Origin of the sequence: Bacillus sp. FSL M7-0791 (assembly GCF_038627085.1) — a bacterium.
GTDB lineage: Bacteria > Bacillota > Bacilli > Bacillales > Bacillaceae > Bacillus > Bacillus safensis.
In genome coordinates, this window is record NZ_CP152022.1 from 1439443 (window position 1) to 1497113 (window position 57671).

The 57671-nt window shown below is 43.3% G+C and carries 61 protein-coding genes, 1 riboswitch and 1 other annotated feature (2 of these 63 only partly in view); of the genes, 59 read left to right on the forward strand and 2 right to left on the reverse strand.

What is annotated here, in order from left to right; translation table 11 throughout:
* The 38 genes from sigE to MHI08_RS07485 form a co-directional block, all read left to right on the forward strand.
* Nucleotides 1-208 carry the 3' end of an RNA polymerase sporulation sigma factor SigE gene (gene sigE / locus MHI08_RS07300; RefSeq protein WP_007499746.1) on the forward strand. 512 nt of this gene lie to the left of the window's left edge, so only the last 208 of its 720 coding nucleotides appear in the window; its start codon lies off the left edge, out of view; it ends in the stop codon at nucleotides 206-208.
* A gap of 144 nt (nucleotides 209-352) precedes the next feature.
* Entirely contained in the window at nucleotides 353-1132 is a 780-nt protein-coding gene (gene sigG / locus MHI08_RS07305; protein ID WP_024424250.1) for an RNA polymerase sporulation sigma factor SigG, read from the forward strand.
* 150 nt (nucleotides 1133-1282) lie between these two features.
* Entirely contained in the window at nucleotides 1283-2221 is a 939-nt protein-coding gene (locus tag MHI08_RS07310; protein ID WP_024426934.1) for a sugar-binding transcriptional regulator, read from the forward strand.
* A gap of 244 nt (nucleotides 2222-2465) precedes the next feature.
* Nucleotides 2466-3710: an SAF domain-containing protein gene (locus MHI08_RS07315; protein ID WP_163115169.1), complete on the forward strand. Its 1245-nt coding sequence runs from the start codon at nucleotides 2466-2468 to the stop codon at nucleotides 3708-3710.
* Between the two features lie 12 nt (nucleotides 3711-3722).
* Nucleotides 3723-4154, forward strand: coding sequence for a transcriptional regulator GutM (locus tag MHI08_RS07320; protein ID WP_024424247.1), 432 nt, complete (start codon nucleotides 3723-3725; stop codon nucleotides 4152-4154).
* Between the two features lie 18 nt (nucleotides 4155-4172).
* Nucleotides 4173-4703: a PTS glucitol/sorbitol transporter subunit IIC gene (locus tag MHI08_RS07325; RefSeq protein ID WP_024424246.1), complete on the forward strand. Its 531-nt coding sequence runs from the start codon at nucleotides 4173-4175 to the stop codon at nucleotides 4701-4703.
* A gap of 13 nt (nucleotides 4704-4716) precedes the next feature.
* Nucleotides 4717-5727: a PTS glucitol/sorbitol transporter subunit IIB gene (locus MHI08_RS07330; RefSeq protein ID WP_024426936.1), complete on the forward strand. Its 1011-nt coding sequence runs from the start codon at nucleotides 4717-4719 to the stop codon at nucleotides 5725-5727.
* A 26-nt stretch (nucleotides 5728-5753) separates the two neighbouring features.
* Nucleotides 5754-6110 carry a PTS glucitol/sorbitol transporter subunit IIA gene (locus MHI08_RS07335; RefSeq protein WP_007499733.1) on the forward strand — a complete coding sequence of 119 codons (357 nt, stop codon included), beginning with the start codon at nucleotides 5754-5756 and terminating at the stop codon, nucleotides 6108-6110.
* Nucleotides 6111-6239: 129 nt separating this feature from the next.
* Entirely contained in the window at nucleotides 6240-7016 is a 777-nt protein-coding gene (locus MHI08_RS07340; protein WP_204305245.1) for an ABC transporter ATP-binding protein, read from the forward strand.
* 79 nt (nucleotides 7017-7095) lie between these two features.
* The gene (locus tag MHI08_RS07345) at nucleotides 7096-7332 is read left to right on the forward strand and encodes a YlmC/YmxH family sporulation protein (protein ID WP_008344958.1); all 237 of its coding nucleotides are present in this window, start codon (nucleotides 7096-7098) and stop codon (nucleotides 7330-7332) included.
* Between the two features lie 235 nt (nucleotides 7333-7567).
* On the forward strand, nucleotides 7568-8407 hold the full coding sequence (gene pgeF / locus MHI08_RS07350; RefSeq protein ID WP_204305244.1) for a peptidoglycan editing factor PgeF: 840 nt from the start codon (nucleotides 7568-7570) through the stop codon (nucleotides 8405-8407).
* 6 nt (nucleotides 8408-8413) lie between these two features.
* Complete coding sequence (locus MHI08_RS07355) at nucleotides 8414-9103, forward strand: YggS family pyridoxal phosphate-dependent enzyme (RefSeq protein ID WP_034623709.1); 690 nt, start codon at nucleotides 8414-8416, stop codon at nucleotides 9101-9103.
* 1 nt (nucleotide 9104) lies between these two features.
* On the forward strand, nucleotides 9105-9563 hold the full coding sequence (sepF, locus tag MHI08_RS07360) for a cell division protein SepF (RefSeq protein ID WP_024424241.1): 459 nt from the start codon (nucleotides 9105-9107) through the stop codon (nucleotides 9561-9563).
* 6 nt (nucleotides 9564-9569) lie between these two features.
* Nucleotides 9570-9851: a YggT family protein gene (locus tag MHI08_RS07365; RefSeq protein ID WP_024424240.1), complete on the forward strand. Its 282-nt coding sequence runs from the start codon at nucleotides 9570-9572 to the stop codon at nucleotides 9849-9851.
* A gap of 53 nt (nucleotides 9852-9904) precedes the next feature.
* The gene (locus tag MHI08_RS07370; protein ID WP_024424239.1) at nucleotides 9905-10681 is read left to right on the forward strand and encodes an RNA-binding protein; all 777 of its coding nucleotides are present in this window, start codon (nucleotides 9905-9907) and stop codon (nucleotides 10679-10681) included.
* 26 nt (nucleotides 10682-10707) lie between these two features.
* Nucleotides 10708-11202 carry a DivIVA domain-containing protein gene (locus MHI08_RS07375; protein WP_008344947.1) on the forward strand — a complete coding sequence of 165 codons (495 nt, stop codon included), beginning with the start codon at nucleotides 10708-10710 and terminating at the stop codon, nucleotides 11200-11202.
* 61 nt (nucleotides 11203-11263) lie between these two features.
* Nucleotides 11264-11498, forward strand: a binding site (T-box leader).
* Nucleotides 11499-11557: 59 nt separating this feature from the next.
* The gene (ileS, locus tag MHI08_RS07380; RefSeq protein ID WP_034623680.1) at nucleotides 11558-14323 is read left to right on the forward strand and encodes an isoleucine--tRNA ligase; all 2766 of its coding nucleotides are present in this window, start codon (nucleotides 11558-11560) and stop codon (nucleotides 14321-14323) included.
* 160 nt (nucleotides 14324-14483) lie between these two features.
* Nucleotides 14484-14858, forward strand: a complete 375-nt coding sequence (locus MHI08_RS07385) for a hypothetical protein (protein ID WP_024424237.1) — start codon at nucleotides 14484-14486, stop codon at nucleotides 14856-14858.
* 94 nt (nucleotides 14859-14952) lie between these two features.
* Nucleotides 14953-15420: a signal peptidase II gene (gene lspA / locus MHI08_RS07390; RefSeq protein WP_024424236.1), complete on the forward strand. Its 468-nt coding sequence runs from the start codon at nucleotides 14953-14955 to the stop codon at nucleotides 15418-15420.
* On the forward strand, nucleotides 15417-16331 hold the full coding sequence (locus tag MHI08_RS07395; RefSeq protein ID WP_024426940.1) for an RluA family pseudouridine synthase: 915 nt from the start codon (nucleotides 15417-15419) through the stop codon (nucleotides 16329-16331). The genes lspA and MHI08_RS07395 overlap by 4 nt, the downstream gene beginning before the upstream one ends.
* Nucleotides 16332-16501: 170 nt before the next feature.
* Nucleotides 16502-17044 (forward strand): bifunctional pyr operon transcriptional regulator/uracil phosphoribosyltransferase PyrR, encoded by a 543-nt coding sequence (gene pyrR / locus MHI08_RS07400; RefSeq protein ID WP_024424234.1) that lies wholly within the window; start codon nucleotides 16502-16504, stop codon nucleotides 17042-17044.
* A 155-nt stretch (nucleotides 17045-17199) separates the two neighbouring features.
* Nucleotides 17200-18528, forward strand: coding sequence for a solute carrier family 23 protein (locus MHI08_RS07405; RefSeq protein WP_025092549.1), 1329 nt, complete (start codon nucleotides 17200-17202; stop codon nucleotides 18526-18528).
* 130 nt (nucleotides 18529-18658) lie between these two features.
* Nucleotides 18659-19582 (forward strand): aspartate carbamoyltransferase catalytic subunit, encoded by a 924-nt coding sequence (locus MHI08_RS07410; RefSeq protein ID WP_342500122.1) that lies wholly within the window; start codon nucleotides 18659-18661, stop codon nucleotides 19580-19582.
* Nucleotides 19566-20852 (forward strand): dihydroorotase, encoded by a 1287-nt coding sequence (locus MHI08_RS07415; protein WP_342500123.1) that lies wholly within the window; start codon nucleotides 19566-19568, stop codon nucleotides 20850-20852. The genes MHI08_RS07410 and MHI08_RS07415 overlap by 17 nt, the downstream gene beginning before the upstream one ends.
* Entirely contained in the window at nucleotides 20849-21943 is a 1095-nt protein-coding gene (locus MHI08_RS07420; RefSeq protein WP_024424230.1) for a carbamoyl phosphate synthase small subunit, read from the forward strand. Before MHI08_RS07415 ends, MHI08_RS07420 begins: the two co-directional genes overlap by 4 nt.
* A complete protein-coding gene (carB, locus tag MHI08_RS07425) occupies nucleotides 21928-25143 on the forward strand; it encodes a carbamoyl-phosphate synthase (glutamine-hydrolyzing) large subunit (protein ID WP_034623677.1) in 3216 nt (1071 codons plus the stop codon). Before MHI08_RS07420 ends, carB begins: the two co-directional genes overlap by 16 nt.
* The gene (locus MHI08_RS07430) at nucleotides 25140-25916 is read left to right on the forward strand and encodes a dihydroorotate dehydrogenase electron transfer subunit (protein ID WP_176967438.1); all 777 of its coding nucleotides are present in this window, start codon (nucleotides 25140-25142) and stop codon (nucleotides 25914-25916) included. The genes carB and MHI08_RS07430 overlap by 4 nt, the downstream gene beginning before the upstream one ends.
* On the forward strand, nucleotides 25910-26842 hold the full coding sequence (locus MHI08_RS07435) for a dihydroorotate dehydrogenase (RefSeq protein WP_024426944.1): 933 nt from the start codon (nucleotides 25910-25912) through the stop codon (nucleotides 26840-26842). The genes MHI08_RS07430 and MHI08_RS07435 overlap by 7 nt, the downstream gene beginning before the upstream one ends.
* Nucleotides 26814-27518, forward strand: coding sequence for an orotidine-5'-phosphate decarboxylase (gene pyrF / locus MHI08_RS07440; protein ID WP_034623676.1), 705 nt, complete (start codon nucleotides 26814-26816; stop codon nucleotides 27516-27518). The genes MHI08_RS07435 and pyrF overlap by 29 nt, the downstream gene beginning before the upstream one ends.
* Before the next feature lie 7 nt (nucleotides 27519-27525).
* Nucleotides 27526-28164, forward strand: a complete 639-nt coding sequence (gene pyrE / locus MHI08_RS07445) for an orotate phosphoribosyltransferase (RefSeq protein ID WP_034623674.1) — start codon at nucleotides 27526-27528, stop codon at nucleotides 28162-28164.
* A gap of 167 nt (nucleotides 28165-28331) precedes the next feature.
* Nucleotides 28332-28434, forward strand: a riboswitch (SAM riboswitch).
* 74 nt (nucleotides 28435-28508) lie between these two features.
* The gene (locus tag MHI08_RS07450) at nucleotides 28509-28655 is read left to right on the forward strand and encodes a YezD family protein (protein WP_073205135.1); all 147 of its coding nucleotides are present in this window, start codon (nucleotides 28509-28511) and stop codon (nucleotides 28653-28655) included.
* Nucleotides 28656-28700: 45 nt separating this feature from the next.
* Nucleotides 28701-29402, forward strand: a complete 702-nt coding sequence (locus MHI08_RS07455; RefSeq protein WP_342500124.1) for a phosphoadenylyl-sulfate reductase — start codon at nucleotides 28701-28703, stop codon at nucleotides 29400-29402.
* 13 nt (nucleotides 29403-29415) lie between these two features.
* Entirely contained in the window at nucleotides 29416-30480 is a 1065-nt protein-coding gene (locus MHI08_RS07460; protein ID WP_025092551.1) for an inorganic phosphate transporter, read from the forward strand.
* Between the two features lie 57 nt (nucleotides 30481-30537).
* Nucleotides 30538-31674, forward strand: coding sequence for a sulfate adenylyltransferase (gene sat / locus MHI08_RS07465; RefSeq protein ID WP_034623673.1), 1137 nt, complete (start codon nucleotides 30538-30540; stop codon nucleotides 31672-31674).
* Nucleotides 31675-31688: 14 nt separating this feature from the next.
* Nucleotides 31689-32282: an adenylyl-sulfate kinase gene (gene cysC / locus MHI08_RS07470; RefSeq protein ID WP_024424221.1), complete on the forward strand. Its 594-nt coding sequence runs from the start codon at nucleotides 31689-31691 to the stop codon at nucleotides 32280-32282.
* A gap of 29 nt (nucleotides 32283-32311) precedes the next feature.
* Nucleotides 32312-33067, forward strand: a complete 756-nt coding sequence (gene cobA / locus MHI08_RS07475; RefSeq protein WP_041108928.1) for a uroporphyrinogen-III C-methyltransferase — start codon at nucleotides 32312-32314, stop codon at nucleotides 33065-33067.
* A 74-nt stretch (nucleotides 33068-33141) separates the two neighbouring features.
* The gene (locus MHI08_RS07480) at nucleotides 33142-33927 is read left to right on the forward strand and encodes a sirohydrochlorin chelatase (protein ID WP_163115161.1); all 786 of its coding nucleotides are present in this window, start codon (nucleotides 33142-33144) and stop codon (nucleotides 33925-33927) included.
* Complete coding sequence (locus MHI08_RS07485) at nucleotides 33908-34411, forward strand: bifunctional precorrin-2 dehydrogenase/sirohydrochlorin ferrochelatase (protein ID WP_120207075.1); 504 nt, start codon at nucleotides 33908-33910, stop codon at nucleotides 34409-34411. Before MHI08_RS07480 ends, MHI08_RS07485 begins: the two co-directional genes overlap by 20 nt.
* A gap of 34 nt (nucleotides 34412-34445) precedes the next feature.
* Here the strand turns inward: MHI08_RS07485 and MHI08_RS07490 are convergent, their stop codons facing one another.
* Complete coding sequence (locus tag MHI08_RS07490) at nucleotides 34446-36155, reverse strand: NFACT RNA binding domain-containing protein (RefSeq protein WP_024426952.1); 1710 nt, start codon at nucleotides 36153-36155, stop codon at nucleotides 34446-34448.
* Between the two features lie 164 nt (nucleotides 36156-36319).
* Here MHI08_RS07490 and MHI08_RS07495 point away from each other — a divergent pair, with 164 nt between their 5' ends.
* The 17 genes from MHI08_RS07495 (at nucleotide 36320) to spoVM (ending at nucleotide 53887) form a co-directional block, all read left to right on the forward strand.
* Nucleotides 36320-38995: a calcium-translocating P-type ATPase, SERCA-type gene (locus MHI08_RS07495; protein ID WP_087978867.1), complete on the forward strand. Its 2676-nt coding sequence runs from the start codon at nucleotides 36320-36322 to the stop codon at nucleotides 38993-38995.
* Between the two features lie 83 nt (nucleotides 38996-39078).
* Nucleotides 39079-39954 carry a YicC/YloC family endoribonuclease gene (locus MHI08_RS07500; RefSeq protein ID WP_268423185.1) on the forward strand — a complete coding sequence of 292 codons (876 nt, stop codon included), beginning with the start codon at nucleotides 39079-39081 and terminating at the stop codon, nucleotides 39952-39954.
* Between the two features lie 76 nt (nucleotides 39955-40030).
* Complete coding sequence (gene remA / locus MHI08_RS07505) at nucleotides 40031-40300, forward strand: extracellular matrix/biofilm regulator RemA (RefSeq protein ID WP_008344898.1); 270 nt, start codon at nucleotides 40031-40033, stop codon at nucleotides 40298-40300.
* Between the two features lie 9 nt (nucleotides 40301-40309).
* Entirely contained in the window at nucleotides 40310-40924 is a 615-nt protein-coding gene (gene gmk / locus MHI08_RS07510; protein ID WP_024424214.1) for a guanylate kinase, read from the forward strand.
* 3 nt (nucleotides 40925-40927) lie between these two features.
* A complete protein-coding gene (rpoZ, locus tag MHI08_RS07515) occupies nucleotides 40928-41131 on the forward strand; it encodes a DNA-directed RNA polymerase subunit omega (protein WP_003211647.1) in 204 nt (67 codons plus the stop codon).
* Nucleotides 41132-41248: 117 nt separating this feature from the next.
* Nucleotides 41249-42466 (forward strand): bifunctional phosphopantothenoylcysteine decarboxylase/phosphopantothenate--cysteine ligase CoaBC, encoded by a 1218-nt coding sequence (coaBC, locus tag MHI08_RS07520; protein ID WP_277721999.1) that lies wholly within the window; start codon nucleotides 41249-41251, stop codon nucleotides 42464-42466.
* On the forward strand, nucleotides 42463-44871 hold the full coding sequence (gene priA, locus MHI08_RS07525; protein WP_342500125.1) for a primosomal protein N': 2409 nt from the start codon (nucleotides 42463-42465) through the stop codon (nucleotides 44869-44871). Before coaBC ends, priA begins: the two co-directional genes overlap by 4 nt.
* A gap of 15 nt (nucleotides 44872-44886) precedes the next feature.
* A complete protein-coding gene (gene def / locus MHI08_RS07530) occupies nucleotides 44887-45369 on the forward strand; it encodes a peptide deformylase (protein ID WP_025092560.1) in 483 nt (160 codons plus the stop codon).
* Between the two features lie 5 nt (nucleotides 45370-45374).
* Nucleotides 45375-46328, forward strand: coding sequence for a methionyl-tRNA formyltransferase (gene fmt / locus MHI08_RS07535; RefSeq protein WP_342500126.1), 954 nt, complete (start codon nucleotides 45375-45377; stop codon nucleotides 46326-46328).
* A complete protein-coding gene (gene rsmB / locus MHI08_RS07540; protein ID WP_285708264.1) occupies nucleotides 46315-47658 on the forward strand; it encodes a 16S rRNA (cytosine(967)-C(5))-methyltransferase RsmB in 1344 nt (447 codons plus the stop codon). Before fmt ends, rsmB begins: the two co-directional genes overlap by 14 nt.
* Nucleotides 47659-47661: 3 nt before the next feature.
* On the forward strand, nucleotides 47662-48744 hold the full coding sequence (rlmN, locus tag MHI08_RS07545; protein ID WP_024424208.1) for a 23S rRNA (adenine(2503)-C(2))-methyltransferase RlmN: 1083 nt from the start codon (nucleotides 47662-47664) through the stop codon (nucleotides 48742-48744).
* Between the two features lie 3 nt (nucleotides 48745-48747).
* Nucleotides 48748-49518, forward strand: a complete 771-nt coding sequence (locus tag MHI08_RS07550; protein ID WP_029707672.1) for a Stp1/IreP family PP2C-type Ser/Thr phosphatase — start codon at nucleotides 48748-48750, stop codon at nucleotides 49516-49518.
* Nucleotides 49512-51467, forward strand: coding sequence for a Stk1 family PASTA domain-containing Ser/Thr kinase (pknB, locus tag MHI08_RS07555; protein WP_125586815.1), 1956 nt, complete (start codon nucleotides 49512-49514; stop codon nucleotides 51465-51467). Before MHI08_RS07550 ends, pknB begins: the two co-directional genes overlap by 7 nt.
* A 12-nt stretch (nucleotides 51468-51479) precedes the next feature.
* Complete coding sequence (rsgA, locus tag MHI08_RS07560; protein WP_342500127.1) at nucleotides 51480-52376, forward strand: ribosome small subunit-dependent GTPase A; 897 nt, start codon at nucleotides 51480-51482, stop codon at nucleotides 52374-52376.
* Nucleotides 52377-52379: 3 nt separating this feature from the next.
* A complete protein-coding gene (gene rpe / locus MHI08_RS07565) occupies nucleotides 52380-53030 on the forward strand; it encodes a ribulose-phosphate 3-epimerase (protein WP_342500128.1) in 651 nt (216 codons plus the stop codon).
* 60 nt (nucleotides 53031-53090) lie between these two features.
* The gene (locus MHI08_RS07570) at nucleotides 53091-53735 is read left to right on the forward strand and encodes a thiamine diphosphokinase (protein ID WP_342500129.1); all 645 of its coding nucleotides are present in this window, start codon (nucleotides 53091-53093) and stop codon (nucleotides 53733-53735) included.
* Nucleotides 53736-53806: 71 nt separating this feature from the next.
* On the forward strand, nucleotides 53807-53887 hold the full coding sequence (gene spoVM, locus MHI08_RS07575) for a stage V sporulation protein SpoVM (protein ID WP_008354550.1): 81 nt from the start codon (nucleotides 53807-53809) through the stop codon (nucleotides 53885-53887).
* A 69-nt stretch (nucleotides 53888-53956) separates the two neighbouring features.
* On the opposite strand, the gene rpmB is transcribed toward spoVM, so the two are convergent.
* Entirely contained in the window at nucleotides 53957-54145 is a 189-nt protein-coding gene (gene rpmB / locus MHI08_RS07580) for a 50S ribosomal protein L28 (RefSeq protein WP_003212514.1), read from the reverse strand.
* A gap of 271 nt (nucleotides 54146-54416) precedes the next feature.
* Here rpmB and MHI08_RS07585 point away from each other — a divergent pair, with 271 nt between their 5' ends.
* From MHI08_RS07585 to sdaAA, 4 genes are all read left to right on the forward strand, one after another.
* Nucleotides 54417-54779: an Asp23/Gls24 family envelope stress response protein gene (locus MHI08_RS07585; RefSeq protein WP_008344871.1), complete on the forward strand. Its 363-nt coding sequence runs from the start codon at nucleotides 54417-54419 to the stop codon at nucleotides 54777-54779.
* Between the two features lie 15 nt (nucleotides 54780-54794).
* Nucleotides 54795-56468, forward strand: coding sequence for a DAK2 domain-containing protein (locus MHI08_RS07590; RefSeq protein ID WP_342500130.1), 1674 nt, complete (start codon nucleotides 54795-54797; stop codon nucleotides 56466-56468).
* A gap of 148 nt (nucleotides 56469-56616) precedes the next feature.
* Entirely contained in the window at nucleotides 56617-57279 is a 663-nt protein-coding gene (gene sdaAB, locus MHI08_RS07595; protein ID WP_024424201.1) for an L-serine ammonia-lyase, iron-sulfur-dependent subunit beta, read from the forward strand.
* Nucleotides 57280-57299: 20 nt separating this feature from the next.
* Nucleotides 57300-57671 carry the 5' portion of an L-serine ammonia-lyase, iron-sulfur-dependent, subunit alpha gene (sdaAA, locus tag MHI08_RS07600; RefSeq protein WP_024424200.1) on the forward strand. Its footprint extends 531 nt past the window's final position, so only the first 372 of its 903 coding nucleotides appear in the window; it begins with the start codon at nucleotides 57300-57302; its stop codon lies beyond the right edge, outside the window.

Below are 57671 nucleotides of genomic sequence, written 5' to 3' on the forward strand. Positions count from 1 at the left end.
TGTAGATAAAAAACTTTTGAAAAAAGCGCTGGAACAATTAAATGACCGCGAAAAGCAGATTATGGAGCTCAGATTCGGCTTGGTTGGCGGTGAGGAAAAAACCCAAAAAGATGTCGCTGACATGCTAGGCATTTCCCAGTCGTATATTTCAAGGCTTGAAAAAAGAATTATTAAACGATTACAAAAAGAATTTAACAAAATGGTCTAAAAAAATTTTTTGAAAAGCTCTGTCCCTTTGCTGTCAAAGGAATCAACTTCTTTTCTCATGATTACTCGTCATCACTCGTGCATATTTTTCCATCCCAAGGAGATACTGAACTTTGTACAACAGCTCCTGTAGGGAGGGAAAAAAGTGTCCAGAAATAAAGTGGAAATCTGCGGAGTCGACACCTCCAAACTGCCTGTTCTGAAAAACGAAGAGATGAGAAAATTGTTCAGACAGCTGCAAGATGAGGGTGACGATACAGCAAGAGAAAAGCTAGTCAATGGCAATTTGCGGTTGGTTTTAAGTGTGATTCAGCGTTTTAACAACAGAGGCGAGTATGTGGATGATCTCTTCCAAGTAGGCTGTATCGGATTAATGAAATCAATTGATAATTTTGATTTAAGCCACAATGTCAGATTTTCAACTTATGCGGTCCCTATGATCATAGGAGAAATCCGTCGATACTTGCGTGATAACAACCCAATTCGGGTGTCTCGTTCACTAAGAGATATTGCCTACAAAGCGCTTCAGGTTCGTGAGAGGCTGATTAGTGAGACAAGCAAGGAGCCAACGGCAGAAGACATTGCCAAAGTGCTGGAAGTGCCTCATGAGGAAATTGTCTTTGCCCTAGATGCGATTCAAGATCCTGTTTCTTTGTTTGAACCGATCTATAATGACGGAGGAGATCCGATTTATGTGATGGATCAAATTAGTGATGATCGGAACAAAGACACACAATGGGTAGAGGAATTGGCCTTAAAAGAGGGAATGCGCAGATTGAATGATCGAGAAAAAATGATTCTCCGCAAACGCTTCTTCCAAGGAAAAACGCAAATGGAAGTCGCTGAAGAGATCGGGATTTCTCAAGCACAAGTCTCAAGACTTGAAAAAGCAGCCATCAAACAAATGAATAAAAACATCTTTTAAAGCCGCCGCTTCATGTGCGGCTTTTTTCATTCTTGGAAAGAGCACGTCTCTAGTATTGACTCTGTTATTTTTTTCATTTAATCTGTTTTTAACAAATGTTATTTTAGATATCATTTGTTAGGGAACACTTAAGCGGAAAGAAGGGTTATTATGACATTCCATGATGAAAGAAGGCTGCTCATTAAGGTTGCGCATATGTATTATGAAGAAGGCGCCACTCAATCTAAAATAGCAGATGCTGTTGGGGTTAGCCGTTCGCTCATATCGAAATATTTGGCAAAAGCACGTGAAGCAGGAATCGTGGAAATCATTATTCATGATGAAATGAATCAACAATATGGATCTTTAGAAAGAAAAATAGAGAGGAAATACGGGCTGCGAGAAGTCGTCTGTGTGGAAACGCTCAGCCAAGAAACAACAAAAAGCCGAATCGGCGCTGCGGCGGCAGGCTTTTTATTAAAAGTCATGAAGGATGGACAAGTCATCGGTTTTTCCTCAGGAACCACTTTGCATGAAATGGCGAAATCGCTTACGTCAGTTCAGCACTACCCATCCGTGACATTTGTTCCGCTTGTCGGGGGTGTGGGAAACGAAGATGTTGATATCCATGCCAATTATATTATTGCGAGATGCACAGAGGCACTCAAATCTAAATGTGAGTTTTTACATGTGCCTGTCATGCTTGATACGAAAGAAGCGAAGGATGTACTGATACGGCAGCCGTCAATCAAAAAAGTGATTGAATTAGGAGAATCATCAAATATTGCGGTTGTCGGGATTGGCGGGGTTCCGCAGCATTCAACGATGGTGAAATCTTATATGACAAGCGGTGAGGAGGATATTCTTCAAGCGAAGGATGTAGCGGGTGACATTTGCTATAACTTTATTGATCACCAAGGAGAAGTGTATCCCCACCCATGGAACGACAGGGTAATGGGCATAAGCCCGCAAAAGTTGAAAGAAATCCCGCTAGTCATTGGTGTCGCTGGAGGAGAAGAAAAAATTGAAGCGATCCGGGCAGCATTAGAAGGTGGATTAATTCATGTATTAATTACGGATGAACGAACAGGAGATGCCTTATTAAAGTAACTACCTAATATGATTAGGTAGTTTTTTTGAGCCTTTAGACTCAAAAAGATTGAAAATTTTATCGATTTTATCTTGACACAAAGTTGACACATCATATAAACTAAGTTCATAACAAATGATAAATAAAATAACAAATGTTACAAGAAACAGATTTTTGTTAATTTTTATAACATTTGTTAAAAGTTTCAGATTATTTTTCTAGCAATCTACCCGAGAAGCAAGAAAACCTGAAAGGATGATTTAGATGTCAATCTATCAACAGTTGTTAGCTCGAGAACGCAGTGGAGATCCAATCAAAGTAGGAATTATTGGGGCAGGCCAAATGGGCTTTGGACTTATTTCACAAATTTCTAAAATTCCAGGCATGATTGTAGCAGGTGTTTGTGATATTCACCTTAGTGCAGCAGAGAAGGCAGCGAATTTTTACAAGCAGCATGCGAAGCCGCATCAAATGGTCGTCACAAATGATTATAGAGAAGTGATTCAATCAGATTTTGTGGAAGTTGTCGTAGATGCAACAGGAGTACCAGAGGTCGGAGCAAACATTTCTTTGGAAGCGCTTAATTCAAAGAAACATCTCGTTCTTTTAAATGTAGAAGTTGATATTACCATCGGTTTGGTGATGCATAAGTTATTCACAAATGCAGGACTTGTTTATTCTGGATCAGCTGGAGACGAACCGGCAGCAACACTAGAATTATATGAATTTGCAAAAACAATGGGACTTGAGGTGCTCGTTGCTGGGAAAGGCAAGAACAACCCATTCTTCCCAGAAGCAAATCCAGATACGTGTAAAGCAGAAGCAGATAGTAAACATATGAGTGCACATATGCTCGCTGCCTTCCAAGACGGAACAAAAACAATGGCAGAAATGAACTTATTAAGTAACGCGACAGGGCTTTTGCCAGATAAAGTCGGTATGCACGGAGTCGAAGCAAATTTAGAGAATGTAGCAGATAAATTGAATCAAAAACAACAAGGCGGCGTGCTCAATAACTTCGGAGTCGTTGAATATGTAAATGGACTTGCTCCAGGCGTATTCGTTATCGTCAAGAGTGATCTAGAGCCAGTAGATGAAGAGCTTCGTTACTTAAAAGTTGGAAAAGGTCCTCACTACACGCTTTACCGTCCTTTCCACTTAGCGAGTCTTGAAACACCTGTTACCATCGCAAAAGCGGTCTTACAGCATGATTCATCGATCCACCCGATTGGTGTACCAGTGTCAGAAACAGTCGCTGTTGCGAAAAGAGATATTAAAGCAGGGGAATCACTTGACGGGATTGGCGGATACTCCGTAAGAGGTGTACTTGAAACGCATCAAGACATGAAAACGAACGGTCACATTCCAATTGGTTTAATCAGCGGAAAAGTCGTAGCGAAAAAAGACATCAAATTAGGACAGTTCCTGACTCATGATGATGTAGAGCTTGATTCAAACACAACCGTCTGGAAGCTGCGTTCATTACAAGATCACTTATTTCAATCATAAGGACGTGAAGCTATGGAAAAATTAGCAATCGTACTTTGTATCATTCTCATCGTGCAGTATGGGTTATCTTTTATTCAAATCAAGTATTACCGCAAAAGCATGGACTCACTGATTGATGACTACAGAGGGAAACAAGGCTATCACTTATTTTCAGGAATGGAACGGCGCAAAGTTGGCCCTGGGGCCATTGCGCTCATCATTGTGGATGAATCGTATATCATTCAAAAATGCCATGTGCTTGGCGGCGTGTCGATCTTATCTAAATTTAAAGAAGTCCCTGCATATGAAGGCAAGCATGTAGGGGCTGTGCTGGACGAGCACCACATGATGAAGAAAACGTTGAAAAAGCGCAAAAAAGCGCCAGCTGTCATGCAAGCACTTTCCATGGCGGCTGAACAGGCACTTGTCTCGATTTCGAAAAAAAATATAACAAATGTGAACTAAAGAAAGGGGAGATGAAACATGGAATGGATTCAATGGTTTGGAGAGCACTTTATCGGAATGTTTGAAGCCGGCGGAAAGCAGTTCATGGGTCTGATTACAGGTATCGTTCCAACGCTTGTTGTGTTACTTACTTTCACTTATGCTGTCATGAAATTTATTGGAGAAGAGCGAGTGAATAGAGCCATTCAGTTTGCAGCGAAATATACCATTTTGCGCTACACGTTAATGCCGATCTTATCTGTACTTATTTTGACAAACCCAATGGCTTATACGTTTGGCCGCTTCTTACCTGAAAAACAAAAACCGGCATTCTATGATTCAGCTGTTTCATTTGTTCATCCGGTGACATCACTGTTCCCGTATGCCAACGCAGGAGAACTATTTGTCTACTTAGGAATTGCGAACGGGATTAAAGAAGCTGGATATTCAATGTCAGAGCTCGCTGTTCGTTACTTCTTAGTCGGGATCGTCGTCATTTTACTACGCGGAATCATTACTGAATGGATTACAAAATATTTAGCAGGAAAAATGAAAGCGAATTCACAATAGGGGAGGGTTAGACATGACAAACCACAAAGTATTTGTTGCAAAAGGTGCTGGCGGATGGGGAGAAGGCTTAGAGCTTGAACCAACTGGTAAAAGAAGAAAGGTCGTTTCCATTACAGGGGGAGGCATTCACCCGGTTGCACGTAAAATTGCAGAAATGACAGGGACAGAAGCATGTGATGGCTTTAAAAACTCTATACCAGAAGATGAAATGATGTGTGTTGTCATTGACTGCGGGGGAACAGCGCGAATCGGACTTTATCCAATGAAACGCATTCCAACTGTAGACGTTTTGGCATCCTCTCCTTCTGGGCCGCTTGCTAAACATATTACAGAAGATATCTTCGTATCAGGCGTAACAGAAAAAGATATTTCCTATGCAGAAGCATCTGATGGTGAGGCGAAAGCAGAAGGTCAGGAAAACAGTGAGTCGATTGACAAAGAGAATTTCAAAGAAACGTATGCAAAGCTGAAAGAGGAAAATATTGAGCGGCAGGAAAAAGGCAATTTCCTGATGAGATTCTCACGCGGAATCGGGAAAGTCACCGGTACGTTCTACCAGGCTGGCCGTGATTCTGTTGATATGCTTTTGAAAAACATTATTCCATTCATGGCATTTGTCAGTATGTTAATTGGAATTATCAATTATACAAAAATCGGTGATCTGATTGCCCATTTTCTATCACCTTTGGCAGGATCTCTTTGGGGGCTCTTACTGCTCGTTGTGGTCTGTACACTGCCGTTCCTATCACCTGTCTTAGGACCTGGAGCAGTCATTGCCCAAGTCATCGGTGTTCTGATTGGTAGTCAAATTGCACTAGGAAACATTCCGCCTCAATTTGCACTTCCTGCACTATTTGCCATCAACGGTCAAGTAGGGTGTGATTTTATTCCAGTGGGGCTGTCACTTGGTGAAGCGAAGCCGGAAACGGTACAATATGGGGTACCAGCTGTTTTGTATAGCCGTCTTATTACAGGGGTTCTATCTGTTGTGATCGCATACGTTGCCAGCTTCGGTATGTATTAAACGTATTAAAGGAGGAATCGAGATACATGGTAACACAATCTGTCGTAAAAGAAATTGGGATCTTAGTCCCGCAATTTAAAGAAGATAAGCTGATTGTTTTATTTGGACCCGCAGCGCCGCAGGAATTAAGAGATATGTCTGTCATTCATGAGTTCGAACATTTAGAAGAAGAGCCGCTGAAGCTAGGCGGAACCATTCAAGTGGGCGATCAAACGTACACGATCACAGCCCTAGGCAATAAAGCAAATGACAACTTTAAAGAGCTCGGCCATATTTCGATCTACTTCCAAGAGCCGTTTGATGATGTATTACCAGGAGCTGTATTTGCATCCCCGCACACGTTTCCTGATATAAAAGAAGGCGTACGAATTGAAATTTCGTAACCTTGTAAAAAAGCTGTTCCTAAATTGGAACAGCTTTTTTATATGAGGTTTACCAGAAAGAGCATTTACGATATGCTGTAAACATTCATTATTTGTATATTCAGAATTTTTACTCAGGAGGAAGTTATGGTGTCACTTGAATTGAAGAATGTTTCATTAAAAAGAAATGGGAAATGGCTGCTGCAGTCTGTTGACTGGCAGGTAAATAAGCAGGAACACTGGGTGCTTTACGGTTTAAATGGTGCGGGGAAAACCGCTTTATTAAATATGCTCTGCTCCTATTATTTCCCCACGTCAGGCGAGATGACAGTGCTGGGGCATGTCTTTGGCAAGGAAGCTCTTGGTGAAATGCTCAGGAGGAAAATTGGTCTCATCTCAGCGGGACTTGAAAAGAAATTGCACAGAGACGACAATGCTTTTGAAATTGTTTTGAGCGGCGCATTTGCTTCTATCGGGCTTTATGAAACCCCGACAGATGAAATGAGAGAGAAAGCCATTGATCTATTAAAAGCGTTTGGTTCATTCAAATATGCCAACAGAACATATGAAACCCTCTCACAGGGAGAGAAGCAAAAAGTCTTGATTGCGAGGGCTTTAATGAATGATCCGCAGCTCTTGATTTTAGATGAACCTGTGACGGGTCTTGATTTTTTAGCAAGAGAGCAAGTGCTGGAGACCATCTCATTTATTGCAGGTAAGCCTGATGCGCCTACTTTGCTCTATACGACCCATCATGCAGAGGAGATTCTGCCTGTTTTTCAGCATACCTTATTATTAAAAAATGGATCGGTTTTTGATCAAGGAGAAACAAAAGAGATGATGACAAGCGGCCTGCTTTCTTCTTTTTTTGAATGTCCGGTAGATGTCATGTGGAGAAATGGCCGTCCGCATTTAAGCAAATTGTAGATAAAAGAAACTATTGGTCTGCTTCCCTGCTTTTCCATCATACATATTATAGTAGAAAACGAAAGGCGGGGAAGGACAGATGATCAGTATTTCTGAATTCCAAATCAAGGATGTCGTCGATGTATCCAGCGGGAAAAAACTAGGCACCATTGGGGACATTGATATTAATGTCACAAGCGGCAAAATCCAAGCGATTATTATTGGCGGCACAGGTAAAATGATGGGATTTTTCGGAAAAGAAGAGGAAATGATTGTCCCATGGCGAAATATAGTAAAAATTGGCGAAGATGTGATACTTGTCCGCTTGTCTTCTTAATTCGTATAATTCCTCAATGAATCATTTAATTTTTCCTTAAAACAAACTCTTCATTCTTAGCAAACAATGTCTTTTTCGGGTAAAAAGATTACGTTTTCTTATCAATTTGTAAAAAAACCTGCAGAAAGGGCACATTTGAGTGTAATATTTAATGAATCCCACTAACTGTCTATGCATGTCTTGTGGTAAAATAGGAGCGAAATAAAGAGAGATGAATGAAAGGTGGGAGGCAGCTTTGACATACAAATATGACCCCTTTCAGCAGAAATTACCATATGCAATGACCATTCATGATTGGACGAACATGACATGTTCTGGTAAAGAGGTATTGGCCGGGTTTACAACAAAAAACGGCGGCTTCAGCCTACCTCCATATCAATCATTGAACACTGGACTCCATGTAGGAGATGATGCTTCTAGTGTTCAAATGAATCGTCAAGTCATAGCAGATGCTGCTGCTGTGCCGCTCTCTGATTGGGTGTTTGCAGACCAAACACACGAGGATCGCATCCTGAAAGTCACCAAGGAGCAAAGAGGAAGAGGAAGTCTTCATTATCATGAGGCACTGCCTGGTACAGACGGTTTATATACGTCTGAGACGAACATGATGCTCGCTCTTTGTTTCGCTGATTGTGTTCCGCTTTATTTTCTAGCTCCGCAAAACGGATTAATTGGAACGGCTCATGCCGGCTGGAAAGGAACCGTCAAGCAAATTGGTGCAAAGATGGTTGATGTATGGGTCAGCCAAGAAGATGCCAAGGCCGATCATATTCAAGTCGTCATTGGACCATCCATTGGCAGCTGCTGCTACATAGTCGATGACGCAGTCATGGATCAAGTGAAACAGCTTCCTTTTTCAACAGAGGATGTGTATTCCGAGATTTCACCAGGACAATATAAAATTGATTTGAAAACATTAAACAAAAACGTATTGCTTCATGCAGGAATAAAGGAAGAAAACATACATGTCAGTTCGATGTGCACAAGCTGCAATGATCAGCTTTTCTTCTCACACCGGCGTGATCAAGGGAAAACAGGACGTATGATGTCTTTTGTCGGGTTTAAGGAGGCATAAGTGCAATTGAATGTACGAGAGAATCTCAGACAAATAAATGAACAAATAAACGAAGCATGTAAAAGAGCCGGTAGACAACCAGCAGATGTATCGGTCGTCGCTGTGACAAAGTATGTCTCCATTGAACGAGCACAAGAAGCCAAGGAAGCAGGAATTATGCACTTTGGTGAAAATCGTGACCAAGGGTTACTTGAAAAGCAGGCGGCCATAACCGATGAAAACATTAGCTGGCACTTCATCGGCAGTTTACAGACGCGAAAAGTGAAATCTGTCATTCAGTCAATTGACTACTTACATTCGCTCGACAGGATGTCTCTTGCGAATGAAATTGAAAAAAGAGCGGATCACACGGTTCGCTGTTTTGTACAAGTGAACACATCACTTGAGGAGTCAAAACACGGCTTGAAAAGTGAAGACGTCATTCCATTTGTAAAGCAGCTAGCTGATTTCAAACAGATTGAAATTGCTGGACTGATGACGATGGCTCCATTTACAGATGATCACACTGTGATTCGCAACTGTTTTAAAACATTAAAAAATCTTCAAGAAGAAGTAAAACATCTTAACCAAGTAAATGCACCTTGTCAGCATTTATCGATGGGCATGTCAAATGATTTTGAAATCGCAATTGAAGAAGGTGCGACATTCGTTCGGATTGGCTCTTCACTTGTTGGAAATGAAACAGGAGGTGCGTGACATGAGCATAAAAAATAAGTTTAAAAGCTTTTTCACTCTCGACGATGAAGAGTATGAGTACGAATATATTGATGAAGAAAGAGAACCCGTTCAAGAAGAAAAAGGAACGAAGGATAAAGCAGCATTTCAAGATCGCCCGCAGACAGGAAAACAAAATGTCGTCAGCTTGCAAAGCGTGCAAAAATCCTCTAAAGTGGTGTTAAGTGAGCCGCGTGTTTATGCAGAAGCGCAGGAGATTGCAGACCATATTAAAAACAGACGTGCAGTCGTCGTGAATTTGCAGCGCATTCAGCATGATCAAGCAAAGCGAATCATTGACTTCTTAAGCGGAACCGTTTATGCAATCGGTGGAGACATCCAGCGTATTGGCTCGAATATATTCCTCTGCACACCTGATAATGTAGATGTATCTGGTACAATATCAGAGCTATTGACAGAGGAAGAACCTCAGAGGTGGTAAATCATAGTGATTCTAAATTTCATTTTTAATATTTTAGGAACGGTATTAACGATTTACTCATTCGCGATTATTATTTACATCTTTATGTCATGGGTGCCATCTGCAAGAGAAACTGTGTTTGGCCGTTTTCTGACAAATATTTGCGAACCGTATTTAGAACCATTTCGTAAAATTATTCCGCCAATCGGCATGATTGACATCTCGCCGATTGTGGCATTGCTTGTGATTCGTTTTGCATCATCATATGGACTAACGGGTCTTTACAATATGATTGTGCGCTTCATGTAAACAGGCTGCCGGGCTTGGCACTGCCAGGCTCTTTTACATAAGAGGGGAACAAAATGAGCGATATCTATCAGCATTTTAGAAAAGACGAACAGCCATTTGTCGACCAAGTGTTAGGCTGGAAAAAAATCGCACTCGACCAATATCGAATGAAATTAACAGATTTCCTTGATCCGCGTGAGCAATTTATTACTGAGTCCGTCATCCAGCATGGCGAAGAACTTGGGATCATGTTTTTTGGCGGGTATGAGGGAGCGGAGCGCAAAAGAGCCCTCATTTATCCTGATTATTTAGAACCTTCTATTCAAGATGTTGAGCTGTCATATTTTCAGGTGAACTATGCGAAAAAGTTTATTTCCTTAGAACACCCGAAGCTTCTCGGCTCATTGATTGGGACAGGCTTGAAGCGTCAAAAATTCGGAGATCTATTATTTTCAGAGGAAGATGTGCAGTTTATTTGTACAAGTGATGTCGCCGATTTTGTGCGGGCGCAGCTGACTCATGTCGGCAGAGCAGCCGTTTCATTAGAGGAAATCACGCAGGCAGAAATAAAGCCAGTGATCACGAAGACTGATATCAAAGAAGATACCATTTCTTCACTTCGGCTTGATGCTGTATGTGCTGCTGTCAGCCGTCAGTCTCGGCAAAAAGCACAGCTTTTAGTCAAAAATGGGCTTGTCAAAGTCAATTGGAAAGTCACAGAGGACCCTTCTTTTACAATCGGTGAAGGCGATCAGCTCTCTGTTCGGGGATTTGGCCGCTTTAGCCTCAAAACGATTGATGGGAAGACCAAAAAAGATAAGTTCAAAGTAACATTTGAGCTTCTGACATAACGAACTTGAATCTGGAGGTGGCGAGGTTGCCATTAACACCTAATGATATTCATAATAAAACGTTCACAAAAAGCTTTCGCGGCTATGATGAAGATGAAGTAAACGAGTTTTTAAGCCAAGTACGTAAAGACTATGAGATCGTACTTCGTAAAAAGAATGAGCTTGAAGACAAAGTAAACGAGCTTGACGAAAGACTAGGTCATTTTGCAACAATTGAAGAGACATTAAACAAATCGATTCTTGTGGCGCAGGAAGCAGCAGAAGACGTAAAGCGCCATTCGGATAAAGAAGCAAAATTGATTATTCGTGAAGCAGAGAAAAATGCAGACCGTATTATCAACGAAGCGCTGTCAAAATCAAGAAAAATTGCAATGGAAATCGAAGAGCTGAAGAAACAGTCGAAGGTCTTTAGAACTCGTTTCCAAATGCTCATCGAAGCGCAGCTTGATCTTCTGAAAAATGACGATTGGGATCATTTACTGGAATATGAAGTAGACGCTGTCTTTGATGAAAAAGAATAAGCGCATCATCTTGACATGACGTGCTCATGTTGCATATAATACCATCATAAATTAACAAGAGATAAACGTTTGAAAGGGACACTCGCAGCTGTCACATGCGTAATAAAGCGAATCAGGGATGGTGGAAGCCTGACATTACGAGACGCTGCAATGAGATCACCCCTTTAGTTCCTTTTCTGAAAAAAACAGTAAGAAAAGGCGTCTGATCACGTTACGATTTTAGAGTGGATAAGCGGCTCTTTCATATCGCTTGTCTAAAAGGGTGGTACCGCGAGACAAGCCTTCTCGTCCCTTATGGGATGAGAGGGCTTTTTTTATTGTTTTTTAATCAGAATTTGCATGTGGAGGAATGGGTATGAACTACAAAGACACCTTATTAATGCCGAAAACAGAATTCCCGATGAGAGGGAACTTGCCGAACAAAGAGCCTGAAATCCAAGAGGAGTGGGCAGAGAAAGACATCTATCAAATGGTTTTAGAGCGGACTAAAGGACGCCCGACGTTTATTTTGCATGATGGACCTCCATATGCGAATGGTGACATTCATATGGGGCATGCACTCAATAAAATCCTAAAAGATTTTATCGTCCGTTTTAAATCAATGAACGGGTATCATGCACCGTATGTTCCGGGCTGGGATACACACGGGCTGCCAATTGAAACAGCTCTTACTAAAAATAAAAAAGTCAAACGCAAAGAAATGTCTACAGCAGAATTCCGCAAACTATGCGAGGAGTATGCTTGGAAGCAAATTGAAGGTCAGCGCAGCCAGTTTAAGCGATTAGGCGTTAGAGCAGACTGGGACAATCCATATGTCACATTAAAGCCTGAATACGAAGCACAGCAAATCCTTGTCTTTGGTGAAATGGCGAAGAGAGGCTATATCTATAAAGGATTAAAGCCTGTTAACTGGTCTCCTTCAAGTGAATCAGCCCTCGCTGAAGCGGAAATTGAATATAAAGACAAACGTTCACCATCGATTTACGTTTCGTTTAAAGTAAAAGATGGCAAAGGCGTTCTTGAAAACGGCGAACAATTCATTATCTGGACAACAACACCTTGGACGCTTCCTGCAAACCTTGGCATTTGTGTTCATCCAAACTTAGAGTACAGTGTTCTTCAAGTCGGTGCTGAGCGTTATGTCGTTGCATCTGAACTGGTTGAACAAGTAGTAAAAACACTCGGCTTTGAAGAGTACGAAGTTGTGAAAACATTAAAAGGTAAAGAATTAGATAAAATCGTTGCAGCACATCCAATTTACGATAGAGATTCTCTTGTGATGCTTGGCGATCACGTGACAACTGATGCGGGAACTGGCTGTGTTCACACAGCACCAGGCCACGGGGAAGATGACTTTATTGTCGGTATGAAATACGGTCTTGATGTGCTCTGTCCAGTAGATGAAAAAGGTGTGATGACAGATGAGGCGCCTGGTTTTGAAGGACTATTCTACGAGGATGCCAATAAAGCCATCACAGAACAGCTTGAAGCAAAAGGTTCGCTGAAAAAGCTCGACTTTATCACGCACTCCTACCCGCATGACTGGAGAACGAAAAAACCAACGATTTATCGTGCGACAGCTCAGTGGTTTGCATCCATTAAAGATTTTAGAGAAGCGTTATTAGACAATATTAAAGAAACAAAATGGGTTCCAGCATGGGGAGAAACACGCCTGTTCAATATGGTGCGTGACAGAGGTGACTGGTGTATTTCAAGACAGCGTGTATGGGGCGTTCCAATTCCGGTCTTTTATGCGGAAAATGGTGAGCCGATCATCACGGACGAAACCATTCAGCATGTATCTCAATTATTTAGAGAGCATGGCTCGAATATTTGGTTTGAAAAAGAAGCAAAAGAGCTATTGCCAGAAGGCTTTACACATCCAGGCAGCCCGAATGGTGAATTCACAAAAGAGCAGGATATCATGGATGTATGGTTTGATTCCGGTTCTTCTCACCAAGCCGTTTTAGAAGAAAGAGACGACCTAGTCCGTCCGGCAGATCTTTACCTTGAAGGCTCTGACCAATATCGCGGCTGGTTTAACTCCTCATTATCAACAGCAGTTGCTGTCACTGGAAAAGCACCTTATAAAGGTGTCCTAAGCCATGGCTTTACGCTTGATAAAGAAGGACGTAAGATGAGTAAATCATTAGGCAATACGATTGATCCAACGAAGGTTGCGAAGCAGCTTGGTGCAGAGATTCTAAGACTTTGGGTATCTTCAGTCAACTATCAAGCCGATCATCCAGTATCTGATGATATTTTGAAACAAGTAGCAGAAGTCTATCGTAAAATCCGTAACACCTTCCGCTTCCTGCATGGAAACCTATTTGACTTTGACCCAGCAGTTAATGCCGTGCCAGTAGAAGAGCTTCGCGAAGTGGATCAATACATCATGATCAAATTAAACAAATTGATTGATAAAGTGAAAAAAGCTTATGATGATTACGAATTTGCGGTCGTGTATCATGCGATTCACAATTTCTGTACGATTGAGCTCAGCTCTTTCTATCTTGATTTTGCAAAGGATGTCGTCTACATTGAGCATGCCGATCATCCAGACCGCCGCAGCATGCAGACGGTCTTCTACGAAACATTAATGGCTTTAGTAAAGCTGACTGCACCAATTCTTCCGCATACCGCAGATGAATTATGGAGCCACTTAAGCTTTGTTGAAGAGCCGAGTGTTCAGTTAACAGATATGCCAGAAGGTGTGGCAGTTCCTCAAGCTGAAGCGACAGAAGCGAAATTTGACCGCTTTATGGAAGTACGTGATGATGTGCTAAAAGCGCTGGAGATTGCGCGTAACGAGAAAGTCATCGGACGTTCACTTGAAGCAAGTGTGACGCTTTATGCGACAGATGAAGTGAAAAACCTTCTTGCATCCATTAAAGAAGATGTGAAGCAGCTCTTTATCATCTCTGAATTAACGGTAGAAGATGAGCAGCATGCAGATACATCAGCGCCTGAATATGCATCAGGACGAATTGTGGTTCAAAAAGCAGAAGGAGAACTGTGCGAACGTTCCCGCATTATTTCAAAAGACGTTGGTGCAAATCCGAAATACCCAACATTGTCGCTGAAAAATGCTGAAATCGTGGAGAAATATTACCAAAATTAACAATGCGATATCACAAGCTGGCGCCCCGTCATATGCGGGGCGTTTTCTTTTATGAGAAAATGACAGCGTTTAGAACGAAAGGAAAAATCTTATGGCTTTAAAGTGACCAGGCGGGGCAACAATATGATTATCACGACAGGGCAGGAGTTGAAATAGCGACATGAATGGCGATCTAGAGACGATTTACACGGAACTCCTTCAAATGAAAGAAGAGCTGCAATCTAAACTGTTTGAATACGCATCATTTCGTTCACCCGCTGAGCATGTCACATTGAATGAGGTCAAAACGACCACGCTTCTTTATCACATCAAAGAAGAGCTGCAAGATGTGTCTCTCGCTATTGCAAAAATCGAACAAGGAACCTATGGCATATGTGAGGCAACAGGAGATGTGATTCCGCTTGAACAAATGAGTATTCTTCCTACCGCCCGCACGGCTGACGACTTTTTATATCATAAGCAATACGAGAAAAAAGCATTCACTCCTTATCCTTACGAATCAAATGATTCTCATTTTGAAGCCTTCCACATGTAGGGAGGTTTTTGTCTGTCAACTAAAGTTTCTTTACTCCTTCCTGTTTTCTTGATAAAATGCTTAAAGATCAAAGTATGAAGATGGAGGAACGTGTGTGTTCTATTACATAATCGCATTCGTTATCATTTGTTTAGACCAATTAACAAAATGGCTCATTGTCAAAAATATGATGCTCGGTGATTCTGTTCCAGTCATTGATGGCTTCTTTTATATCACGTCTCACCGAAATTCAGGAGCCGCATGGGGAATTCTCCAAGGGCAAATGTGGTTTTTCTATGTGATCACACTCGTTGTTATTGCGGGAATTGTTTATTACTTACAAAAACATGGACAAAAGGACAAGCTGCTGGGAGTAGCGCTGGCCTTAATGCTTGGCGGAGCAATCGGAAACTTTATCGACCGTATTTTCCGTCAGGAAGTGGTTGATTTTGCTCATTTCGTATTTGGGGATTATCACTACCCAATCTTTAATATTGCAGATTCTTCTCTTTGTGTAGGGGTTATTCTGCTCTTCATTCAAATGCTGTTAGATGGAAAGAAAAATAAGGAGTCAACTACATGAATCAAGTAAATATTGCCGTTTCAGAAGAACAAACGAGTGAACGGCTAGATAAATTTCTAAGCACGACAGAACCAGAATGGTCAAGAACCCAAGTCCAGCAATGGGTAAAAGATGGGCTGATCGAAGTAAACGGGAAACAAGTAAAGGCCAATTACAAAGTACAAGCTGGAGATCAAATCAAAGTGGAGATCCCAGATCCGGAAGCCCTAGATGTAGAAGCAGAACCAATGGATCTTGATATTTATTATGAGGATGCAGATGTGTTAGTCGTAAATAAACCACGAGGAATGGTCGTTCATCCAGCGCCGGGTCATGTGTCAGGAACACTTGTAAATGGACTGATGGCACATTGCAAAGACTTATCAGGGATTAACGGTGTGATGCGTCCTGGAATTGTCCACCGAATTGATAAAGATACGTCTGGGCTGTTAATGGTCGCTAAAAACGATATGGCACATGAGTCACTCGTCAATCAGCTGGTGGCTAAAACTGTCACAAGAAAGTATACGGCTGTTGTCCACGGTATTATCCAGCATGATACAGGCACAATTGATGCACCAATTGGCAGAGACAAAAAAGACCGCCAAAGCATGACGGTCACAAAAGAAAATGCAAAACAAGCCGTTACTCACTTTGATGTGATTGAACGCTTTAAAGACTTCACAGTTGTCGAATGCCGCCTTGAAACAGGAAGAACACACCAAATTCGTGTTCATATGAAATATATCGGCTACCCTCTTGCAGGAGATCCGAAATATGGGCCGAGAAAAACAGTCGATTTTAATGGACAGCTGCTGCATGCAGGTGTTTTAGGATTTGATCATCCTAGAACAGGAGAATATATCGAGTTCACAGCACCAATTCCAGCTGATATGCAAGCCTTTATCGATTCATTAAGAAATAACGATTGACAGGCCGTTCTTTTTTTGAAATAATAAACGAAGAAATTGAGATTCTTTAAAACAGTCCAGAGAGGCTGAGAAGGATAACGGATCAATTTGTGCACGCATATGCACAAATGAACGCCCCTCTCTGCCCTTTGCAGAAGGGGCTTTTTATTTGTCAAAAAGAGGTGTAAAAGATGGAACAAAAAGCAGTCATTCTTGATGAACAAGCGATCAGACGAGCGCTTACCCGAATTGCACATGAAATGATTGAGCGCAACAAAGGGATGAAGGATGTCATCCTTGCCGGGATCAAGACAAGAGGCATACATCTTGCAAAGCGCCTTGCAGAGCGCATCGAGCAAATTGAAGGGAATCCTGTCACTGTAGGTGAACTTGATATTACGCTATACCGTGATGACCTGACAAAAAAGACAGACAACCAAGACCCGCTTGTAAAGGGTGCAGACATACCAGCTGACATTAATGACAAAACACTTATTGTTGTTGACGATGTCCTGTTTACAGGCAGAACCGTCAGAGCAGCTATGGATGCCCTTGTGGATGTAGGAAGACCATCTTCCATTCAGCTGGCTGTGCTCGTTGACCGGGGACACCGGGAGCTGCCGATCCGAGCGGATTATATCGGGAAAAACATCCCGACTTCAAAAGCAGAGACAGTCATGGTTCAGCTCAATGAAGTAGATCAAAACGACCTTGTCGCTATATATGAAAAATAACCTTTTTAAATGCATTCCAGAGAGTTTGCAAAGAGGGCAATAACAGAGAAATCGAGCACACGGCCAACATGACGTGTCCGGTTTATCTAGGCCTCTTTGCGTATACTCGCAAAGAGGCTTTTTTAATGAAAAAGGACACATCTAGGAGGAAAATCATGAGTCAGCAAAAAGCCAATTTAGGCATTCGAGATATCCCAAAACCATTCACATGGCTGTCACTTAGCCTGCAGCATTTGTTTGCGATGTTTGGTGCGACCATTCTTGTACCAAAAATCATTGATATGAGTCCAGCCGTAGCGCTCATCTCAAGCGGTGTGGGAACGATTGTTTACTTAATCATCACAAGAGGACAAATTCCGGCGTATCTTGGATCGTCCTTTGCCTTCATCGCCCCCATACTGAATGTGAAAGCAACGGGCGGCCCTGGAGCCGCAATGGTTGGCGCCTTCATGGCGGGTGTCGCTTATGCACTCATCGCCCTATTCATTAAATGGCTCGGCACAGGCTGGCTGATGAAGCTTCTGCCGCCGGTGGTCGTAGGACCAGTCATTATGGTCATCGGACTCGGACTTGCTGGAACAGCGGTCAACATGGCGATGTATGTTGATCCGAATGCAACCGAGCTTGTTTACAGCCTCAAGCACTTAATGGTCGCTGGCTTCACACTGGCTGTCACCATTATCAGTATGATTTTCCTAAGAGGATTCCTTAGCTTAATCCCAGTATTAATCGGCATCATCAGCGGCTATCTCTTTGCCTTAACACAAGGCATCGTGAACTTCCAGCCGGTCATTGACGCAAAATGGTTTGCTGTACCAGACTTCGTTGTGCCATTTGTCGACTATACACCTGCTGTGACCTTAAGCATTCTCACAGTGATGGTGCCGGTAGCCTTTGTCACAATGTCTGAGCATATCGGCCACCAAGTGGTGTTAAGTAAGGTCGTAGGACAAGATTTTATTAAAAAACCAGGTCTTCACCGTTCCATTTTAGGAGACAGTGCGGCGACGATCTTCGCTTCACTTATTGGCGGACCACCAACAACAACTTATGGAGAGAACATTGGCGTACTAGCCATCACAAGAGTGTTCAGTATCTTCGTCATCGGCGGAGCAGCCGTGTTTGCGATCTGCTTCGGTTTTGTAGGAAAAATTTCAGCATTAATCAGTACAGTGCCGTCCGCGGTGATGGGAGGCGTTTCGTTCCTGCTCTTTGGAATCATTGCTTCAAGCGGCCTGAGAATTCTGATTGATCATAAAGTGAATTTTGAAGAAAAGCGTAATCTCATTATCGCATCAGTCATCCTAGTCATTGGGATTGGCGGGGCATTCATTGAGGTGAAACAAATCAATCTCACCCTATCTGGAATGGCACTTGCTGCAATTACGGGTGTCCTGTTAAATCTGATCCTGCCGCATCAAAAAGCAGAAGATGACAACTCAAATGAATCAAATACAGAAAACCTTTTAAAAGAAGTCCAGTGAGGCTGACAAGGGTTCTAAATGGAGCAGAATGCACGAAGGTGCCGCTGCTTCTTTTGGAGAACCCTAAGCTGCCGAGGCTTAGGGTTTTTTTGAACCTGAAAGTGATGAAAAACTAGAGGGGGAAGAAAAAATGAATGATTTATCGACAATGAGCAGCTTATCAAAAGAAGAGATTTTACAGCTGATTGAAGAAGCAGCTGCACTCAAAAAGGGGAAACAAGAACATGGATTAGCCGGAGAATTTGTGGCAAACCTTTTCTTTGAACCAAGCACAAGAACACGTTTTAGCTTTGAAGTTGCAGAGAAGAAATTAGGGATGAATGTCCTGAGCTTAGATGCAGCAAGCACCTCCGTTCAAAAAGGCGAAACACTTTACGATACGGTAAAAACACTGGAATCGATCGGAGTAAAGGCATGTGTGATCAGAGACAGCACAGATGAATATTATAACGAGCTGATTGGGAAGGTTGGAATTCCCATCATCAATGCAGGAGATGGCTGCGGGCAGCATCCAACCCAATCACTGCTTGACCTCATGACCATCTTTGAAGAGTTTGGCGGCTTTGAAGGCTTAACGATTTCGATTCATGGAGACATCAAACATAGCAGGGTGGCAAGATCAAATGCTGAGGTTCTCTCAAGGCTGGGAGCGACAGTCCTCTTTTCAGGGCCTGCCCCCTTCCAGGATGAACAAAACCCTCACGGAACGTATGTCCAAGTAGATGAAGCCATCGCACAATCTGATGTGGTGATGCTACTTAGAATCCAGCATGAACGGCACGCTGAAAAAATGGGCAGTGAAGATTACTTATCAACTTATGGATTAACAGTAGACAGAGCAAACAAAATGAAAGAACGAGCGATTATTATGCATCCAGCACCAGTAAACAGAGGTGTTGAAATAGATGATTCATTAGTAGAGTCCAAGCAGTCAAGGATTTTCAAACAAATGGAAAATGGTGTTTATATCCGAATGGCTGTATTAAAAAGAGCTTTTCAAAATAGCACACTACATCAAAAAGGGAGAGATTCTGTCTATGTCATATCTCATTAAAAACGGGTTTATCTTAACAAGCACAGGTGAAAGAGTGCAGCAGGATATTAGGGTAAAAGGAAAAGTGATTCAAGCGATTGGTCACCTAGAAAGAGAAGACGGAGAAGAGGTTATTGATGCAGCAGGGCTATTTGTGTCACCGGGCTTGATCGATCTGCATGTGCATTTAAGAGAGCCAGGCGGAGAGAAAAAGGAAACGATTGAAACAGGCTCTAAAGCAGCCGCAAGAGGCGGATATACGACGATTGCAGCGATGCCGAATACAAGGCCGGTTCCAGATACAAAAGAGCAAATGGAATGGCTGATGAATCGAATCGAAAAGACCTCATCTGTGAGAGTGCTGCCATACGCCTCCATCACAACGAGACAAATTGGGGAAGAGATGACGGATTTTGCAGCACTAAAAGAAGCAGGCGCCTTTGCTTTTACAGATGACGGTGTCGGCATCCAAACAGCAGGCATGATGTACGAAGCGATGAAACAGGCAGCAAGTCTTGATCAAGCGATTGTGGCGCACTGTGAAGATAACTCGCTCATTTACGGCGGGTGCGTTCATGAAGGAGAATTTTCAAAAGCAAATGGGTTAAACGGAATACCGTCCATTTGTGAATCGGTGCATATTGCAAGAGATGTTCTTTTAGCAGAAGCAGCGAACTGTCATTATCATGTATGTCATATCAGTACGAAAGAATCTGTGCGGGTCGTACGCGATGCAAAAAAAGCAGGCATCCGTGTGACGGCTGAGGTGTCACCGCATCACCTGCTGTTGTGTGATACGGACATTCCAGGTCTTGATACAAATTATAAAATGAACCCGCCGCTCAGAGGAAAAGAGGATCGCGAGGCATTGATCGAGGGACTGTTAGATGGAACGATTGATTTCATCGCAACAGACCATGCGCCGCATACAGAAGAAGAAAAGAACGAAACCATGCAGCGTGCCCCGTTTGGAATTGTGGGACTTGAAACAGCGTTCCCGCTTCTGTATACACGATTTGTCAAAACAGGCGAATGGACATTAAAAGAACTCGTTGATTATATGACAATCAAACCAGCTGAAGCATTTTCTCTTCCATACGGAAAGCTTGAAGAAGGGCACATAGCTGATATCACACTTATTGATTTAAACAAAGAAATGGCAATCGATAAAAAAAGCTTCTTATCTAAAGGGCAAAATACACCGTTTGACAAATTGACTGTATCAGGATGGCCGGTCATGACACTTGCATCTGGGAAAGTCGTTTATGAAGAGGGGAGACTAGTAAAATGAAGAGACGCTTAGTGCTAGAAAACGGAACAGTATTCGAAGGAACAGGCTTTGGCAGCTTAGAACCATCAGTCGGAGAAGTCGTCTTTAATACAGGGATGACGGGCTATCAAGAAATTTTATCTGATCCATCATACTGCGGACAAATTGTCACACTGACTTACCCGCTTATCGGCAACTATGGCATTAACCGTGACGATTTTGAATCGATCACACCGTTTGTGAAAGGGCTGATTGTGAAAGAGCTTTGTGAAAAGCCCTCAAACTGGCGCTCTTCATATTCACTCGATGAATATTTAAAAATGAAAAACATTCCGGGGCTGAGCGGAATCGATACACGGAAGCTGACTAGAATGATTCGAAGTGCAGGGACTTTAAGAGGGGCATTTGCAGGACCTGATGAACAAGTAGAAGACGTTGTCCGCCGCCTTCAAACATTGCAGCTGCCAACAGATCAAGTGAGTCAAGTATCTGTGAAAAATGCGTACCCAAGCCCAGGCAGAGGAAAAAGAATTGTCCTTGTCGATTTCGGCATGAAGCACGGCATTTTGCGCGAGCTCAATAAACGTGACTGCGACGTCATTGTGGTGCCATACAACATCACTGCAGATGAAGTGCTGCAGCTAAAGCCTGATGGCATCATGCTTTCAAACGGACCTGGAGATCCTGTGGATGTACCGGAAGCCGTTGAGATGATTCAGCAATTGATTGGAAAGGTGCCGCTCTTTGGTATATGCCTCGGACATCAATTATTTGCTCTAGCATGCGGTGCAAGCACAGAAAAAATGAAATTTGGCCACAGAGGATCAAACCATCCGGTGAAAGAACTAGCAACTGGCAAGGTGACACTGACGTCTCAAAACCACGGCTACACGGTTAGCAGTATTAACGAAGACGTGCTCGAAGTCACACATATTGCCCTAAACGACAATACGATTGAAGGATTAAAACATAAAGAAGCACCAGCTTTCACTGTTCAGTACCACCCAGAAGCATCACCGGGTCCAGAAGATGCAAACTACTTATTTGACCAGTTCATGGAAATGATTCATACGACTGAGAAAGAAGGGGAAGAAGTATGCCAAAACGCGTAGACATCAAAAAGATTTTAGTAATCGGATCAGGTCCTATCATCATCGGTCAGGCAGCGGAGTTTGACTATGCAGGTACACAGGCTTGCTTAGCGCTAAAAGAAGAGGGCTATGAAGTCGTTCTTGTGAACTCTAACCCTGCGACCATCATGACAGATACAGAAATGGCTGATAAGGTATACATCGAACCACTGACACCAGAATTTTTAACACGAATCATTCGAAAAGAACGCCCTGATGCGATCTTGCCAACACTTGGCGGGCAAACTGGATTAAACCTTGCTGTTGAATTGTCAGAGCTTGGCGTATTAGCTGAATGCGGCGTTGAAGTACTCGGTACAAAGCTGTCAGCCATCCAAAAAGCAGAGGATAGAGATTTATTCCGTAATTTAATGAATGAACTAAATGAGCCAGTACCAGAAAGTGAAATCATTCATAACCTGGAAGAAGCGATGGCGTTTACAGATCAAATCGGTTTCCCTGTCATCGTCAGACCAGCCTATACATTAGGCGGAACAGGCGGCGGAATTTGTACAAACGAGCAAGAACTGAAGGAAATCGTTGAAAACGGTCTGAAGCTAAGCCCAGTCACACAATGCTTACTTGAAAAAAGCATTGCAGGCTTTAAAGAAATTGAATATGAAGTCATGCGAGACAGCGGTGACCATGCAATCGTTGTTTGTAACATGGAAAACTTTGACCCTGTCGGCATCCATACAGGTGACAGTATTGTTGTAGCCCCAAGCCAAACGTTAAGTGACCGTGAATATCAGCTGCTTCGAAATGTGTCGCTTAAGCTGATCCGTGCACTTGGCATTGAAGGCGGCTGTAACGTTCAACTGGCACTTGATCCAAACAGCTTTCAATACTATATCATCGAGGTAAACCCGCGTGTGAGCCGTTCATCTGCGCTTGCGTCAAAAGCGACAGGCTATCCAATTGCCAAATTGGCAGCGAAAATTGCTGTCGGCTTAACGCTTGATGAAATGATGAACCCAGTCACAGGTAAAACCTATGCAGCTTTCGAGCCGGCACTTGACTATATCGTTTCAAAAATACCGCGCTGGCCGTTCGATAAATTTGAATCTGCGAACAGACGTCTTGGTACGCAAATGAAGGCAACTGGTGAAGTCATGGCAATCGGCCGCACATTAGAAGAGTCTCTTCTAAAGGCTGTACGTTCACTTGAAGCCGATGTGCATCACATTGAATTAAAAGATGAAGCAGACATCACAAATGAAGTGCTTGAAAAACGGATTATCAAAGCGGGAGACGAACGATTATTTTATATCGCTGAGGCGCTTAGAAGAGGCTATACAGTCGAACAAATACATGAATTCTCAAAAATTGATTACTTCTTCCTTCATAAGCTGGAAGGTATCATCGCCTTTGAGAAAACATTAAAAGAAAACAAAGGCAATACAGACGTATTAAAAGAAGCGAAAGAAAAAGGCTTCTCAGATATCTACATTAGCCGCGAGTGGAAGATGAACGAAGCGGATGTCTACAAGCTAAGACAAGAAGCAGGCATTGTACCTGTATACAAAATGGTGGATACATGTGCGGCAGAATTTGAATCAGAGACACCTTATTTCTACAGCACGTATGAAGATGAAAATGAATCAGAACGTACAGACAAGAAGAGCGTTATCGTATTAGGTTCAGGTCCTATCCGAATTGGACAAGGGGTTGAATTTGATTATGCGACTGTTCACTCTGTGTGGGCAATTAAACAAGCAGGCTATGAAGCGATCATTATAAACAACAACCCTGAAACGGTCTCAACAGACTTTAGTATTTCAGATAAGCTCTACTTTGAACCACTCACTGTAGAAGATGTCATGCATATCATCGACCTTGAACAGCCTGAAGGAGTCGTCGTTCAGTTCGGTGGACAAACGGCGATCAACCTAGCAGATGAATTATCAAATAGAGGGGTTAAAATTCTTGGAACTTCTCTAGAAGACCTAGACCGCGCAGAAAACCGGGACAAGTTTGAACAAACGTTAGAAACACTCGGCGTGCCCCAGCCGAAAGGGAAAACAGCAACGTCTGTGCCTGAAGCTGTAGCGATTGCCAATCAAATCGGCTACCCAGTCCTTGTCCGTCCTTCCTATGTATTAGGCGGCCGCGCGATGGAAATTGTGTATCAAGAAGCTGAGCTTCTTCACTACATGGAGAATGCGGTGAAGGTCAACCCGCAGCATCCAGTGTTAATTGACAAGTATTTGACAGGAAAAGAAATTGAAGTAGATGCCGTGTCTGATGGAGAAACTGTCGTAATCCCAGGCATTATGGAACACATTGAAAGAGCCGGAGTTCACTCTGGTGACTCGATTGCGGTCTATCCGCCGCAAACATTGTCTGAGGACATCAAAGCAAAGATCGCAGAATACACGATCAAGCTTGCAAAAGGACTCAACATTATTGGGCTTTTGAACATTCAATTTGTCCTATCAAAAGGTGAAGTGTATGTCCTTGAAGTGAACCCGAGATCAAGCCGGACGGTACCTTTCTTAAGTAAAATTACAGGCATTCCGATGGCAAATCTTGCGACAAAAGTCATCTTAGGAGACAAGCTCAAAAATTATGGCTACGAAGAAGGGCTTCACACAGAGCAAGAAGGAGTGTACGTTAAAGTCCCAGTCTTCTCTTTTGCTAAATTAAGAAGAGTCGATATTACACTCGGACCTGAAATGAAATCAACAGGTGAAGTCATGGGGAAAGATGTCACGATCGAAAAAGCCCTTTATAAAGGATTGATTGCATCAGGCATCCAAATCCCTAATGACGGAACAGTGCTTCTGACAGTGGCTGATAAGGATAAAGAAGAAGGACTTGAGATCGCAAGAAGATTCCATTCGATCGGCTATCATATTTTAGCAACAGAAGGAACGGCGAATTATTTAAAACAAGCCTCCATTCCATCAAGTGTGGTCGGCAAAATTGGAGAAGAAGGCAAAAATCTCCTTGATGTCATTCGAAACGGGGAAGCCCAATTCGTGATCAACACATTAACAAAAGGAAAACAGCCGGCAAGAGACGGCTTTAGAATTAGACGTGAATCTGTTGAAAACGGAGTGGCTTGCTTAACGTCACTAGATACAGCAGAAGCCATTTTAAGAGTGCTTGAGAGCATGACATTTAGAGCGGATGAAATGCCAGAAGTGAAAACGAATGCTGAGGTGACAGTAACGATATGAAAAAAGCATACTTGACGGTCGTCTCGAACCGAGAGATCGCTGATCATATTTACGAAATGACATTAAAAGGTGACCTTGTGGACTCCTTTCAAACGGCTGGACAATTTCTTCATCTAAAGGTCAGTGAATCGATGACACCGCTGCTGAGAAGACCGATCAGTATTGCCAACATTCATGCCGAGCAAAAAGAAGCAACCATCATTTACCGCGCAGAGGGAGAGGGCACAAAGCTCCTCTCCCAAAAGCGGGAGGGAGAATCAGTCGATGTATTAGGGCCGCTTGGAAACGGGTATGATCCTTCAGTCGTCAAGCCCGGAGAGACGGCATTACTAGTCGGCGGCGGAATTGGCGTACCACCTCTATATGAGCTGTCTAAGCGGTTAACGAAAAAAGGCGTCATCGTAAAGCATGTCCTCGGCTTTCAATCGAAAAAGGATGTATTTTACGAGGAAAAATTTAGAGCACTCGGCGATACGTTTATTGCAACGGTTGATGGCACATACGGTGCTAAAGGCTTTGTAACAGATGTGATAAAAGAGCAAAACCTGAGCTTTGATGTGCTGCTTTCCTGTGGTCCAACACCTATGCTAAAAGCGCTGAAAGACACGTATCCTGATAAGCCTGTCTACATTTCGATGGAAGAACGAATGGGCTGCGGAATTGGTGCCTGCTTTGCATGTGTCTGTCATACCGATCAGCTCGACAAACCTTATGTCAAAGTGTGTCTTGATGGACCTGTTTTTAAAGCAGAGGAGGTGGCATTGTCATGCTAAGCGTTGAGTTACCGGGATTATCTTTAAAGAATCCAATTATCCCTGCATCAGGCTGCTTTGGATTCGGGAGAGAATTTGCATCCTTATATGACCTATCATTGCTGGGCGGTATCATGATCAAAGCCACAACCCTTGAACCGAGATTTGGCAATCCGACTCCAAGGGTTGCTGAGACAGGAGCTGGTATGCTCAATGCAATCGGCCTTCAAAATCCAGGTCTAAAAGGCGTGCTTGAAAATGAATTGCCTTGGCTCGAGCAGTTTGATACGCCTATTATTGCGAATGTTGCTGGCTCACAGGTGGATGATTATGTTGAAGTAGCCAAGCAAATCAGCCAAGCAAAAAATGTTCATGCCCTTGAGCTGAATATTTCTTGCCCAAATGTGAAAACCGGCGGAATCGCCTTTGGTACAGATCCAAATATGGCAGCATCATTGACAAAAGCAGTCAAGAAAGTCTCTTCCGTACCTGTCTATGTCAAGCTGTCACCTAACGTAGCCAATATTGTAGAAATTGCTCAAGCAATTGAAGCTGCTGGAGCGGATGGACTCACCATGATTAACACATTAATTGGGATGCGTTTAGATTTAAAAACGGGGAAACCCATCCTTGCCAATAAAACAGGCGGATTATCAGGACCAGCTGTCAAACCTGTCGCTGTACGTATGGTGCATGAGGTGAGTCAAGCGGTTTCTATTCCGATTATCGGGATGGGCGGAGTGCAAAGTGCTGAAGATGTACTTGAATTTTTACTAGCAGGTGCAAGTGCAGTCGCTGTCGGTACAGCCAATTTTGTGAATCCATTTATTTGCCCGGAAATCATTGAAGAACTGCCAAATGTGTTAGCAGCATATGGTTATTCATCTGTAGAGGAATGTATCGGAAGGAGCTGGAAACATGAAGCACTTGCCCATCATCGCGCTTGATTTTCCATCAGGGCAGGACGCGCTTGCCTTTTTAGATCCCTTTGAAGGGACACCATTATTTGTGAAGGTTGGCATGGAGCTGTTTTACCAAGAAGGACCTGCCATCCTTGATGCGCTGAAAGAAAAAAATTGCCGCATTTTTCTCGATCTAAAATTACATGACATTCCAACAACGGTGCAAAAAGCGATGAACCGGCTTGCCGCACTTGGCGTTGATTTGGTCAATGTGCATGCTGCTGGCGGGAAACGAATGATGCAGGCTGCATTAGAGGGACTTGAAAGCGGGACTCCTGCTGGACAAAGCCGTCCGGGCATTATTGCAGTGACCCAGCTGACTAGTACGTCAGAAGACATGATGAGAAACGAATTACTCATTGACCGTCCGCTGCAAGAGACTGTGATCCGGTACGGACAATTAGCATATGAAAGTGGACTGGACGGTGTTGTTTGCTCTGTTCATGAATCTAAAGCACTTCATGAACATATCTCACCCTCTTTTCTCACTGTAACGCCAGGGATTCGCTTACCGAATGATCAAATCGATGACCAAAAGCGTGTGGCGACACCTGCCTATGCAAAAGAGCAAGGTGTTTCACAAATTGTTGTCGGAAGATCAATCACAAAAGCTGATAAACCATTAGAAGCCTATCATCAAATTTTGAAAGAGTGGGAGTGACTGCCAGATGAAATCAAAAATCGCGAAACATCTATTACAAATCAAAGCGGTCTCATTAAAACCAGACGAACCGTTTACATGGGCGAGCGGTATAAAATCACCGATCTATTGTGATAACCGCCTCACATTATCATATCCAGAAGTCAGACACGACATTGCGGAAGGTCTAAAAGATTTGATTCTCACTCATTTCAAGGGAGCAGAGGTTGTCGCGGGTACTGCAACAGCAGGCATTCCGCATGCGGCATTAGCAGCAGACCGCTTGAACATCCCGATGTGTTATGTCAGAAGTAAGCCGAAAGCACACGGCAAAGGAAATCAAATTGAAGGGGCCGTATCGAAAGGCCAAAAGGTTGTCGTCGTCGAAGACCTTATTTCCACAGGAGGCAGTGTGCTGGAAGTGGTTGCTGCTCTTCAAGCTGAGGGCTGCGAGGTACTAGGAGTTGCCGCAATCTTCACATACGGACTGCCAAAAGCAGCGGCCGCTTTTCAAGAAAAAAATATTCCATATGTCACCCTGACAGACTATGACACATTGACAGACGTGGCACTTGAACTGAAAGCGATTGAGCCGTCTGCGATGAACAAACTAAAACGCTGGAGACAAGACCCTTCCTCTGAAACTTGGATGGAAGAAACGGTCTGAAAAGTCAAAGTCCATCGTTAACAATTTTAAAGCTGTGCCTGCCCGCACGGCTTTTTTATTTGGGTAAAAATAGTAAAATAGACTCAAATTTTAATAAAAACTAATCCTATCAATAAAGTCGGGTTGACTTTTGTTTGAATTGTGTTAATATTTAAGACAAATTGAAACTCTTATCCAGAGAGGTGGAGGGACTGGCCCGATGAAACCCGGCAACCTGCGATTCGCAAGGTGCTACTTCCTGCAAAATGATTCTATTTTGAAAGATAAGGAAATTGCGAGCTTCCTCATCTTTCTTTCGGACTGAAAGAAAGTTTTTTTATTTTAACGGTGAGGAGGAAGAGGAGATGGAAGTGAAACAAAATCAGGATGAGGACTTAGTAAAGCATATGCAAGAACTGATTGGGGATATGAAATTCGGTTCAATTACGTTAATTGTTCAGGACGGTCAAGTGATTCAAGTGGAAAAAAACGAAAAAATTAGATTAAAGTAGTGCGGAAAATAGCAATATGAGCGGTACTCCGGAAGGGGAGAAATCATGTTAACTTATGAAAATTGGCAAGAGCCGTCCATTACATTTCAAGAGGATGATTTGTATAAAGGAGCCCTGTCTGTACTGAAATGGGCGTACGGTCATTATGGTGACCAGCTCGTATATGCGTGCAGCTTTGGGATTGAGGGCATCGTTCTAATTGATCTGATTGCAAAAGTAAAAAAAGATGCGAGAATTGTCTTTTTAGATACAGGTCTGCATTTTAAAGAAACTTACGACACAATTGATGCGGTAAAGGAAAGATATCCGGGTTTAGACATTGAACTGAAAACGCCTGAGCTGACGGTTGAACAGCAAAATGAGCAGCACGGTGATCAATTATGGAAAACAGATCCTCAAAGCTGCTGTCATATGCGTAAGGTCATTCCTTTGCAAGAAGCCCTATCTGGTTATCCAGCATGGCTTTCTGGTTTAAGAAGAGAGCAGTCACCAAAACGAGCAGGGACGAATTTCTTAAATAAGGATGAAAAATTCAAATCAGTGAAAGTATGTCCTCTCATCCATTGGACGTGGAAGGACATATGGAGATATGCATCTAGGGAGGAACTTACTTATAATCCGCTGCATGACCAAGGATATCCAAGTATCGGCTGTGCACCGTGTACACAGCCAGCATTTACTGCAGATGATCTGCGTTCTGGCAGATGGTCAGGCACAGCAAAGACAGAGTGCGGATTACATGAGTAAGGGAGCATAATGTATGGAAATCGCCGCAATTTTATTTAGTCTATTCTTTGCTTTAAACATAGGCGCAAGCGGAGCAGCTGCTTCTATGGGCATTGCGTATGGATCAGGTGCCATTCAAAAGCCCATTTATGCGCTCAGTTTTTGTGCAGTTGGGATTTTAGCAGGTTCAGTGATTGGCGGCGGTGAGGTCGTCAAAACGATCAGCTCTGGTATTATGCCAGAATCAGTCATTACACTTGAAATCGTTTGTATTATCATTGGTTCTGCTGCACTATCACTTTTCATAGCAAATCTGATGGCGATTCCTTTATCAACAAGTGAGGTCACAGTAGGGGCTGTAGTTGGTGTGGCAGTCGCATATAAAGTTTTGTTTGTGAAATCCATTTTAGTGATTGTGGCTTTTTGGGTCATCATCCCGCTTTTCGCCTTTCTTTTTACCTTTGCTGTCGTCAAAATCATCAGAATGTTCCCTAAACGGAAGCTGTCTAAAAAAGGCACAGCTATTTTATCTATCGTATTAATTCTCAGCGGATTTTTAGAGGCATTTTCAGCCGGTATGAACAATGTGGCAAATGCCGTCGGCCCGCTCGTCGCTTCAGGCGTTTTGTCAGTTGGGCAGGGAACACTTTACGGCGGAATCTTCGTCGCAGCAGGGGCCCTCTTGCTAGGCAGAAGAGTACTGGAAACAAACGGAAAGAAAATTACCCGCTATCAAACAGGCGAAGGGATTTTACTTTCGAGTACCGGTGCCGGGCTTGTCATCGTCAGCTCTATTTTTGGGCTGCCCGTTCCACTTACGCAAATCACCTCCTCGTCTATTATCGGGCTTGGAATGGCAAAAGGCGGGCCTAACATTTTTCACAAACATGTGGTGAAAAAAATGCTGAAGGTATGGGTGGTCTCACCTTTCTTATCACTCAGCCTATCGTATTTGCTTGTGAGCCTTTTCTTAAAAGGAGACTATTACTCTATCTTTATCATGATGAGTGTACTGCTTGCCTCACTTGGTGCGCTGAGTCTGATGAAAGCAGTCAAAAATGAAAGCAGCTCTATTCATGAACAGGGCGGCGGGATTTAACCATAAATCCGACTATTAACATCTAATAAATATGAACATTGAGAGGAAGATGAACAAATGAGTTTAACACCACATGGTGGCGTATTAATTAATCGAGTAAATGAAGAATATGATCTCAGCACGGCTGCGAAGGAAATTGAACTAGATGCGATTTCCTTTGCAGACCTTGAACTCATTGCAATTGGCGGATATAGTCCAATTGAAGGGTTTTTAACAAAAGCTGATTATGAAGCAGTTGTAAGCAATATGCGGCTAGCAAGTGGTGTCGTTTGGTCTCTTCCTATTACACTGCCAGTGACAAAAGAAAAGGCGGCGGAAATCCATCAAGGCGATATTGTGCGCTTATCCTACAATGGAACTGTATATGGGGTCATTGAAGTAGAGGATCAATACACACCAGATAAGGAAAAAGAAGCGGTGAATGTCTATAAAACAGATGACCGCAATCATCCAGGCGTGAAAAAATTATTTGAACGCGGCGATACTTACATTGGCGGAAAAATTACACTGACGAAACGCAGTGAAAAACCATTCCCTCAATTTACGTATGAGCCAGAAGAAACAAGACGTCATTTTAAAGAAAACGGCTGGAAAACCATTGTTGGTTTCCAAACGAGAAACCCGGTTCACCGTGCTCATGAATATATTCAAAAAACAGCACTGGAAACAGTCGATGGTTTATTTTTAAATCCTCTTGTCGGTGAAACAAAATCTGACGACATCCCGGCAGATGTAAGAATGAAAAGCTATCAAGTGTTATTGGACGGTTATTATCCAAAAGACCGCGTCTTTTTAGGTGTTTTTCCTGCTGCAATGCGTTATGCTGGACCAAAGGAAGCCATTTTTCATGCGCTAGTACGGAAAAATTATGGCTGCACCCATTTTATTGTCGGAAGAGATCATGCAGGTGTTGGTGACTATTACGGCACATACGAGGCGCAGGAACTATTTGATCAATTTACAAGCGAAGAAATCGGCATTACTCCATTAAAATTTGAACACAGCTTCTACTGTAATACATGTGAAGCGATGGCCACTCCAAAAACGTGTCCTCACGACAAAAGCGAGCATGTCATTCTTTCAGGTACAAAGGTTCGAACAATGCTGAGAAACGGTGAATTACCACCAAGCACGTTCAGCCGAAAAGAAGTCATTGAAACATTAATCGAAGGATTAAAAACGACGGTATCTTAACGGGAGGGTATGACATGAGCAACGAACATATCGTGTGGCATGATTCATCTATTACAAAAAAAGAATATCAACAAAAAAACAATCATACGAGCGGTATTATCTGGCTTACAGGTCTAAGCGGTTCAGGTAAATCAACGATCGCGAATGCAGCTGCAAGAGAGCTGTTTGAACAAGGCTACCAAGTCACAGTTCTTGACGGCGATAACGTGCGGCACGGACTCAATAAAGATCTAGGGTTTTCAGATGATGATAGAAAAGAAAACATCCGCCGGATCGGAGAAGTGGCGAAATTATTTGTGGAGCAAGGAACGATTGTCATCACTGCTTTTATTTCTCCATTTCAGGAAGACCGCCACACTGTCAGACAGTTGGTCGAAGAGGGAGAATTTCACGAAGTGTTTGTCAAATGTGATCTGAACGTGTGTGAAGAGCGTGATCCAAAAGGGTTATATAAAAAGGCGAGAAACGGTGAAATTCCATTTTTCACTGGAATCGATTCACCGTATGAAGAGCCTGCTGCGCCTGAGCTCGTATTAGATACAGGGGAATTATCCCGTGAGGAATCTAAACAGCGTCTTGTTGATTATGTAAAAGGAACAACGAAATAATCGCCTGATGGCAGGGGGAGAAAAGCAAGATGGGGAAAGTATACATTGTGGGTGCTGGACCCGGTGACCCAGATTTAATCACATTAAAGGCCCATAAGGCGATACAGCAGGCAGATGTCATCTTATATGATCGTCTTGTCAATCAAGAAATTCTCGCCCATGCCAAACCGGAGGCGGAATTGATTTATTGCGGCAAGCTGCCAAATCATCATACAATGAGGCAGGAAGCCATCAATGAAGCGCTTGTGGCTCATGCAAAGGAAGGGAACGTTGTCGTTCGGCTGAAAGGCGGCGACCCCTTTGTCTTTGGCCGCGGCGGTGAAGAAATCGAATGCTTAGCTGAGCACGGAATTCCGTATGAGGTCGTCCCAGGAATTACTTCTGGGATTGCAGCGGCTGCTTATGCGGGCATCCCTGTGACACATCGTGAATTCAGCTCAAATGTTGCTTTTGTCACGGGCCACTATCAAAAGGATGAACATTTTGAAGAAAAGTGGGAGGCGCTGGCTACAGGGATTGATACTCTTGTGATTTACATGGGTGTCAAAAACGTGGAAAGAGTGCAGCGCCTGCTTTTAAAAAATGGACGGGACCCAGAAACACCCGCTGCATTTATACACTGGGGAACCACAACAAGGCAAAAGACAACTTGCTGCACGGTTGCGACACTGTCTGAAACTGTTGAAAAAGAAGGGATCGAGCATCCAAGTTTAATTGTTGTTGGAGATGTCGTTCATTTTCATCAAAAGCTGAACTGGTTTGAACCCGCATTAATCGAGAAATGAGAATGGTAGAGAAAAGACACGTGCATACATCGTGTCTTTTCGTCTGATGAAAACAAGTGAGAGGGAGGAGCCGCATGAAACAAGCTGTCCTTTATGTTGGGCATGGAAGCAGGGTGAAAGAAGCACAAGATAAGGCCATTTCTTTTATGAAAAGCTGTATGCCGTTAGTGAAAGCAGATATACAAGAAATTTGTTTTTTAGAGCTGACGGACCCTTCTATAGAAGAAGGATTTGAGGCCTGTGTGAAAAAAGGAGCGACACACATTGCAATCGTCCCGCTCCTCCTTTTGACTGCCATGCATGCCAAATCGGATATCCCGGTCGAAATTGAGAAAGTGCGCGCGCGTTTCCCGCAAGTGAAGGTCACATATGGAAAGCCGATCGGGGTGAATCAAGAAGTAACAAAAGCGGTTGCCGCAAGAATTAAAGAAGCAGGATATCAAGGCGCGCGCGCGCGGATTCTTTTAATTGGCCGCGGGAGTTCTGATCCGGAGGTGAAGCGAGATGTGTTTGGCATTGCAGACGATGTCCGAAGCCTGCTTCCGCATGCAGAGGTTCTTCCGTGTTTTATTACAGCATGTGAGCCAAATTATCGAGATGTTCTCGCGCAGTTATCAGAAGATGACGATGGGCCTGTTTATATCGTTCCTTACTTACTGTTTACGGGGATTTTAATGAAAGAAATTGAAAGTGAAGCCGCTCAGGCGAGAAAGCGGCTGAAAGATGTCCGGGTATGCCGGTATATTGGCTTTCATCCGCATGTCAAAGCGGCTTATATTGAACGAGTGCAAGAAACCATTTTAAACAAAGACGATGCGTTTCGTTTCCGAGGAGAAAGCCATGCTTCCAGTCCATCTTGATTTAACCAATAAACAAGTGGTCATCGCCGGCGGCGGATCTGTTGCATTAAGAAGAGCAAAGACATTGTGTACGGAGCCTTGCCATCTAACTGTTGTGAGTCCTGATCTTTCTGAAGAGATGGCGTGCCTCATTGATACATACGCATTGAATTGGAAGGAAAAGAAGGTGGGCGCTGAAGATTTGAAGGATGCGTTTTTCATTGTAGCTGCTACAAACGACCCTTCGGTAAATGAATGGATTGCACAAACAGCGCAGCCTCACCAGCTCGTGAATTGTGTGAGCCAATCTGAGCTCGGTAATGTGATGGTGCCGAAGGTTGTCAAAGCAGGAAAAGTGACGATTTCAGTCTCTACAAGCGGTGCAAGCCCCGCCCGGACAAAACAGCTGGCTGCGGCAATTGAATCCTTGCTTGAACAAGAGGATATTGACGCACTTGATGCCCTTTACATCGAAAGAAAAAAACGACAAAGAAAAAGCCGATAAAATCCTAACAAGAGATTTTATCGGCTTCTTTTATTTATTTTCTCAGCTTGAGCACAAGATCTTCGTCAGGCGTGACAAATAATGTTTGCTGCTGATCATACGTAACAAAGCCTGGCTTTGCTCCGTTTGGTTTTTTCACATGCCGGATTTTTGTATAGTCGACAGGTACGGAGCTGGACTCTTTTGCCTTTGAAAAATAGGCGGCAATTTGAGCCGCTTCAAGCAGCGTTTGTTCATCAGGTGCTTGGTGACGGATGACGACATGTGACCCAGGAATATCCTTTGTATGCAGCCAAATATCATCACGAGCAGCTGCCTTGGTAGTCAAATACTCGTTTTGTTTGTTGTTTTTTCCGACTAAAATTGGTATGCCTTGGGATGATTCATACGTTTCGAGCTGAATGGCCGCCGGTTTTTTCTTTTTGGCGAGACGCTTTTGTTTGGCGCGCAAATATTTTCCTTCAACAAGCTCTTCTCTCATTTCCTCTAAATCCTTCGGTGAAGCAGAGGACAGCTGCTGAATCAGCTCTTCAAAATAAGCAATTTCTTCATGTGTCCGCTTAATTTGTTCATTTACAGCTTCTACAGCATTTTTTGCCTTTTGATATTTTGTAAAATATGCCTGGGCATTTTCAGAAGGGGTTTTGTTTGTTTTGAGCGGAATCGTGATTTCTCCGCCGTCTTCATCGTAATAATTGATGACAGTCGCTTCTTTATCCCCTTTTTTAATCGCATATAAATTGGCTGTTAACAGCTCACCATAGAGCTGATATTTGTGTGCATCTTGAGATTCTTCAAGGGTTCTTTTTAGCTTTTTCAGCTTGTTTTCATTTTTCTTTTTTTCATTTACGACAAACCGTTCAAGGTCCGCTGCCTGCTGTTTGACTCTATCTCTCTCAGCTTTTCCAAAATAAAAGCGGTCAAGCAGCTGGCTGAGTGAGTCGAATGTCTTCATCTCGCCATGGACATGCTGAAGCTCTAATAAATAGAAATACTCTTTTCCGTCTTTTCTTGTGAGCTGCGGTGTAAAAGAATGCATGCGAATGAGCTGGAACATGTCGAGCAGTGTATTTGGAATCGTTTCTTGATTGGCAAGACCGGCCCGGTGTACAACTTCCTTTGCAAACAGCGGGGAAACCCCAGAGAAGGTATCGACAATTTGATTTGCGATCTTTCCTTCTTGAAAGCGTAAATGCTTCAAAATATCATCCTTTGTCACGTCAAAAGGATTCAATTTTTGCTGCGCAGGCGGCAGAAGGTATTCATGACCAGGGAGCACCGTTCGATAGCTGTTCACAGATGGAGAAAGGTGTTTCAAACCATCAATGATCTGCTGCGTTCCATCCTCTACCAGAATGAAATTACTATGACGTCCCATGATTTCAATGTAAAGCTTACGCGTCTGCTCATCACCAATTTCATTTCTGCTTCTTACATGAAGCACGATCACCCGGTCAAATCCAATCTGTTCAAAACGTTCAATGAAGCCGCCCTCAAGATGCTTTCTGAGGAGCATACAAAACATTGGCGGCTCGCTTGGATTGTCGTATTGATGCTCAGTGAGCTGCACTCTCGCATAGCTCGGATGAGCCGATAAAAGGAGCTTATGATTTTTCCCGTTTGCCCGAATATGAAAAATCAGCTCGTGCTTATATGGCTGATGGATTTTAGAAATCCTCCCGCCAGTTAATGTCTCTTGCAATTCATTTGTCATACCATATGTAAAAATGCCGTCAAATGACATGTTGGATACACCCTCTTCTTCCACACAAATCTACTGAAAGAACTTCCGTTTACTCGTTCTTTAGGCAGTCTTATTATTATAGCATGATTTAGGACGAGTCTGAATAAACTGGCTTATAGAACACTGCATATGAGAGAGAACAAAAGAGGAGTGGACGAGGTCAAATGAATTGGCATGAACTGAACCAAACCGATTTATTAAAAACCATGAATACATCGATAGGTGACGGACTGTCAGAAAAAGATGTACAAAAGCGGCTTGAAAAACACGGGCCAAATGAATTGCAGGAAGGAAAAAAGGCGTCGGCTCTGATCATTTTTTTAGCACAGTTTAAAGATTTCATGGTGTTAATCTTGCTTGCAGCAACAATCATTTCTGCCTTTTTAGGAGAATACATTGATGCTGTTGCGATTGTAGCCATTGTTTTGATTAATGGTGTACTCGGCTTTTATCAAGAGCGCCGGGCGGAAAAATCCCTTCAAGCGTTAAAAGAATTATCAACTCCGCATGTATATGCAAGGAGAAATAATGAATGGGTCAAGATCCCGTCTAAACATCTCGTGCCAGGGGATATTGTGAAATTTTCAAGCGGAGACCGGATTGGGGCAGATATTAGATTACTAGAAACAAAGAGCTTAGAAATTGAGGAGTCCGCTCTCACTGGCGAGTCTATCCCAGCTGTCAAACACGCAAGTCCTCTTTCAAGCAGCCATGTCTCACTTGGAGATTTGACGAACATGGCCTTTATGGGGACGCTTGTTACTAGAGGAAGCGGCGTAGGGGTTGTCATTGGTACAGGAATGAATACGGCAATGGGACAAATTGCCGGTATGCTGGATGCAGCAGGTAATATGGAAACGCCGCTGCAAAGGCGTCTCGAGCAGCTCGGGAAAATTCTGATTGTGGCTGCTTTATTTTTAACGGTGCTCGTTGTTGTTCTCGGTGTTGTGCAAGGACATGAATTGTATCATATGTTCCTAGCGGGAGTATCTCTTGCTGTTGCGGCAATTCCAGAAGGACTGCCGGCGATTGTCACTGTCGCACTTTCCCTAGGAGTGCAGCGGATGATCAAACAAAAATCGATTGTCAGAAAGCTCCCGGCTGTGGAAACACTCGGCTGCGCGTCAATCATTTGCTCAGATAAAACAGGAACGATGACGCAAAATAAAATGACCGTGACCCATGTATGGGCAGAGGGGAAAACGTGGAATATTTCTGGCACAGGCTACGAGCCATCCGGTGACTTTACCTTAAACGGAGAAATCGTCCATGCCGACAAGCACCCAAGCCTGCAAAAGGTGTTATTATACGGGGCGCTTTGTAATACATCGACCATCGTTGAAAAAGATGGAGAGATGAGGCTTGATGGCGATCCGACAGAGGGGGCGCTTCTTACCGCAGCACGTAAAGCGGGTTTTACAGAGCAATTCATTGAAGCTGGATTTCATGTCATTGAGGAGTTTCCTTTTGACTCAGAAAGAAAGATGATGTCAGTCGTCGTTGAAACGAATCAAAAAGAGCGGTATGTCATTGCAAAAGGTGCGCCGGATGTACTAATGAACCGTTCAAGTCATATCATGCACGGCGGACGCACAGCTTCTTTTTCAGCAACTCATAGGCAAGAAGCAGAAGCTGCGATTCAAGGGTTGGCAAGACAGGCGCTTAGAACCATTGCCATTGCGTATAAAAAAGTCGGTCTGACAGAAAAAATCACCTCTGTAAAGCAGGCTGAAACCGATTTAACATTTATCGGGTTAGAGGGTATGATCGATCCACCGCGTCCTGAAGTCAGACGAGCGATTAAAGAGTGCCGGGATGCCGGGATTAAAACGGTCATGATTACAGGCGACCACGTAGAAACGGCCAAAGCGATCGCCAAAGACTTGAGCCTTTTACCGAAGCAAGGACAGGTGCTCGACGGGAAAGCGCTTGATCAGATGAGCGACAAAGAGCTTGAGCAAACGGCTGAAAATGTATACGTCTTTGCCCGGGTTTCCCCTGAGCATAAACTGAGAATTGTCAAAGCCTATCAAAAAAATGGGCATGTTGTGGCGATGACAGGTGATGGGGTCAATGATGCGCCTGCCATTAAACAAGCAGATATCGGTATCTCCATGGGCATCACTGGAACAGACGTAGCCAAAGAAGCGTCTTCTCTTATTTTACTTGACGACAACTTTGCGACCATAAAATCCGCCATTAAAGAGGGCCGGAATATTTATGAAAACATTCGTAAGTTTGTCCGTTATTTGCTGGCATCAAATGTCGGAGAAATTTTGGTCATGCTGTTTGCGATGCTGCTCGCGCTGCCGCTGCCGCTCGTTCCTATACAAATCTTATGGGTAAACCTTGTCACAGATGGTCTGCCGGCTATGGCACTTGGCATGGATAAGCCAGAAGGCGATGTCATGAAGAGAAAGCCGCGGAATGTGAAAGAGGGCATTTTTGCTAGAGGGCTTGGCTGGAAGGTCATTTCAAGAGGCTTCCTCATCGGACTTGCGACCCTTTTGGCATTTATATTTGTGTATCACCGCGATCCAAACAACCTGCAATATGCACAGACTGTTGCATTTAGTACGCTTGTTTTGGCGCAGCTCATTCATGTATTTGACTGCCGCAGTGAACGGTCCATTTTTGAACGTAACCCATTTGGGAACCTTTATTTGATCGGTGCGGTTTTGTCCTCACTTTTGCTCATGCTTGTGGTCATTTATTACCCGCCGCTTCAGCCAATTTTCAAAACGGTCGCGGTTGCACCGATTGATTGGCTGCTGATCATCGGGATGTCTGCACTGCCAACTTTTTTACTGGCAGGATCACTTTTGACAAGAAAAAAATAATTGATTATGGTATAATTTTGAGGTAATAGTGTCTGCTATTACCTTTTTCATTTTATTAATATGAAAGAATTGGGTGTTTTAACATGATACGCAGTATGACGGGATTCGGCCAAGCGAGTAAAACGGATGGAGAACTGACAGTGTCAGTTGAGCTAAAATCGGTCAATCACCGTTTTAAAGAGGTTCATGCCCGTTTGCCGAGGCCGCTTTTATATTTCGAAGATACATTAAAAAAGATCATTCTTCGTCACGTGCAGCGCGGTAGAATTGAGCTGTTTGTCACGATTGAAGGCGGTAAACTAGCAAGCCGGTCCTTACAGATCGACTGGCCGCTGCTTGATGAATACATGAAAGCCGCAAAAGACCTCGAGAAACGCTATCACATTTCAGGCATTCAGCATGCACATGACTTATTGGGGCTGGAGCTTGCCGTTCAGGTGGAAGAGTCAGCCAGCCGAAATGAACAGTTAGAGCAGCTGCTGATGGAAGCTTGCGATGCTGCTGTCAAGGAGCTTTGCTTCATGAGAGAGCAAGAGGGAGCATCCCTTCAAAAAGACTGTGAACTGAGGCTCTCTGAACTAGAGGCCTATACAGAAGAAATCAAAGTCTTTGCACCAGAGGTTGTGAGTCAGTACAAAGAACGATTGAATCAGCGATTGCAAGAATGGATCGGAGAGGCGCTTGACGAGAGCAGACTGACTACAGAGGCAGCCATCTTTGCTGACCGGTGTGACATTACAGAAGAGATTACGAGATTAAAAAGTCATTTTCAGCAGTTTCAGCAAATCTTGCTGCAAGGCGGTGCTGCCGGCCGAAAACTTGACTTCCTTGTACAGGAGCTCAACCGTGAAGTGAACACCATTGGATCAAAAGCGAACCATCACCATTTAACAAAGCTGGTGGTTGAAATGAAAAGTGCTATTGAAAAAATAAAAGAACAAGTGCAAAATATAGAATAGTCATTGTGTATGCTGTTTACAGTGCGTCTCTTTCGGCGAGACTAGAGACGTTTATATTACAGGGGGACGAAAGAAGATGACCATAAAGTTGATCAATATCGGATTTGGAAACATCATTTCAGCGAATCGGATGATTTCGATCGTCAGTCCGGAATCAGCACCGATTAAACGAATGATACAAGACGCAAGAGATCGAGGCATGCTCATAGATGCTACATACGGAAGAAGAACCCGTGCTGTTGTCATTATGGACAGTGACCATGTCATCTTATCTGCCGTTCAGCCTGAGACTGTCGCGCAAAGACTTTCTGTAAAAGAAGAAATCATAGATGAAGGGCAGGGGTAATACGCCATTATGAAAGAAAGAGGACTTTTAATCGTTCTCTCTGGACCTTCGGGAGTTGGAAAAGGAACGGTCAGACAAGCCATTTTCTCCCAGGAAGATACGAAATTTGAATACTCTATTTCTGTGACGACACGCAAACCGCGTGAAGGTGAAAGAAATGGTGTCGATTATTTCTTTAAAACCAGGGAAGAATTTGAACATATGATTGAAAACAAAAAGCTGTTAGAATGGGCAGAGTACGTCGGGAATTACTACGGCACGCCTGTTGACTATGTAGAACAGACATTAAGCGAAGGAAAAGATGTTTTCCTTGAAATTGAAGTGCAAGGTGCACTTCAAGTAAGAGAAGCATTCCCGGAAGGTCTTTTTATTTTCCTTGCACCGCCTAGTCTTTCAGAACTTCAAAACCGCATCATTACACGCGGTACAGAGTCTGAGGAGCTCATTCGAAACCGAATGGCCGCTGCGAAAGAAGAAATTGAAATGATGGATGCTTACGACTATGTCGTTGAAAACGATGATGTCGAGCTTGCTTGTGAAAGAATCAAAGCGATCGTCCTTGCAGAACACCTGCGCAGAGACAGAGTCGCACCAAGATATAAAAAAATGCTGGGGGTAGAATAAACCATGTTAGATCCTTCAATTGACTCATTGATGAACAAACTTGATTCAAAATATACACTTGTAACAGTGTCTGCACGCCGTGCACGTGAAATGCAGATCCACCAAGATCAGCAGATTGAAAACACAAAGTCTTACAAATTCGTAGGCAAAGCACTAGAAGAAATCGACGCTGGTCTTTTGACATTTGAAAAAGAGGATCAAGAATAACACATCGCTTCTGCAATGCAGATACGATACGTTCAAAAAAGTCAAAACTATGATTGGTTTTGACTTTTTTGAATTGTAGACGAATTTGTGAAAAAGGCCGTTAAGGGGGACAAACAAATGTTACAGTCAAAAAATATTTTGCTCGGTGTCAGCGGAGGAATCGCCGTATATAAAGCAGCAGCACTTACTAGTAAACTCGTACAAGCAGGCGCAAATGTCAGAGTGATTATGACGGAATCTGCTCGTGAGTTTGTGTCTCCGCTAACCTTCCAAGCTCTGTCTAGGCATGAGGTATATGTGGATACATTCAAAGAAAACAATCCAAGAGTCATTGCGCATATTGACGTAGCTGACTGGGCCGATCTCATTCTTGTTGCCCCTGCAACAGCACATACGATTGGTAAAATGGCCGCTGGACTTGCAGATGATATGCTGACGACGACTTTGCTTGCTTCAACAGCGCCTGTATGGATCGCTCCAGCGATGAATGTGCATATGTACGATCACCCGGCTGTGAAACGGAACATTCGCACATTATATGAAGACGGCTACCGGTTTATTGAGCCAAGTGAAGGTTATTTAGCCTGCGGATACATTGGAAAAGGGCGATTAGAAGAGCCTGAAAAAATTGTGGAACACATCCGTGCTTTTTTTGATGAGCCAAAAAGCTTACCGCTCTCAGGAAAAAAAGTCGTGGTGACAGCTGGTCCTACACGTGAAGTCATCGATCCTGTCCGATTCTTTACAAATCGTTCTAGTGGAAAAATGGGCTATGCGATCGCAGAGGCTGCTCAGCAAATGGGGGCAGATGTGACGCTGATTTCTGGACCTGTTTCTTTAACTGAACCTGACCATGTACATGTAGTGCACGTTGAATCAGCTGAAGATATGTATCAAGCTGCGCTAGATGTATACGGAGAAGCAGATCTTGTCATTAAATCAGCAGCTGTCGCCGATTACACCCCTGTCACGACATATGCTCATAAAATGAAAAAACAGGACGGCGCTCTGGACATTGAATTCACCCGGACAAAAGATATTTTAAAAGAGCTGGGGAAAAGAAAAGAGCATCAAGTGCTGGTCGGTTTTGCAGCTGAAACGCAGGATGTAGAATATTATGCGAAAAAGAAAATTGAATCCAAGCATCTAGATATGATTGTCGCCAATAACGTTACAAAAGAAGGTGCAGGCTTTGGCACAGATACCAATGTGGCAGCGATCATCAAAGCAGATGGAACGAAAAAAGAGCTGCCGATGATGAGCAAAAAAGACCTCGCTTTTGAAATTTTAAAGGAGGCAATACAGCTGCTTCCAGAAGAGCGTGATCGCGCATGATTGCTGAAGTCATTGTAGATGTCACAACGAAAGCCATTGACCGGCCATTTGATTACCGTGTACCAGATCGATTCAAAGATCTCGTCAAAGCGGGAATGAGGGTGGTCGTTCCCTTTGGCCCGCGGAAGATTCAAGGGTTTGTGACAAAAGTCAAAGAGGAAACAGACATCAAGACAGGAAGCATCAAAGAGATAGTCGATTTATTTGATTTATCACCTGTGCTGACAGATGAGCTGCTGGAGCTTTCCCACTGGCTGACGGAAAAAACATTGGCCTATCATATTACGGCACTTCAATCGATGCTGCCCGCAGCCATGAAGGCAAAGTATGAAAAAGAAATACAGGTGCTATCAGAGGAAGAACTTCCGCAGTCATTGAAAGAGCTTTTCGGTCAGCGAGAGAGCATTCTTTATGCTGACATCCCGGCTGAACGATTAAAACAGATTCAAAAGCATGTCCAAAAAGGTCATCTAGAGGTGAGATACCATGTCTCGCAAAAATCTGGAAAGAAAAAGGTCCGCATGCTCCAGTTGGCTGTATCGAAAGAAAAACTTGAAGAAAAGCAGCAGCAGCTAAAAAAAAATGCGGTAAAACAAAAGGCACTGATCTCTTACTTGCTTCAAGCGGGAGAGACAACCTTTTTAGCGAAAGACTTGCAGCAGCAAACAGGCGCGAGTTCTCAAACGCTTAAAACCTTTATTCAAGAAGGACTGTTAACAGAAAGCTATGAAGAGGTCTACCGGGATCCTTACCGTGACCGGGAGTTTACACCATCTGCATCACTTGATCTCACGCCTGAGCAAACAGAGGCGGCAAAACATATTCATCAAGCAGTCAGTGAGGATCAGCACGAAACCTTTTTGCTGCACGGAGTGACAGGAAGCGGCAAAACGGAGATTTACTTGCAGACAATTGATCATGTTCTTCAAAAAGGGAAAGAAGCGATCGTTTTAGTTCCTGAAATTTCATTAACCCCTCAAATGGTGCAGCGATTTAAAGAACGATTTGGCTCAAATGTGGCTGTTCTTCACAGCGGCTTATCGACAGGAGAAAAATATGATGAATGGCGGAAGATTCATCGCAAGGAAGTCAAGCTTGTCGTTGGCGCAAGATCTGCTGTTTTCGCTCCATTTGAAAATTTAGGCATGATTATTATAGATGAAGAGCACGAATCCTCTTATAAACAAGAAGAAATGCCTCGTTACCATGCCAAGGATGTCGCCATTGAACGAGCAGTGCGGCATCAATGTCCAGTCGTATTAGGCAGTGCAACACCTTCACTTGAAACCTATGCACGTGCGAAAAAAGGCGTTTATACATTGCTGTCGCTCAAGCACCGCGTCAACCAGCAGCAGCTGCCGCACGTTTCGTTAATTGATATGAGAGAAGAACTAAGAAATGGCAACCGCTCCATGTTCTCAGAAGAATTAATGATCAGGTTAAAGGAAGTGCTTGAAAGAAAAGAACAAGCCGTTTTATTTCTGAACAAAAGAGGCTATTCATCCTTTGTGATGTGCCGTGATTGCGGATATGTGGAGCAATGTCCTCATTGTGAAATTTCTCTCACCTATCACCGCTATCAAAAACGGCTGAAGTGCCATTATTGTGGTCACGAAGCTCCAGTACCTTCTGAATGTCCAGAATGTCACAGTGAGCATATTCGCTACTTTGGGACTGGCACGCAGCGAGTAGAAGAAGAACTGACAAAGGTGTTGCCTGAGGCGCGTGTGATCCGAATGGATGTGGATACAACGTCTCGTAAAGGTGCTCACGAAAAGCTTCTTACGTCTTTTGGCAATAAAGAAGCGGACATTTTGCTCGGGACGCAGATGATTGCAAAGGGGCTGGATTTCCCAGATGTCACACTTGTTGGTGTTCTCAGTGCGGATACATCCCTTCACCTCCCTGATTTTCGTTCAAGTGAAAAAACATTTCAGCTTCTCACGCAGGTCAGCGGCAGGGCAGGGCGTCATGAAAAAGCGGGCTCGGTTATTATTCAATCGTATACACCTTCTCACTATAGTATTGAATTAACGAAGCAGCATGACTACGAAGCCTTTTATGAACAGGAGATGCTGCATCGCCGCCACCAGTCCTATCCGCCTTATTACTTTTTGGCGATGGTGACAGTGTCACACGAAGAAGTGACGAAGGCAGCACATGTCACTGATCAAATTGTCCAGTTCCTAAAAATGAACTGTGCACCGAACACTCGAATCCTTGGTCCGGCCGCATCACCAATCGCTAAGATCAAAGATAGATATCGGTATCAATGCGTGATAAAATACAAAAGGGAAAATGAACTGGCAAGTTTACTACGGAAAATACAAGACCATTATCAAAAGGAAATGGAACAAAAACAATTGATGATTTCAATAGATATGAATCCATATATGATGATGTAAAACGGAGGGCTGAAAGTGGCAGTAAAACCAATAGTCATACATCCGGCAGAAGTGCTTGAACAAAAGACAGAGCGCGTCGAGACGTTCGATAAAAAGCTTAAAAAACTGCTGGATGATATGTATGATACAATGCTTGAGCTGGATGGAGTTGGACTAGCAGCACCACAAATCGGTATTTCAAAAAGAATCGCTGTTGTAGATATCGGAGAAGAATCTGGCAGAATTGACTTAGTGAACCCCGAGGTGCTTGAAGTAGAAGGAAGCCAGACAGATATTGAAGGCTGCCTGAGCTTTCCATCTTTATACGGCACAGTAGAGAGACCGAACTATGTGAAGGTAAAAGCCTTTGATAAGAAAGGCAAACCATTTACAATAGAAGCAGACGGATTTTTAGCAAGAGCTTTATTGCACGAAATTGATCATTTAGACGGCATTTTATTTACGTCAAAAATCATTGAAACGTATACAGAAAAAGAACTTGCGGAAATGGAAGGGTGAAGAAAATGGCACGTATCGTATTTATGGGAACCCCTGATTTCTCAGTACCTGTGCTGCAAACACTGATAACAGAAGGATACGAAGTGGTAGGGGTCGTCACGCAGCCAGACCGCCCAAAAGGAAGAAAACGAGTGCTCACACCGCCTCCTGTAAAAGTGGAAGCCTTAAAGCACGGCATTCCTGTGTTGCAGCCTGAAAAGGTGCGCCTTGATGAAGAAATTGATAAGGTGCTTGCATTACAGCCGGATTTAATTGTCACAGCGGCATTTGGACAAATCTTACCAAAGCGATTACTCGATGAACCTAAGTTTGGCTGTATCAATGTTCATGCCTCGCTCCTGCCAGAACTAAGAGGCGGCGCGCCGATCCATTATGCGATCCTTCAAGGCAAAAAGAAAACAGGCGTTACCATCATGTACATGGTGGAAAGGCTTGATGCAGGTGACATGATCAGTAAAGTAGAAGTAGAAATCGATGAATTAGACAATGTCGGAACATTGCATGATAAATTAAGTGCAGCTGGTGCCACGCTGCTAAAAGATACGGTGCCAAATGTTCTAAGCGGGTCTATTTCTCCAATTCCGCAAAATGAAGAAGCGGCCACATACGCGCCAAATATTAAGCGGGAGCAAGAAAGATTAGACTGGACAAAAACCGGCGAAGAGCTTTACAACCAAGTTCGCGGGCTAAATCCTTGGCCAGTTGCCTATACTGAATGGAACGGCGCTCATCTAAAAGTATGGGAAGCGAAAAAGGTTCCGCTTCAAGCGCAAGAAGAACCCGGGAAAGTGATTGAGCTTCAAAAAGAAGGTCCGGTCATTGCAACGGGTAATGAGCAAGGCCTTTTATTAACAGGTGTGCAGCCAGCTGGTAAGAAGAAAATGAGCGGCCAAGACTTCTTAAGAGGCGCAAATATCGAAATTGGACAGAAATTAGGGCTAATGAATGAAGAAAAGTAATGTGAGAGAAGTAGCGCTGGACGCTTTAATCAAACTCGAACAAAATCAAGCTTACAGTAATTTGCTGTTGCAGTCAGTCATGAAAGATAAAGACTTAGCTGATCAGGACAAACCGCTGTTAACAGAGCTTGTATATGGTACACTGCAAAATAAGCTGGCATTAGATTATATGCTGACACCCTTTGTGAAAAAACCGCAAAAGGTCGCTCCATGGGTGATGCAGCTTTTGCGGATGTCTCTTTATCAAATGGTGTATCTTGAAAAAATACCAGATCGTGCAGCCATTCATGAAGCTGTCGAGCTAACGAAAAAGCGCGGGCACAAAGGCATTTCTTCACTTGTGAACGGTGTTCTTCGTTCCGTGCAAAGAGAAGGCGTTCCGTCATTTGATGCGATCAAAGATCCCGTAAAGCGGCTGTCCATTGAGACAAGCCACCCATTATGGCTTGTGCAGGAGTGGGTTCAGGCGTACGGGTTTGAAGCGGCAGAAAGCATGTGCCGCATTCATTTAGTTCCGCCAAAGCAAACCCTTCGTGTCAATCGAATGAAAACTGACCGCATGGCACTGCAGCAAAAACTAATGGATGCAGGCATTGAAACGGAGCTTGGCGACTTATCTGAAGATGCACTTAAGCTCATGAAAGGGTCCATCGTCTCAACCCCTTCTTTTCAAGAAGGCTATGTGACGATACAAGATGAAAGCTCGATGCTTGTCGCAAGAGCGCTCGACCCTCAGCCGGGAGAAACGGTGCTTGACGCCTGTGCGGCTCCTGGCGGAAAATCAACACATATTGCAGAACGTATGAACGATGAGGGCAAAATTGTTTCTCTTGATTTACATGAACACAAAGTGAAACTCATCAAACAAGCAGCAAAACGTCTAAACCTTACTCACATTGAGGCAAAAGCACTTGATGCAAGGAAAGCGGCAGACTATTACAGCGAAGCTTCGTTTGACCGTATTCTCATTGATGCACCGTGTTCCGGTTTTGGCGTCATTAGACGCAAACCAGATATGAAATATACAAAGTCACAAGAAGACTCAGCAAGGCTTGCGGCTATCCAGCAGGCCATTTTAAAGGAAGCGGCCCCGCTTTTAAAACCGGGCGGAACCCTTGTATACAGTACGTGTACAATGGACCCAACAGAAAATCAACAAGTGATTCATGCGTTTTTACAAGAACACCAAGACTTCGAACCCGATCTATCTCTTAATGAACGGCTGCCTGAGCAGGTTGCTCCGTTTGTTCAAAACGGAAGTGTACAAATCCTTCCTCATTATTTCGGAACAGATGGTTTCTTTATTTGCAGCATGAGAAAGAAGGGATAAAAAATGACAGAACAAAAAGTAAGAAAAGAACTGAAGACAGAAATGCCGTCGATCTACTCATTTGAGCTTCACGAAATGAAAGAATGGTTAAAAGAACAAGGCGAAAAGCCTTTCCGCGCAGCCCAAATTTTCGAGTGGCTTTATGAGAAGCGTGTGACATCCTTTGACGATATGTCTAACCTTTCAAAGGATTTAAGAGAAAAATTAAAAAATCAATTTGCGATCACCACATTAAAAACTGTGATCAAACAAACGTCTCAAGACGGAACGATCAAGTTTTTATTTGAATTACATGATGGCTATACGATTGAAACAGTACTGATGCGCCACGAATACGGCAACTCTGTCTGTGTCACAACTCAGGTTGGCTGCCGAATCGGCTGTACATTCTGTGCATCTACACTTGGCGGGTTAAAACGAAACCTTGAAGCAGGAGAAATCGTTGCTCAAGTATTGAAAGTGCAGCAGGCACTTGACGAAACAGATGAGAGAGTCAGCTCGGTTGTCATCATGGGAATTGGCGAACCGTTTGATAACTTTGACGAAATGCTTGCCTTCCTTAAAATCATCAACCATGACAACGGCTTAAACATTGGCGCGCGTCATATTACAGTGTCGACAAGCGGAATCATTCCAAAGATCTATCAATTCGCTGATGAGCAAATGCAAATCAATTTTGCTGTCTCTCTGCATGCACCGAACACAGAGATCAGAAGCCGTCTGATGCCGATCAATAAGGCATATAAGCTGCCAAAATTAATGGAAGCCATTGAATACTACATTCAAAAAACGGGTAGACGTGTCAGCTTTGAATACGGCCTGTTTGGCGGAGTAAATGATCAAGTGCATCATGCAGAAGAGCTTGCAGACTTATTAAAAGGAATCAAGTGCCACGTGAACCTCATTCCGGTGAACTATGTACCGGAAAGGGATTATGTAAGAACACCAAGAGAACAAATCTTCCTATTTGAAAAAACGCTGAAAGAACGCGGCGTAAACGTAACAATTAGACGAGAGCAAGGCCATGATATTGATGCTGCTTGCGGTCAGCTAAGAGCGAAGGAGCGTCAGGAAGAGACGAGGTGACGAATGTTGATAAGGGCAGCCTTTCAAACCGATACAGGAAAAGTCCGTCAGCATAATGAAGATGATGCAGGTATTTTTGAAGCAAAAGAAGATACCCTTCTAGCTGTTGTAGCAGATGGAATGGGAGGTCATCTTGCTGGTGATGTCGCCAGCAGGATGGCCGTCTCTTCTTTAAAAGAATACTGGGAAGAAACATCTTCAATCCCAGCAAAACCAGCAGAGCAAGAAAGCTGGTTAATCTCAAAAATTAGTGACATTAATGATCAAGTATATGAACATGCGAAAAACAATGAGGAGTGCCAAGGAATGGGGACAACCATTGTTTGTGCGCTCGTTCATTTGCAAACGGTCACAATTGCCCATATTGGCGACAGCCGCTGCTACTTGCTAAGAGAAGGAGCACTGACCCAGCTAACAGATGACCATTCACTTGTAAATGAGCTTGTGAAAACAGGTGAAATTTCTAAAGAGGATGCAGAATATCATCCAAGAAAAAATGTGCTTACGAAAGCATTAGGAACAGATAAACACGTTCAAATCGATGCACATACCTTTGAAGTGGACCCAGGAGATCAAATCCTGCTTTGCTCAGATGGTTTATCAAATAAAGTAGAAGAAGAGAATTTGATTCATATTTTAACGCAAACGACCGCACCAGATGAAAAAGTAACAGCATTAATCCAAACAGCGAATGAAAACGGCGGTGAAGATAACATTACAGCAGTATTGTTAGAAATCTCCTCCCAGCCAGAGGAGGGTGACAGCAAGTGTTGATCGGAAAACGGATCAGCGGCCGTTATCAGATTCTTCGCGTCATAGGCGGAGGCGGAATGGCAAACGTTTATTTGGCGGAGGATATGATTTTAGATCGCGAAGTCGCGATTAAAATTTTGCGCTTTGACTTTGCAAGCGATGATGATTTTATTAGACGTTTCCGGCGCGAGGCGCAGTCAGCCGCAAGTTTAGATCATTCAAATATTGTCAGCATCTACGATGTAGGGGAAGAAGATGACATTTATTATATTGTCATGGAATATGTCGAGGGGATGACGCTGAAAGAATACATACATGCCAATGGCCCGCTTCATCCGAAAGAAGCCGTTCGCATTATGGAGCAAGTGGTTGCGGCAATGGAAGAAGCCCATGCAAAGCAGCTCGTCCACCGGGACATTAAGCCTCACAATATATTAATAGACAACATGGGGAATATTAAAGTCACTGATTTTGGGATTGCCATTGCACTCAGCTCAGCGACCATCACCCACACAAATTCGGTTCTAGGATCCGTGCACTATTTGTCTCCAGAGCAAGCCCGCGGAGGTCTTGCGACGAAAAAGTCAGACATCTATTCACTTGGAATTGTGCTCTATGAACTCATTTCTGGACGCATGCCATTTGAAGGGGAATCAGCTGTCAGTGTTGCGCTGAAGCATTTGCAATCAGAGCCGCCATCTGTAAGAAGGTGGAATCCTTCTGTTCCACAAAGCGTGGAAAACATCATTTTAAAGGCAATGGCCAAAGATCCATTTTATCGATATGAAGATGCATCTGAAATGCAAAAAGATCTGCAAACTGCTTTCGACCCTTCAAGACTAAAAGAAAAACGCTTTGTCATTGAAGAGGATCATGAAGCAACGAAAGCGATCCCAATCATTCAAGATCATCAAGTCGATCAAGACAATGAAAAAACAGCTGTCCATCCGGTGCAAAAACCGAAGAAAAAAGAGAAACAAAACCCGAAAAAGAAACGAAAAAAATGGCCTTGGGTTGTGGCATCCATCCTGTTTATTCTAACTGCTGCGACTATTTTAGCTATCACTGTGTTTCCCGGACTGCTCTTTCCAAAAGATGTTGAGGTCTCTGATGTATCTGGCATGACGATTGAAAAAGCAGAGGACACCTTGAAGAAAGCCGGCTTTACCGTTGCCTCTGAACCAATTGAGATCGCTGATGAAAAAATTGAAAAAGGGCTTGTCGTCAAAACAGACCCGAAAATCGGCACAAAGGTAAAAGAAGGAACCGAGATTCAGCTTTACCAAAGTACTGGCAAAGAAAAGACCGAATTACCTGATGTAACAGGTGAAAAGGTCGATAAAGCAAAAGAATTATTAGAGAAAAAAGGGTTTAAGCAAGTTGTTGTGGAGGAAGTAAATGATAATGACACCGAATCTGGGATTGTCATGGAACAGAAACCTTCAGCGAGTACTGAGCTTGTGGCAGCAGATGAAGAAGTGACGTTGACGGTCAGCATAGGTCCTGCCGATATTACTTTGCGGGATTTAACGACATATAGTAAACAGGCTGCATCGAATTATTTAGAGGATAACGGATTAAAGCTTGATGAAAAAGAAGCGTATTCTGATGATGTACCAAAAGGTGAGGTCATGAAGCAGGAGCCAGGAGCAGGTACTGCTGTGAAACCAGGGGATACGGTTAAGATCACCTTCTCACTCGGACCGAAGAAAAAACCGGCTAAAACGGTTACTGAGAAGATTGCCATCCCGTATGAGCCAGTCACTGAAGGGCAAGAGATGACCGTTCAGATTTCCATTGACGATGCTGAGCATAGCATTTCTGATTCATATGAAACCTTTAACATCACTGCACCAACTGAACGGACCATTAAATTTAAGATTGAACCAGGTCAAAAAGGATACTATCAAGTGACGGTTGATGATAAAGTCGTAAGCTCTAAAACAATCGAATACCCTGACGATGAATAAAGGAGGGACTTTATGCCTGAGGGCAAAATTATTAAAGCATTAAGCGGATTTTATTATGTGCTCGATGAGTCTCTAGAAAGTGGAAAAGTGATTCAGTGCAGAGCGAGAGGCATTTTTCGAAAAAACAAAATCACACCTCTAGTTGGAGATTATGTCGTATATCAAGCGGATAACGATAAAGAAGGCTATTTATTAGAAGTAAAAGAGCGGACAAACGAACTTGTTCGTCCGCCTATTAGTAACGTCGATCAAGCGGTGCTCGTTTTCTCTGCGACAGAACCGACCTTTAGCACATCGCTTTTAGACAGATTTCTAGTGCTGGTGGAAGCAAATGATATTAAGCCGATTATCTGTATCACAAAAATGGACTTATTGAAAACAGATGAAGAGCGTGAAAGTATTCAAGGCTATGCAGAGGACTATCGGCAAATTGGATATGATGTTCATGTAACATCCACGATCGAGGGAGACGGAATTGAAAAGCTGACCCCGCATTTTCACAATAAAATCACTGTATTTGCCGGTCAGTCTGGTGTAGGTAAGTCCTCTCTTTTAAATGCGATGAGTCCTGATTTGGCGCTGAAAACCAATGATATTTCCTCTCATCTTGGAAGGGGGAAGCATACGACAAGACATGTCGAACTCATTCGTACAGCAGAAGGGCTCATTGCAGATACACCTGGCTTTAGCTCGCTCGAATTTACCGGTATCGAAGCGGAAGATTTAGGTCTTTACTTTTTAGAAATCAAAGAGCGGAGTGCTGATTGTAAGTTTAGAGGCTGCCTGCACGTGAAAGAGCCAGGCTGTGCGGTAAAAGATGCGGTCGAACAAGAGCAAATCAGAGAGTATCGCTATCAGCATTATTTAGAGTTTTTAACTGAAATCAAAGACAGAAAGCCGAGGTACTAAATCATGGTTTATATTGCCCCTTCCATTTTATCAGCAGATTTCGCCAATTTGGAGAAAGATATCCGTGATGTGGAACAAGGCGGAGCGGATTACATCCATATCGATGTGATGGACGGCCATTTTGTACCGAATATCACATTTGGGCCGAATGTTGTGGAAGCGATCAGACCGCATACAAAGCTGCCGCTCGATGTTCACTTAATGATTGAGCAGCCAGACCGGTATATCTCTACATTCGCCAAAGCAGGTGCTGACATTATTTCTGTCCATGTAGAGGCTTGTCCACACTTGCACCGAACGATACAGCACATAAAAGAACAAGGTGTAAAAGCAGGTATCGTCTTAAACCCGCACACACCTGTTTCCCACATTGAGCATGTATTAGAGGATGTAGACCTTGTCTTATTCATGACGGTGAATCCTGGTTTTGGCGGACAGGCGTTTATTCCATCTGTCCTCGAGAAGGTAAAAGAAGTGAAGTCCCTTAGCGAACAAAAGGGCTTATCAGACTTACTCATAGAAATAGACGGCGGTGTCAATGTAGAGACTGCAAAGAGCTGTAAAGAGGCGGGCGCTAACTTACTTGTGGCCGGCTCAGCGGTATACGGTAAAAACAACCGTGCAGCCGCTATTCAGGCCATTCGAGAAGCGTAAAAAAAGGAACCAAAGTCACTCTGATCTTTGGTTCTTTTTACATGGAGAGGAGCGTATATCATGCACATACATATCGTAGCCGGCGGTCCTTTTGAATACATCCCGCCCCTTGTACAGGAAGCATCACAGGACGATATTCTCTGGGTCGGTGTAGACCGGGGGACGCTTTTTTTACTAGAGCGCGGCATCATGCCTGCCAAGGCTTTTGGTGATTTTGACAGTGTGACAGAAGAAGAGCTTTGCGAGCTGAAAAAGAAATTGCCTGCCCTGAATGTATTTCAGGCTGAAAAGGATGAAACCGATTTAGAGCTTGCGCTGAACTGGGCCATGCGCCAGCACCCAGCGCATATTCACATCTACGGCATTACAGGAGGAAGGGCTGATCATTTTCTAGGAAATATTCACCTTCTATATCAAGGCATTCAGCACAAGAAAAACATTACTCTTGTAGATAAACAAAATATCATTCAAATGTTTGGGCCTGGTACATACGAAATAAAAGAAGACCCGGATAAAAAATATGTGTCGTTTCTGCCCTTTGGTACATCGGTTGAAAAGCTGACATTAAAAGGTTTCAAATATCCTCTGAAAAATTGTCATATTGAGCCTGGTTCCACACTATGTATTAGTAACGAACTCATCCACTCAAATGGTACTTTTTCTTTTCATGAAGGCATATTAATAATGGTAAGAAGCAAAGATTGACCAACCTATCAATGTGGATGGCTGATTAAGCTCAATTGTGCTGCAAGCGGTACTTTTAGGAGGGGGACAAAATGAAATTTTATACAATCAAACTGCCTAGATTTCTTGGCGGCATTGTCCGTGCGATGCTTGGTTCATTTAAAAAAGATTAATGAGTAATCTCCTTTATTTCCACATAAAAACGCCTGCTACAGTTTATTGTAGCAGGCGTTTACTCTTGCTTATACACGCTCAACTTTACCAGATTTCAAAGCTCGAGCTGATACATATACTCTTTTAGGCTTACCGTCCACTAGAATACGAACTTTTTGAAGGTTCGCGCCCCATGTACGTTTTGTAGAGTTCATTGCGTGAGAACGGTTGTTCCCAGCTTTTGTTTTTCTGCCTGTAATAACGCATTTACGTGCCATTTGTTTCCCTCCTAACTGCGAAAACATCATCATATTCTTCATATACGTACTTAGAGATGCCTCAAGATACTTTAATAATTTACCACAGCTTCAAGGGGTTTGCAAGGATTGTTTACTCCTCTTTCAAGAAAAATACCTTGACATCTTGATAAAAAATCAAGGCTATAGTATAAGTAGGATTGGGTCGGATTGAATGATTTCTTTTAAAAAGAAGGGTCTTATAGTAAAATAGTGATAACTCAGGGCAATTTCTCAAAAAGGGGGAACCAATGTGTCCATTGAACTTAGAACGAAATACGGACAAATTGATATATCAAATGAAGTCATTGCAATGGTGGCAGGAGGCGCTGCGATCGATTGCTATGGTATTGTTGGCATGGCGTCCAAAAATCAAATCAAGGACGGTTTGACGGATATTCTCCGCAAAGAGAACTTCAGCCGGGGTGTTCTTGTGCGTCAAAAAGAAGACCGCATTCATATTGATATGTACATCATCGTCAGCTACGGTACAAAAATATCAGAAGTCGCACATAATGTTCAAACGAAAGTCAAATACACGATTCATCACACAATTGGACTTTCTGTTGACTCGGTCAACATTTATGTACAAGGAGTAAAAGTTACGAACCCGTAGTAAGGAGGAAATATATTGTCTATTAGAAATCTTGATGGCCGCTCATTTGCAAAAATGATTCTTGCAGGTGCTCACCATCTTTCTCAAAACGCACAAATTGTGGATGCGTTAAATGTTTTTCCAGTGCCAGACGGAGACACGGGGACAAATATGAATTTGTCGATGACTTCAGGGGCAAAAGCAGTTGAAGAAACAAATACCGATCATATTGGGAAGGTCGGCGTGGCTCTCTCGAAAGGGTTATTGATGGGCGCAAGAGGAAACTCAGGCGTGATCCTGTCACAGCTCTTTAGAGGTTTCAGTAAACATATTGAACAAAAAGAAACGATTGATGCAAAAGAATTTGCTCTTGCCTTACAGGCGGGTGTTGATACAGCATATAAAGCCGTGATGAAACCGATTGAAGGAACCATCTTAACGGTTGCAAAGGATGCAGCAAAGAAAGCGGTTGCTGTTTCAGCGGCAGAAGATCAAATTGACCGCGTTCTAGAGTTGACGATTGAGGAAGCAAGAGCATCACTTGATCGAACGCCAGATCTGCTTCCTGTCTTAAAAGAAGTGGGTGTTGTCGATAGTGGAGGTAAAGGACTTCTATGCGTATATGAAGGTTTCCTTGCTTCATTAAGAGGAGAAGAGCTTCCTCCTAGAGCTGCTTCTTTACCGACGCTAAAAGAACTTGTCAGTGCAGAGCATCATAAAAGTGCGCAAAGCCATATGAACACAGAAGATATCGAATTTGGCTACTGTACTGAATTTATGGTGAAATTTGAAGAAGACAAACAGTCCTTTGATGAGAATGCCTTCAGAGAAGATTTAAGTGAATTCGGAGATTCACTTCTTGTGGTGTCTGACGATACACTTGCGAAAGTTCATATTCATGCAGAGCAGCCGGGAGATGTTTTATCATATGCACAGCGCTACGGCAGCTTGATTAATATGAAAATTGAAAACATGAGAGAGCAGCATAGCTCAATCGTAAACGAAGAAAGAGAACATGCACCTGCTGCACCAAAAGCACCTGCTGCTGAAAAACAGCGCTTTGGCGTCGTCAGTGTCGCAATGGGAGAAGGAATTGCTGACTTGTTCAAAAGCATCGGAGCTTCCGTCGTCATTGAAGGCGGGCAGACGATGAATCCGAGCACAGAAGACATTGTCACAGCAATAGAAAGCGTACATGCCGAAACCGTCTTTATCTTACCTAATAATTCTAATATTGTCATGGCAGCTAAACAGGCGGCAACTGTCTCAAACCGTGAGGTCGTTGTCATTCCGACGAAGACTGTTCCTCAAGGAATGTCGGCACTTCTTTCTCTCAATGAAGCAGTTTCAAATGAAGATAACGAAAGAGCGATGCTAGAAGCGATTGACCATGTGAAAAGCGGGCAAATTACCTTTGCAGTGAGAGATACTCAAATTGATGGAATCGACATTGCGAAAGGTGACTATATGGGTCTGTTCAACGGGAAAATCACCTTAACATCGAAAAATCAATTAGATGCAGCAAAAGAACTTCTCGCCAAAATGGTGACAGAAGATGATGAGATTGTCACCATCATTAAAGGGGAAGATGCATCATCTGATGAGCTGGATGCGTTACAAGCCTTTATTGAAGAAACATTTGAAGATGTAGAAGTTGAAGTCCACGATGGAAAACAGCCGCTTTATTCATATATTTTGGCGGTTGAATAACGAAAGAAGGGCAAATAAAGCCCTTCTTCTTCTTTTGCAATTTTTTACTAGCCATTCCACGGTGAAATGAGTTGCGGGAAACGAATGAATCCATTAGTCTAAAGAAAGAACCAAACCATACGTGAGTGGTGATGAGAGGGGAAGACCTATGAAATTTAGAAGTGTGTTTGATATTATTGGACCTGTCATGATTGGGCCATCAAGTTCGCACACAGCGGGTGCGGCTCGTATCGGGAGAGTAGCTCGCAGCTTATTTGGAAGAGAGCCGAAACGAATTGTCGTTTCATTTTATGGTTCTTTTAAAGATACGTATAAAGGACACGGTACAGATGTCGCCATTATCGGCGGTGTTCTTGATTTTGATACATTTGATGAACGAATCAAAACAGCGATCGATATTGCTAAAAGCAAAGAGATCGATATTGAATTTAAAGAAGAAGAGGCAGTGCCGGCGCATCCAAATACAGCAAAAGTAGAGATTTCAGATGCGAACGGAAGCCTTGAATTAATTGGCATTTCCATCGGCGGAGGTAAAATTGAAATCACAGAATTAAATGGCTTTGAGCTCAGGCTTTCAGGGAATCATCCTGCCATTCTTGTGGTTCATAACGATCGCTACGGGACGATTGCGGCAGTTGCCAATGTCTTAGCGAAATTCGCCATCAACATCGGTCATATGGAAGTGGCACGTAAAGATGTCGGGCAAGAGGCACTGATGACGATTGAAGTGGATCAAAATATTGACCCAGCGGTCCTATCAGAGCTTGAAACACTGCCAAACATTATTCAAGTCACACAAATTGCAGAGTAACAACAAGGAGGTTATGAATGATGTTTAAAAACGTCAAAGAACTCGTGCAGCTAACAGAAGAACGGAATACCTCCATTTCAGAAATTATGATTGTGCAAGAAATGGAAGTGACAGGGAAGTCACGTGAAGAAATTTTCTCCCAGATGTACCGCAACCTAGAAGTGATGGAGCAGGCTGTTGAAAACGGGCTGAAGGGTGTGAAATCATTATCAGGGTTAACAGGCGGAGATGCAGTCAAACTTCAAGCCTATATCGCGTCAGGCAAAACGCTGTCTGGTCATACGATATTAGATGCTGTAAGTAAGGCTGTTGCAACAAATGAAGTCAATGCTGCAATGGGAACCATTTGTGCAACGCCTACAGCAGGCTCAGCAGGTGTTGTACCAGGTACG

Excerpts from the sequence above, each read along its gene's own strand:
- MHI08_RS07460 (WP_025092551.1), top strand. The coding sequence starts at position 29,416 with ATGGAAATCGCCGCAATTTTATTTAGTCTATTCTTTGCTTTAAACATA.
- carB (WP_034623677.1), top strand. The coding sequence starts at position 21,928 with ATGCCAAAACGCGTAGACATCAAAAAGATTTTAGTAATCGGATCAGGT.
- rpe (WP_342500128.1), top strand. The coding sequence starts at position 52,380 with ATGGTTTATATTGCCCCTTCCATTTTATCAGCAGATTTCGCCAATTTG.
- sat (WP_034623673.1), top strand. The coding sequence starts at position 30,538 with ATGAGTTTAACACCACATGGTGGCGTATTAATTAATCGAGTAAATGAA.
- MHI08_RS07495 (WP_087978867.1), top strand. The coding sequence starts at position 36,320 with ATGAATTGGCATGAACTGAACCAAACCGATTTATTAAAAACCATGAAT.
- spoVM (WP_008354550.1), top strand. The coding sequence starts at position 53,807 with ATGAAATTTTATACAATCAAACTGCCTAGATTTCTTGGCGGCATTGTC.
- MHI08_RS07320 (WP_024424247.1), top strand. The coding sequence starts at position 3,723 with ATGGAAAAATTAGCAATCGTACTTTGTATCATTCTCATCGTGCAGTAT.
- MHI08_RS07435 (WP_024426944.1), top strand. The coding sequence starts at position 25,910 with ATGCTAAGCGTTGAGTTACCGGGATTATCTTTAAAGAATCCAATTATC.
- MHI08_RS07325 (WP_024424246.1), top strand. The coding sequence starts at position 4,173 with ATGGAATGGATTCAATGGTTTGGAGAGCACTTTATCGGAATGTTTGAA.
- MHI08_RS07310 (WP_024426934.1), top strand. The coding sequence starts at position 1,283 with ATGACATTCCATGATGAAAGAAGGCTGCTCATTAAGGTTGCGCATATG.
- MHI08_RS07345 (WP_008344958.1), top strand. The coding sequence starts at position 7,096 with ATGATCAGTATTTCTGAATTCCAAATCAAGGATGTCGTCGATGTATCC.
- pyrR (WP_024424234.1), top strand. The coding sequence starts at position 16,502 with ATGGAACAAAAAGCAGTCATTCTTGATGAACAAGCGATCAGACGAGCG.
- MHI08_RS07410 (WP_342500122.1), top strand. The coding sequence starts at position 18,659 with ATGAATGATTTATCGACAATGAGCAGCTTATCAAAAGAAGAGATTTTA.
- cobA (WP_041108928.1), top strand. The coding sequence starts at position 32,312 with ATGGGGAAAGTATACATTGTGGGTGCTGGACCCGGTGACCCAGATTTA.
- MHI08_RS07485 (WP_120207075.1), top strand. The coding sequence starts at position 33,908 with ATGCTTCCAGTCCATCTTGATTTAACCAATAAACAAGTGGTCATCGCC.
- pyrE (WP_034623674.1), top strand. The coding sequence starts at position 27,526 with ATGAAATCAAAAATCGCGAAACATCTATTACAAATCAAAGCGGTCTCA.
- MHI08_RS07455 (WP_342500124.1), top strand. The coding sequence starts at position 28,701 with ATGTTAACTTATGAAAATTGGCAAGAGCCGTCCATTACATTTCAAGAG.
- MHI08_RS07450 (WP_073205135.1), top strand. The coding sequence starts at position 28,509 with ATGGAAGTGAAACAAAATCAGGATGAGGACTTAGTAAAGCATATGCAA.
- rpoZ (WP_003211647.1), top strand. The coding sequence starts at position 40,928 with ATGTTAGATCCTTCAATTGACTCATTGATGAACAAACTTGATTCAAAA.
- priA (WP_342500125.1), top strand. The coding sequence starts at position 42,463 with ATGATTGCTGAAGTCATTGTAGATGTCACAACGAAAGCCATTGACCGG.
- rsmB (WP_285708264.1), top strand. The coding sequence starts at position 46,315 with ATGAAGAAAAGTAATGTGAGAGAAGTAGCGCTGGACGCTTTAATCAAA.
- MHI08_RS07480 (WP_163115161.1), top strand. The coding sequence starts at position 33,142 with ATGAAACAAGCTGTCCTTTATGTTGGGCATGGAAGCAGGGTGAAAGAA.
- MHI08_RS07570 (WP_342500129.1), top strand. The coding sequence starts at position 53,091 with ATGCACATACATATCGTAGCCGGCGGTCCTTTTGAATACATCCCGCCC.
- rlmN (WP_024424208.1), top strand. The coding sequence starts at position 47,662 with ATGACAGAACAAAAAGTAAGAAAAGAACTGAAGACAGAAATGCCGTCG.
- ileS (WP_034623680.1), top strand. The coding sequence starts at position 11,558 with ATGAACTACAAAGACACCTTATTAATGCCGAAAACAGAATTCCCGATG.
- MHI08_RS07415 (WP_342500123.1), top strand. The coding sequence starts at position 19,566 with ATGTCATATCTCATTAAAAACGGGTTTATCTTAACAAGCACAGGTGAA.
- MHI08_RS07385 (WP_024424237.1), top strand. The coding sequence starts at position 14,484 with ATGAATGGCGATCTAGAGACGATTTACACGGAACTCCTTCAAATGAAA.
- MHI08_RS07315 (WP_163115169.1), top strand. The coding sequence starts at position 2,466 with ATGTCAATCTATCAACAGTTGTTAGCTCGAGAACGCAGTGGAGATCCA.
- MHI08_RS07405 (WP_025092549.1), top strand. The coding sequence starts at position 17,200 with ATGAGTCAGCAAAAAGCCAATTTAGGCATTCGAGATATCCCAAAACCA.
- rsgA (WP_342500127.1), top strand. The coding sequence starts at position 51,480 with ATGCCTGAGGGCAAAATTATTAAAGCATTAAGCGGATTTTATTATGTG.
- MHI08_RS07430 (WP_176967438.1), top strand. The coding sequence starts at position 25,140 with ATGAAAAAAGCATACTTGACGGTCGTCTCGAACCGAGAGATCGCTGAT.
- rpmB (WP_003212514.1), bottom strand. The coding sequence starts at position 54,145 with ATGGCACGTAAATGCGTTATTACAGGCAGAAAAACAAAAGCTGGGAAC.
- MHI08_RS07420 (WP_024424230.1), top strand. The coding sequence starts at position 20,849 with ATGAAGAGACGCTTAGTGCTAGAAAACGGAACAGTATTCGAAGGAACA.
- MHI08_RS07395 (WP_024426940.1), top strand. The coding sequence starts at position 15,417 with ATGAATCAAGTAAATATTGCCGTTTCAGAAGAACAAACGAGTGAACGG.
- fmt (WP_342500126.1), top strand. The coding sequence starts at position 45,375 with ATGGCACGTATCGTATTTATGGGAACCCCTGATTTCTCAGTACCTGTG.
- MHI08_RS07330 (WP_024426936.1), top strand. The coding sequence starts at position 4,717 with ATGACAAACCACAAAGTATTTGTTGCAAAAGGTGCTGGCGGATGGGGA.
- MHI08_RS07550 (WP_029707672.1), top strand. The coding sequence starts at position 48,748 with ATGTTGATAAGGGCAGCCTTTCAAACCGATACAGGAAAAGTCCGTCAG.
- cysC (WP_024424221.1), top strand. The coding sequence starts at position 31,689 with ATGAGCAACGAACATATCGTGTGGCATGATTCATCTATTACAAAAAAA.
- gmk (WP_024424214.1), top strand. The coding sequence starts at position 40,310 with ATGAAAGAAAGAGGACTTTTAATCGTTCTCTCTGGACCTTCGGGAGTT.
- sepF (WP_024424241.1), top strand. The coding sequence starts at position 9,105 with ATGAGCATAAAAAATAAGTTTAAAAGCTTTTTCACTCTCGACGATGAA.
- remA (WP_008344898.1), top strand. The coding sequence starts at position 40,031 with ATGACCATAAAGTTGATCAATATCGGATTTGGAAACATCATTTCAGCG.
- sdaAB (WP_024424201.1), top strand. The coding sequence starts at position 56,617 with ATGAAATTTAGAAGTGTGTTTGATATTATTGGACCTGTCATGATTGGG.
- MHI08_RS07490 (WP_024426952.1), bottom strand. The coding sequence starts at position 36,155 with ATGTCATTTGACGGCATTTTTACATATGGTATGACAAATGAATTGCAA.
- pyrF (WP_034623676.1), top strand. The coding sequence starts at position 26,814 with ATGAAGCACTTGCCCATCATCGCGCTTGATTTTCCATCAGGGCAGGAC.
- MHI08_RS07370 (WP_024424239.1), top strand. The coding sequence starts at position 9,905 with ATGAGCGATATCTATCAGCATTTTAGAAAAGACGAACAGCCATTTGTC.
- coaBC (WP_277721999.1), top strand. The coding sequence starts at position 41,249 with ATGTTACAGTCAAAAAATATTTTGCTCGGTGTCAGCGGAGGAATCGCC.
- MHI08_RS07500 (WP_268423185.1), top strand. The coding sequence starts at position 39,079 with ATGATACGCAGTATGACGGGATTCGGCCAAGCGAGTAAAACGGATGGA.
- MHI08_RS07335 (WP_007499733.1), top strand. The coding sequence starts at position 5,754 with ATGGTAACACAATCTGTCGTAAAAGAAATTGGGATCTTAGTCCCGCAA.